General features: G+C 57.0%; 51 protein-coding genes and 1 pseudogene (1 of these 52 cut by a window edge). 24 read left to right on the plus strand and 28 right to left on the minus strand.

All coding sequences use genetic code 11. The annotated features are described in order from the left end of the window. Positions 1–490 (plus strand): annotated as a pseudogene (locus H6G62_RS08535) (IS4 family transposase); the annotation flags it as partial. Positions 491–507: 17 nt separating this feature from the next. Here H6G62_RS08535 and H6G62_RS08540 read toward each other — a convergent pair. Both H6G62_RS08540 and H6G62_RS08545 read right to left on the minus strand, forming a co-directional pair. Further along, positions 508–1,794 (minus strand): hypothetical protein, encoded by a 1,287-nt coding sequence (locus H6G62_RS08540; protein ID WP_242051895.1) that lies wholly within the window; start codon positions 1,792–1,794, stop codon positions 508–510. Positions 1,795–2,086: 292 nt separating this feature from the next. Then, complete coding sequence (locus H6G62_RS08545) at positions 2,087–3,490, minus strand: TldD/PmbA family protein (protein WP_190494073.1); 1,404 nt, start codon at positions 3,488–3,490, stop codon at positions 2,087–2,089. Between the two features lie 155 nt (positions 3,491–3,645). Between H6G62_RS08545 and H6G62_RS08550 the strand changes: the two genes are divergently transcribed. Beyond that, positions 3,646–4,662, plus strand: a complete 1,017-nt coding sequence (locus H6G62_RS08550) for a homogentisate phytyltransferase (protein ID WP_347239315.1) — start codon at positions 3,646–3,648, stop codon at positions 4,660–4,662. A 65-nt stretch (positions 4,663–4,727) separates the two neighbouring features. Continuing rightward, positions 4,728–5,861 carry a geranylgeranyl reductase family protein gene (locus H6G62_RS08555; protein WP_190494074.1) on the plus strand — a complete coding sequence of 378 codons (1,134 nt, stop codon included), beginning with the start codon at positions 4,728–4,730 and terminating at the stop codon, positions 5,859–5,861. A 514-nt stretch (positions 5,862–6,375) separates the two neighbouring features. Here H6G62_RS08555 and gyrA read toward each other — a convergent pair. Further along, the gene (gyrA, locus tag H6G62_RS08560) at positions 6,376–8,907 is read right to left on the minus strand and encodes a DNA gyrase subunit A (RefSeq protein WP_190494076.1); all 2,532 of its coding nucleotides are present in this window, start codon (positions 8,905–8,907) and stop codon (positions 6,376–6,378) included. A 358-nt stretch (positions 8,908–9,265) separates the two neighbouring features. Here gyrA and H6G62_RS08565 point away from each other — a divergent pair, with 358 nt between their 5' ends. Continuing rightward, entirely contained in the window at positions 9,266–9,673 is a 408-nt protein-coding gene (locus tag H6G62_RS08565) for a response regulator (RefSeq protein WP_190494078.1), read from the plus strand. 178 nt (positions 9,674–9,851) lie between these two features. Here the strand turns inward: H6G62_RS08565 and H6G62_RS08570 are convergent, their stop codons facing one another. Beyond that, positions 9,852–10,589: a DUF305 domain-containing protein gene (locus H6G62_RS08570; protein WP_347239316.1), complete on the minus strand. Its 738-nt coding sequence runs from the start codon at positions 10,587–10,589 to the stop codon at positions 9,852–9,854. A 63-nt stretch (positions 10,590–10,652) separates the two neighbouring features. Beyond that, positions 10,653–11,399, minus strand: a complete 747-nt coding sequence (locus H6G62_RS08575; protein ID WP_190494080.1) for a hypothetical protein — start codon at positions 11,397–11,399, stop codon at positions 10,653–10,655. Positions 11,400–11,887: 488 nt separating this feature from the next. On the opposite strand from H6G62_RS08575, the gene H6G62_RS08580 reads away from it, so the two are divergent. Next, positions 11,888–16,129, plus strand: coding sequence for a PAS domain-containing protein (locus H6G62_RS08580; protein WP_190494082.1), 4,242 nt, complete (start codon positions 11,888–11,890; stop codon positions 16,127–16,129). A gap of 462 nt (positions 16,130–16,591) precedes the next feature. Here the strand turns inward: H6G62_RS08580 and H6G62_RS08585 are convergent, their stop codons facing one another. After that, positions 16,592–16,801 (minus strand): Nif11-like leader peptide family natural product precursor, encoded by a 210-nt coding sequence (locus tag H6G62_RS08585; RefSeq protein WP_190494084.1) that lies wholly within the window; start codon positions 16,799–16,801, stop codon positions 16,592–16,594. A gap of 103 nt (positions 16,802–16,904) precedes the next feature. On the opposite strand from H6G62_RS08585, the gene H6G62_RS08590 reads away from it, so the two are divergent. Further along, a complete protein-coding gene (locus H6G62_RS08590; RefSeq protein WP_190494086.1) occupies positions 16,905–19,220 on the plus strand; it encodes a hypothetical protein in 2,316 nt (771 codons plus the stop codon). 61 nt (positions 19,221–19,281) lie between these two features. On the opposite strand, the gene H6G62_RS08595 is transcribed toward H6G62_RS08590, so the two are convergent. Further along, positions 19,282–20,031, minus strand: a complete 750-nt coding sequence (locus H6G62_RS08595; RefSeq protein WP_190494088.1) for a 1-acyl-sn-glycerol-3-phosphate acyltransferase — start codon at positions 20,029–20,031, stop codon at positions 19,282–19,284. A gap of 401 nt (positions 20,032–20,432) precedes the next feature. Here H6G62_RS08595 and H6G62_RS08600 point away from each other — a divergent pair, with 401 nt between their 5' ends. Beyond that, positions 20,433–21,281: a hypothetical protein gene (locus H6G62_RS08600; protein WP_190494090.1), complete on the plus strand. Its 849-nt coding sequence runs from the start codon at positions 20,433–20,435 to the stop codon at positions 21,279–21,281. Between the two features lie 12 nt (positions 21,282–21,293). After that, on the plus strand, positions 21,294–22,739 hold the full coding sequence (locus H6G62_RS08605; RefSeq protein WP_190494092.1) for a hypothetical protein: 1,446 nt from the start codon (positions 21,294–21,296) through the stop codon (positions 22,737–22,739). Positions 22,740–22,794: 55 nt separating this feature from the next. Here H6G62_RS08605 and tadA read toward each other — a convergent pair whose 3' ends face one another. Next, a complete protein-coding gene (gene tadA, locus H6G62_RS08610; RefSeq protein ID WP_190494094.1) occupies positions 22,795–23,310 on the minus strand; it encodes a tRNA adenosine(34) deaminase TadA in 516 nt (171 codons plus the stop codon). A gap of 59 nt (positions 23,311–23,369) precedes the next feature. Between tadA and H6G62_RS08615 the strand changes: the two genes are divergently transcribed. From H6G62_RS08615 to H6G62_RS28555, 4 genes are all read left to right on the plus strand, one after another. Beyond that, a complete protein-coding gene (locus H6G62_RS08615; RefSeq protein ID WP_190494096.1) occupies positions 23,370–23,864 on the plus strand; it encodes a DUF393 domain-containing protein in 495 nt (164 codons plus the stop codon). Between the two features lie 81 nt (positions 23,865–23,945). Continuing rightward, positions 23,946–24,614 (plus strand): HEAT repeat domain-containing protein, encoded by a 669-nt coding sequence (locus tag H6G62_RS08620; RefSeq protein ID WP_190494098.1) that lies wholly within the window; start codon positions 23,946–23,948, stop codon positions 24,612–24,614. Positions 24,615–24,721: 107 nt separating this feature from the next. Next, a complete protein-coding gene (locus H6G62_RS08625; protein ID WP_190494100.1) occupies positions 24,722–25,882 on the plus strand; it encodes an alanine--glyoxylate aminotransferase family protein in 1,161 nt (386 codons plus the stop codon). Between the two features lie 173 nt (positions 25,883–26,055). Next, complete coding sequence (locus H6G62_RS28555; protein WP_190494111.1) at positions 26,056–27,930, plus strand: diguanylate cyclase; 1,875 nt, start codon at positions 26,056–26,058, stop codon at positions 27,928–27,930. Here the strand turns inward: H6G62_RS28555 and H6G62_RS08635 are convergent. The 8 genes from H6G62_RS08635 to H6G62_RS08670 all read right to left on the minus strand — a co-directional run bounded on the left by H6G62_RS08635 (position 27,886) and on the right by H6G62_RS08670 (position 36,012). Beyond that, positions 27,886–28,188 (minus strand): hypothetical protein, encoded by a 303-nt coding sequence (locus tag H6G62_RS08635; protein WP_190494113.1) that lies wholly within the window; start codon positions 28,186–28,188, stop codon positions 27,886–27,888. The genes H6G62_RS28555 and H6G62_RS08635 overlap by 45 nt on opposite strands. Positions 28,189–28,305: 117 nt before the next feature. Then, positions 28,306–29,118, minus strand: a complete 813-nt coding sequence (gene proC / locus H6G62_RS08640; protein WP_190494115.1) for a pyrroline-5-carboxylate reductase — start codon at positions 29,116–29,118, stop codon at positions 28,306–28,308. A 255-nt stretch (positions 29,119–29,373) separates the two neighbouring features. Continuing rightward, positions 29,374–29,970, minus strand: coding sequence for a cell division protein SepF (locus tag H6G62_RS08645; RefSeq protein ID WP_190494117.1), 597 nt, complete (start codon positions 29,968–29,970; stop codon positions 29,374–29,376). 620 nt (positions 29,971–30,590) lie between these two features. Then, on the minus strand, positions 30,591–31,277 hold the full coding sequence (locus tag H6G62_RS08650; RefSeq protein ID WP_242051896.1) for a YggS family pyridoxal phosphate-dependent enzyme: 687 nt from the start codon (positions 31,275–31,277) through the stop codon (positions 30,591–30,593). A gap of 13 nt (positions 31,278–31,290) precedes the next feature. Continuing rightward, complete coding sequence (gene pipX / locus H6G62_RS08655; RefSeq protein WP_190494119.1) at positions 31,291–31,563, minus strand: transcriptional coactivator PipX; 273 nt, start codon at positions 31,561–31,563, stop codon at positions 31,291–31,293. Positions 31,564–31,829: 266 nt separating this feature from the next. Further along, positions 31,830–33,353 carry an anthranilate synthase component I gene (locus H6G62_RS08660; RefSeq protein WP_190494121.1) on the minus strand — a complete coding sequence of 508 codons (1,524 nt, stop codon included), beginning with the start codon at positions 33,351–33,353 and terminating at the stop codon, positions 31,830–31,832. A 111-nt stretch (positions 33,354–33,464) separates the two neighbouring features. Next, complete coding sequence (locus H6G62_RS08665) at positions 33,465–34,469, minus strand: energy-coupling factor transporter transmembrane protein EcfT (RefSeq protein WP_190494124.1); 1,005 nt, start codon at positions 34,467–34,469, stop codon at positions 33,465–33,467. 127 nt (positions 34,470–34,596) lie between these two features. Beyond that, on the minus strand, positions 34,597–36,012 hold the full coding sequence (locus tag H6G62_RS08670) for a cytochrome c biogenesis protein (protein ID WP_190494126.1): 1,416 nt from the start codon (positions 36,010–36,012) through the stop codon (positions 34,597–34,599). Between the two features lie 47 nt (positions 36,013–36,059). On the opposite strand from H6G62_RS08670, the gene H6G62_RS08675 reads away from it, so the two are divergent. From H6G62_RS08675 to H6G62_RS08700, 6 genes are all read left to right on the plus strand, one after another. Next, a complete protein-coding gene (locus H6G62_RS08675) occupies positions 36,060–36,254 on the plus strand; it encodes a hypothetical protein (protein ID WP_190494127.1) in 195 nt (64 codons plus the stop codon). A 51-nt stretch (positions 36,255–36,305) separates the two neighbouring features. After that, complete coding sequence (locus H6G62_RS08680) at positions 36,306–36,803, plus strand: hypothetical protein (RefSeq protein WP_199324841.1); 498 nt, start codon at positions 36,306–36,308, stop codon at positions 36,801–36,803. A gap of 50 nt (positions 36,804–36,853) precedes the next feature. Further along, the gene (locus tag H6G62_RS08685) at positions 36,854–37,330 is read left to right on the plus strand and encodes a hypothetical protein (protein WP_199324842.1); all 477 of its coding nucleotides are present in this window, start codon (positions 36,854–36,856) and stop codon (positions 37,328–37,330) included. A gap of 468 nt (positions 37,331–37,798) precedes the next feature. Beyond that, positions 37,799–40,072 (plus strand): HNH endonuclease, encoded by a 2,274-nt coding sequence (locus tag H6G62_RS08690; protein WP_347239317.1) that lies wholly within the window; start codon positions 37,799–37,801, stop codon positions 40,070–40,072. A 12-nt stretch (positions 40,073–40,084) separates the two neighbouring features. Then, complete coding sequence (locus H6G62_RS08695; protein ID WP_190494131.1) at positions 40,085–40,333, plus strand: type II toxin-antitoxin system HicA family toxin; 249 nt, start codon at positions 40,085–40,087, stop codon at positions 40,331–40,333. Between the two features lies 1 nt (position 40,334). Beyond that, positions 40,335–40,547 (plus strand): type II toxin-antitoxin system HicB family antitoxin, encoded by a 213-nt coding sequence (locus tag H6G62_RS08700; RefSeq protein ID WP_190494132.1) that lies wholly within the window; start codon positions 40,335–40,337, stop codon positions 40,545–40,547. A gap of 92 nt (positions 40,548–40,639) precedes the next feature. Here H6G62_RS08700 and H6G62_RS08705 read toward each other — a convergent pair whose 3' ends face one another. Together H6G62_RS08705 and H6G62_RS08710 are read right to left on the minus strand one after the other, a co-directional pair. Next, positions 40,640–41,383, minus strand: a complete 744-nt coding sequence (locus H6G62_RS08705) for a cytochrome c biogenesis protein CcdA (RefSeq protein WP_190494192.1) — start codon at positions 41,381–41,383, stop codon at positions 40,640–40,642. Between the two features lie 42 nt (positions 41,384–41,425). Continuing rightward, complete coding sequence (locus tag H6G62_RS08710; protein ID WP_190494134.1) at positions 41,426–43,285, minus strand: hypothetical protein; 1,860 nt, start codon at positions 43,283–43,285, stop codon at positions 41,426–41,428. A gap of 105 nt (positions 43,286–43,390) precedes the next feature. Between H6G62_RS08710 and H6G62_RS08715 the strand changes: the two genes are divergently transcribed. Next, positions 43,391–44,215, plus strand: a complete 825-nt coding sequence (locus tag H6G62_RS08715) for an ATP-dependent Zn protease (RefSeq protein WP_190494136.1) — start codon at positions 43,391–43,393, stop codon at positions 44,213–44,215. Here the strand turns inward: H6G62_RS08715 and H6G62_RS08720 are convergent. Both H6G62_RS08720 and H6G62_RS08725 read right to left on the minus strand, forming a co-directional pair. Beyond that, positions 44,141–45,733 carry an Hsp70 family protein gene (locus H6G62_RS08720; protein WP_190494138.1) on the minus strand — a complete coding sequence of 531 codons (1,593 nt, stop codon included), beginning with the start codon at positions 45,731–45,733 and terminating at the stop codon, positions 44,141–44,143. The genes H6G62_RS08715 and H6G62_RS08720 overlap by 75 nt on opposite strands. Positions 45,734–45,751: 18 nt before the next feature. Further along, entirely contained in the window at positions 45,752–46,846 is a 1,095-nt protein-coding gene (locus H6G62_RS08725; protein WP_190494140.1) for a calcium/sodium antiporter, read from the minus strand. Positions 46,847–46,981: 135 nt separating this feature from the next. Between H6G62_RS08725 and H6G62_RS08730 the strand changes: the two genes are divergently transcribed. Next, positions 46,982–47,599, plus strand: a complete 618-nt coding sequence (locus tag H6G62_RS08730; RefSeq protein WP_190494142.1) for an Npun_F5749 family FMN-dependent PPOX-type flavoprotein — start codon at positions 46,982–46,984, stop codon at positions 47,597–47,599. Positions 47,600–47,659: 60 nt separating this feature from the next. Here the strand turns inward: H6G62_RS08730 and hetR are convergent, their stop codons facing one another. Together hetR and H6G62_RS08740 are read right to left on the minus strand one after the other, a co-directional pair. Next, entirely contained in the window at positions 47,660–48,598 is a 939-nt protein-coding gene (hetR, locus tag H6G62_RS08735) for a heterocyst differentiation master regulator HetR (protein ID WP_190494144.1), read from the minus strand. Between the two features lie 106 nt (positions 48,599–48,704). Beyond that, on the minus strand, positions 48,705–49,016 hold the full coding sequence (locus H6G62_RS08740) for a hypothetical protein (protein WP_190494146.1): 312 nt from the start codon (positions 49,014–49,016) through the stop codon (positions 48,705–48,707). A gap of 265 nt (positions 49,017–49,281) precedes the next feature. On the opposite strand from H6G62_RS08740, the gene H6G62_RS08745 reads away from it, so the two are divergent. Further along, complete coding sequence (locus H6G62_RS08745) at positions 49,282–50,454, plus strand: pyridoxal phosphate-dependent aminotransferase (protein ID WP_190494148.1); 1,173 nt, start codon at positions 49,282–49,284, stop codon at positions 50,452–50,454. Between the two features lie 90 nt (positions 50,455–50,544). On the opposite strand, the gene H6G62_RS08750 is transcribed toward H6G62_RS08745, so the two are convergent. From H6G62_RS08750 to H6G62_RS08765, 4 genes are all read right to left on the minus strand, one after another. Beyond that, entirely contained in the window at positions 50,545–50,856 is a 312-nt protein-coding gene (locus H6G62_RS08750) for an NIL domain-containing protein (protein ID WP_190494150.1), read from the minus strand. 201 nt (positions 50,857–51,057) lie between these two features. Then, the gene (gene cysW / locus H6G62_RS08755; RefSeq protein ID WP_190494152.1) at positions 51,058–51,936 is read right to left on the minus strand and encodes a sulfate ABC transporter permease subunit CysW; all 879 of its coding nucleotides are present in this window, start codon (positions 51,934–51,936) and stop codon (positions 51,058–51,060) included. Then, positions 51,929–52,774, minus strand: a complete 846-nt coding sequence (gene cysT, locus H6G62_RS08760) for a sulfate ABC transporter permease subunit CysT (RefSeq protein ID WP_190494154.1) — start codon at positions 52,772–52,774, stop codon at positions 51,929–51,931. Before cysT ends, cysW begins: the two co-directional genes overlap by 8 nt. 175 nt (positions 52,775–52,949) lie before the next feature. After that, positions 52,950–54,047 (minus strand): sulfate ABC transporter substrate-binding protein, encoded by a 1,098-nt coding sequence (locus H6G62_RS08765; protein ID WP_190494156.1) that lies wholly within the window; start codon positions 54,045–54,047, stop codon positions 52,950–52,952. A 241-nt stretch (positions 54,048–54,288) separates the two neighbouring features. On the opposite strand from H6G62_RS08765, the gene H6G62_RS08770 reads away from it, so the two are divergent. Continuing rightward, positions 54,289–55,317: a TOBE-like domain-containing protein gene (locus H6G62_RS08770; protein ID WP_190494158.1), complete on the plus strand. Its 1,029-nt coding sequence runs from the start codon at positions 54,289–54,291 to the stop codon at positions 55,315–55,317. A 236-nt stretch (positions 55,318–55,553) separates the two neighbouring features. Here H6G62_RS08770 and H6G62_RS08775 read toward each other — a convergent pair whose 3' ends face one another. Both H6G62_RS08775 and H6G62_RS08780 read right to left on the minus strand, forming a co-directional pair. Continuing rightward, the gene (locus tag H6G62_RS08775; RefSeq protein ID WP_190494160.1) at positions 55,554–55,775 is read right to left on the minus strand and encodes a DUF2283 domain-containing protein; all 222 of its coding nucleotides are present in this window, start codon (positions 55,773–55,775) and stop codon (positions 55,554–55,556) included. Between the two features lie 82 nt (positions 55,776–55,857). Next, positions 55,858–56,076, minus strand: a complete 219-nt coding sequence (locus H6G62_RS08780; protein ID WP_190494162.1) for a hypothetical protein — start codon at positions 56,074–56,076, stop codon at positions 55,858–55,860. Between the two features lie 195 nt (positions 56,077–56,271). On the opposite strand from H6G62_RS08780, the gene H6G62_RS08785 reads away from it, so the two are divergent. Next, positions 56,272–56,523: a hypothetical protein gene (locus H6G62_RS08785; protein WP_190494165.1), complete on the plus strand. Its 252-nt coding sequence runs from the start codon at positions 56,272–56,274 to the stop codon at positions 56,521–56,523. Positions 56,524–56,574: 51 nt separating this feature from the next. Continuing rightward, positions 56,575–57,091, plus strand: the 5' end (the start) of a protein-coding gene (locus H6G62_RS08790) for a hemolysin family protein (RefSeq protein WP_190494167.1). The gene runs 887 nt beyond the window's last position; the window shows 517 of its 1,404 coding nt (coding positions 1–517); its start codon is at positions 56,575–56,577; the stop codon falls past the right edge of the window.

Raw genomic sequence — 57,091 nt, forward strand, 5'->3', positions numbered from 1 at the left:
GGAGGGGGTGTCCCTCTACACCGCTGTGGTTTGGTCAGTCAGCCTCAAGCGCCCCATCCGCTTGGCCTATCTGCTCAAGGAGCAAGGCGGGCGACGGAGCTATGTCGTCTTGTTCTCCACGGATATCGACGGTGACCCCCTGGTGATCTATCAAGGCTACGCGGCGCGGTTTCAAATCGAATTTATCTTCCGCGATGCTCGCCAATTCACCGGCTTAGCGGATTGCCAAGCCCGTTCTCCCGAAGCCCTCGATTCCCATGTCAACGCCAGTCTGATGGCCCTTAATTTGGCCAAAGCCGCCCTGATATCCACGCAAGCTAAGGGTGAATCCGCTGAACCGCTCAGTTTCTCTATCGCCTCGTTCAAACGGCAGGCCCTGAATGCCCATCTTCTCGACCTATTTACAGCCACGTTTGCTCTGGAGCCAACTTTGATTCAATCCCATCCCAACTACCAGACCCTCCTGAACTACGGGGTTATCGCCGCATAGACTGGGATCACAGCCTCCTAAATCTGTCCGGAGTGTTGCACATACTGATCGAGCAGTTGAATAATACTGTTAACTCGATCATTCCATCCCAAAATTAGCGTTTGTTCAGCCCTGGCTGGAGCGGGTTCTGTTAAGGTAATAGCCTGTTCATCAATGGGAGCTTTATCGGCTTGGTTGAGATATGTCGTATCGTCATCTTCGCTAATGACAATGAGCCGTTCCCCAGCTTGCAACAACCTATCACTGGTTGGATTGAGTTGGATGGAGCCATCACTAGTCTGAATACCAATCACCGACGAGCGATTGTAGGATAGTAGAGCCTGCCCGTAGGATTTGCCTTGTAGGGTAGGTTCTTCGCGAAAGTAAATTTCGTCGCCGCTAAAGTTCAGCAGATCAATATAAACCGTAGACAGCCCCGACTGCCGACAGGTTTGCACCACAATGCGAGAAATTAGATCGTTAATCAACAACGGTTCCACATCGGCCTGGGCCACCAAGTTCAAAACATCCAAGGTCTTTTCAGACTGTACCTGGGCCACTAAATGGTAGGGCTGATCGTGGGAACGGGGAATATTGGCAATCGCCAACAGCGTCGTAATTAAGTGGGTGTCGTCCTGCCCCTGGGAGGAGTTCAAAATCACAATGGAACGCGCTGTTTGGATGCTCACCATACCCAGATCGGCCATGCTGCTAGGTCTGCCCGTCCGACAAACAAGCCGCACGCGATCTAATTTTCCTAGGGTTTCTTGCAGAGCCGATTCCATCTCAACCTTATCGTTTTCACTGAGAACCACGACGCAGGTGTCGTGACGATTGGCATTGGCCAAGGCTAGTTCTGAAATTAGCGTGAAAATTTGTAACGACCATCCCAAAATGACAATATGATCGGTCTCTAAAACCCTTGATCGTCCCTTGCGTAAATCCTCTAGCTTGCTATCAATGCCGCTACTCAACAAACCGATCAAGGTACTGACTAGAAAAATGCCGCCAAAGGTGACAAACAGCATTGTTAGCCGAAAGATCCAGCCCGTATCACCCCCCACCGTCCCCGAATCGAGGGTACGCATTAGCACCCCCCACAGGGATTCGGGCAAATTCAGGCTTTCCCCATCCGCAGGCCGCATCCCAGAGGCGGTTACTACAGCGGCCATCAGCGTAATAAACGCCAAGGACACCAAGCCCAAGCCACTCACCAAGGCCACTGTGCCCCGCGCCATGAAATTATCAAACCAGTAGCGCCATCGGTCAGCTAGGCCATCAGAACGAGGCTTGCGAGTTTTGGGGGAAACAAGAACATTGTGCATAACGATAGCCAAGGAAACGACCTGCCCCGAAATAGGCATCGGCCAGGGACAGGTTTAGTATTCCCTGTTTACTCGTGGCTATCGTCATCTCAGGGCATTCTTAAGGGATATTTGGAAAGTAGCGCTAGTTAAATAGGTCGTAGGCAAGGGGGCAGGACGTTTGTTGGTAGGAGTAACCTGATTGAGGCATACCTCATTCAGGCAAATAGGTTGGGGTCGGCCCGATCTAAATCCCCGGTACGTGTTGGGGTTTTCGCTGCATCCAACCTACCAAGGTCTACAAAGGCCAGTTTTACCAATCCTCCGCCTCGCCACCGACGACGACGTTTTTAATCCGCAGACTAGGGCCACCGCAGCCGACGGGGAGGCCATTTTGCCCGCCCTTGCCGCAGCCGCCGGATTCGTCCCAGTAGAAGTCATCGCCGATGGCCACAATATCCGCCAGGGTGCGAAACACGTTGCCCGACAGAGTGACATCCCGCACGGGTTCGGCCAGTTCGCCGTTGCGAATCATCCAGGCTTCTCCAGCGGTGAAGGTGAACATTTCGCCGTTGGTCATCCCCTCCAGCCAGTTGCGGGCATAGACGCCTTCCTGGATGTCGGCAAACAGGTCGTTGACGGGGGTGGTGCCGCGTTCAATCCAGGTGTTGGTCATCCGCACCAGGGGGGAGTAGTGGTAGTTGAGGCAGCGGGCGTTTCCGGTGGGCGTTTCGCCCAGCTTGCCAGCGGTTTCGCGGGAATGCAGCCGCCCCACCAGCACGCCGTCTTGGATCAGTTGGGTGGTGGTGGCGGGGGTACCTTCGTCGTCATAGAAATAGCTGCCGCGATGGCCTTGGGGGGCAGCGCCGTCGTAGATTTGCAGCGCCTCTGGGCCAAACCGACGGCCCATGCTCATGGCCTCTAGCAGGTCAGGGTTTTCGTAGGCCATGTCGGCCTCAGAAAGGTGGCCAAAGGCTTCATGGACAAATAGCCCGGTCAAAATTGGGTCAATCACCACTTCGTAGGTCGATCCCCGCACGGTGGGCAAATCCAGGGCAGCCACGGCTCGGCGGGCGGAGGCCATCACCTGGGGATCCAGCCCTTCTAAATCCTCGTAGGCGCGGCGGGATCCGGTGGTTTCCCGTCCGGTTTGCACCTGATCCCCATCGCGGGCGGTGGCGGCAAAGCGCATTTCCATGTCCGACCACGCCTGATCAATGTGGCTTCCCTCGGAAGTAACCAGCAGCACCCGCTGGGTGATATCGCCGTAGCGCACGGAGGTGGTGGCAATGCGGTCGTCGATGCTCTGCAACAGGTCGGCGTAGTGGCGGCAGAGATCCTTTTTGCGGGCCAGGGGAATGTGGCGAGGATCGGTGCCCGTCATGGGGAGGCGCTGCACCACTTGCACCGGATCCACAGGCGCTAGCAGGGTTTCGTCTTGGCCGACCATCCGCGCCGCCGATACCGCATCCTCCACCTGGGCCGCGAGTTCGGCTAAATCGTTAAAGCTGGCAAAGCCCCAGCCGCCCTTGTAGCAGGCCCGCACATGGCCCCCAATGGCTAAGCCCTCGCTGAGGGTTTCGATGGTGCCGCCGCGCAGAAAAATGTCGGTGCCCTCGGATTGCTCTAGGCGAATGGCCAGGTAATCCACCCGCTTGCCCCATGTAGCGCAGAGTTCGTCTAAACGGGTTTTGGCGTCGTCAATGGAGAAGGCCATGGCGATTGCAACGAGACGGTTTGCCTTACTGTAGCACTGGCCGATCCGGGTTCTGCCGCAGAAAACTTAGCCCCGGCCAGACACCCCTAGCCGATCCTTCGAGGCGAGCATCCCTAGGGCGGGGGCGTCAACAGCCGATAAGCTAGAAACGGTTTGTGTTTCTGTTGCTGCCCTTTGTCGAGGTGTTTTTTGTGATTGCGTCCCCGAAGGACTCCCCACCCCGCCTGCAATTTCGCCATACCCCCCTGCGCTGGATCTATGCCCTCTGGAAGTTCTGGCGACCCCACACGGTCATCGGGACTAGCCTCAGCGTTCTGGGCCTCGCCGCGATTGTCCTGGCGGGCTTAGATTCCCCAGCCCTGCCGATAAGGGAAGGATTGATGCCCAGTATTGGGGTGGCCCTGGTGGCTTGCCTGCTGGGTAACCTCTATATTGTCGGCCTCAACCAGCTTGAGGACGTGGCCATTGACCAAATCAACAAGCCCCACCTGCCCCTGGCCTCTGGGGAATTTTCCTTGGCCGATGGTCGTTGGATTGTGGCTCTGGCGGGGCTAGGTTCCTTCGGTTTGGCGCTGGTGGGAGGGCCGTGGCTGCTGGCCACGGTGGGCCTGAGTTTGGTCATTGGCACCGCCTATTCCCTACCGCCCCTGCGGCTGAAGCGGTTTCCCTTTTGGGCCTCCTTTTGCATTTTGGCGGTGCGAGGGGCCGTGGTGAACCTGGGCCTGTTTCTGCACTTCAGCGAACGCCTGGGGCAACCCCTCACCATTCCGGGTCGCGTGTGGGCTTTGACGGCATTTATTCTGCTGTTTAGCATCGCCATTGCCCTGTTTAAGGATATCCCCGACATTGAAGGCGACCGTCGCTACGGCATCCGCACCTTCTCCGTTAACCTTGGCCAGCGTCCGGTGTTTAACCTGGCGAGGGGAATGCTCACCCTCTGCTATGTGGGCATCGTCTTGGTAGCCCCTTGGCTGCATGGGGTCAATCGCCCCCTGCTGATGTCTACCCACCTGGTTGCCCTCGCCGCCCTGTGGATTGCCAGCTTTCGCGTGGCCCCCCTCTACCCCAACAGCCCCAGAGCCACCCTCTCCTACCCCAATTTCTACCAGTTCATTTGGAAGCTCTTCTTCCTGCAATACCTCATATTTCCCCTCGCCTGCTGGTTGGCCTAGCCTAACTCCTGCTCCTGGCCTCCTGTTTCCTAACCTCTATTTCCTAACCCCTGCCTCCTAAATCCATGACCCTCTACGACTGCATCATCGTCGGCGCTGGCCCCGCCGGATCCACCGCCGCCTACCACCTCAGCCGATCTGGCCACCGGGTACTGATGGTAGAAGTTGCCACGCTGCCACGCTATAAGCCCTGCGGTGGGGGTGTCTCGCCCCAAATTGGCCAATGGTTTGACTTCGACTTTAGCCCCGTCATTTCTGTCAAGGTACGTAAGGGACGCTACACCTTCAACTTTCAGGATCCGGTGGATGTGGAGTTGCCAGAGGAACTGGCCCTATGGATGGTGCGGCGTGACCAGTTTGACCATTTCATTGTGCAGCAGGCCCAGCGGCAAGGAGCCACCCTGTGGGACGCCACCAAGGCTAAAGGCATTGAGGCTAAGGGCGACACCTGGCAAGTAGAAACCAGCCGAGGCCCCGTGGCTGGAAAGTTTTTGATTGCCGCTGATGGAGCCAAGGGGTCGATGGCGAAATGGCTAGGATTTACTCAACGCCGCTATCGATTGGCCGCTGCCCTAGAAATTGAACCCCGCCTAACGGTTCCTGATGAGCCCATCATTTATGCCGATCTAGGCGTGATTCGGCAAGGCTACACCTGGAACTTTCCCAAGGCGGACGGCTACTCGATTGGGGGGGCCGTGCTGAGTCGATCTGGCGACCAGCGACGACAGGATCTACGCCGTCCCGTCAACGATTATGCCGCCGAGTTTGCCGTGGATGCCAAGACCGTGCAACCCTTCGGCCACCCCATCTTCCTCTGGGATGGGGCTCAACCGCTGCACACCCACCGTGCTGTCTTAGCCGGAGAAGCCGCCTGTGTGGTCGATCCCTTCACCGCTGAAGGCATTCGTCCCTCCATCTTTAGCGGGCTCAAAGCCGCCGAGGCCATTTCCCAAGCCATCCAAGGAGACGACCAAGCCCTGCCCCGCTACAGCGAAGTGATGAATCGTGAATGGGGGGAAGACATGCGCTGGGCCAAACGCCTTGCCCAAGTGGTTTACCAAGCCCCAGCCTTAACCTATCGCCTAGGCATAAAACGCCCCTCCAGCACCCTAACCATGACCAAAATATTCGCCGGAGAAATCCGCTACGCCGATGCCGTCCACCGTGCCATTGGGCGATTGCTAAAGCCTTCTTTTTAATACCAAATCCGGGCCCTAATCGCCCCGGTGCCCAAAAGTCAGAAGTCTAGGGTGTATTCGCGGCAATCACCCAATCTGGCGATACTCTGATCGCCTTGGTGAGCCGCAATTCAACCCTAGGAAATTCGGGTTTTTCAATGCGGATTTGGCATGAAATATCCAAGCTATGCTTCTCCCTTTTAGCATTCAGTAACAGGGGAAGATTCATCAAGTGTAGAAGCAAGAACCCAGCCGCCGATAAAAACATTCCTATCCAAAGTCAGTAAGATTATTTTGTAACTATAGCGGTTCCCGATAGAGTGAGATACACCATTGTTGAGTTCTAGATCCCCCCAGAACTTAGCGGTCTAAGGCTCACGCTTTACCCCCCTTGATAAGGGGGGCAGGGGGGATCATCGCAATGTACTTCAATCGAGTGAAATTCGCTATAATATCCTAAGAAATTCATCATTATTCCGGCTGAACAATATCATAGCTGCGGGGTAGCATCCAGCCATTGCTTACGCCACCACCACTACTCCTCTTCAGGGGCATTTTCAGAATTGGCAAGGGGCACCACCTGCGTAACACGAACCAGGGTTTCCTCCTTGTTGGGCTTCACCAATCGGGGGCATTCTCCGGTGCGGCCTAGGCGGGGCACGGTGGCGGTGGGGAGAATGGCGATGCGGTCGGTGTTGGAGAAGAGGGTGAGGGTGCTGTGGGCGGGGGCGGGCAGCAGGGTCAGCAACTTGTCGGTTTTGAGACTGAAGTGGAAGGCTAGACTGCCGAGGTCGCCGCGTTTGGTGCTGCGGAGGTCTTCGACGGGGAGGCGTTTTCCGAAGCCCGCCGCCGAGATCAGCAGCACCTCGTCGTAGCCAGATTGCACCGTGACGCAGCCCACCAGGCGCTCGTATTTGCCCAGGCGCATTCCTTGGGGGCCTTGGGCGGTGCGGCCCATCAGGGGCAGGTTTTCGTCGTCGATGGGGAAGCGCAACACTCGACCACCGGAGCTGGCCAGCACCAGGTCATCCCCCAGTTGAGCGAGGCTGACGTAGGCGAGTTCGTCGTCGTCTTTGACCTTCATGGCGGTGAGGCCGCGTCCGGTGAGGTTGGTGAATTCCTTTAGGGGGGCGCGTTTGATTTTGCCCTTTTGGGTGACGAGGATGAGGTCGTGTTCCATCAGGTCTTCGCGCAGGACGAACTGGGCCACAATGGCGTCGGCCTCGGCGGGGACGGAATCGGGCAGCAGGTTGACCAGGGGCACGCCCTTACCCTGGCGGGGCGGCGGCGGAATCTCCCCCACGGCAACCGTGAAGGCGCGGCCATCGCGGGTGAGGGTGAGGACTTCTTGGGTGGTGAGGGCGGCTTCCACTTGGACGATGGGGTCGTCTTCGGTGGGGTGCAGTTTGGGGTTGGTGTCGGTGTCTAGCCTTGCCTGTCGCCGTTGGTAGGATCGCTGGGAGTAGCGGCGCACGTAGCCCTTTTGGGTGAATTCCACTACGGCCTCTTCTTCGTCCACCTCGGCGATAATTTCTTCGACTTGTTGGGTTTCTTCGGCCCGTTCGGCGTCGCTTTGGATGCGGGTGCGGCGGGGGTCGTTGAACTTTTTACGCAGGGATCGAAGTTCTTTTTTCAGGGCTTTCAGCAGTTCCTTGCGGTCGGCTAGGAGGTTCTGCAATTCGTCCCGGCGCTGGGTGAGTTCTTCAAATTCGGTTTCGAGACCCTGGCGTTCCATGCCGGTGAGCTTGCGTAGGGGCATGGCCAAAATAGCGTCGGACTGCCGTTCGCTGAGGGTGAACCGTTCCTGGAAGGTCTGCTTGGCGGTGGTGCCGTCGGGGGCGTTGCGGAGGATATCGATGATGGCATCGAGGTTGTTTAGGGCGGTGAGTAGGCCTTCGGTGATGTGGCGCTTGGCTTCAGTTTTTTCGAGCTGGTGCTGGTAGTGGCGGGTGAGGGTGGTTTCCCGGAAGTCTAAAAACGCCTGCATCACCTCGCGCAGGGGCATTTGACGGGGTTGGCCATTGTCTAGGGCCAGCATAATCACGCCGAAGTTGCTTTGCAGCGGCGTCATTCGGTAGAGGTCTTGCAGCACCTTTTGGGCGGGGGAATCGCGCTTCAGTTCGATCACCACCCGCATTCCGTCGCGGTCGCTTTCGTCCCGGATATCGGCGATGCCCTCCAGTTTGCCTGCGTTGACAAGTTGGGCAATTTTCTCAATCCATCCGGCCTTGTTCACCTGGTAGGGCAGTTCCGTTACCACAATGGCGTTGCGGCGCTGGCGACCCTTGCCAGGGCGGATTTCCTCAAACTGGCAGATGCCGCGAATGGGAATGCTGCCCCGTCCGGTGCGGTAGGCATCGAGAATGCCCTCGGTGCCGATGATTTCCCCTCCGGTGGGGAAGTCGGGGCCAGGGATGAGGCGAAACAGTTCCTCATCGGTCATCTGGGGCCGATCAATCATGGCAATCAGCCCGTCCACCACCTCCCCCAGGTTGTGGGGCGGAATGTTCGTCGCCATACCCACGGCAATGCCAGAACAGCCGTTTAGCAAGAGGTTGGGCAACTGGGCAGGCAGCACCACCGGCTCCTGCTGGGAGCTATCGAAGTTGTCGATGAAGTCCACCAGGGCTTCGCTGATGTCTCCTAACATGGCCCCATGGCTAACGGGGGAGAGGCGGGTTTCGGTGTAGCGCATCGCCGCCGGGGGGTCGTTATCCACCGATCCAAAGTTGCCGTGGCCATCCAGCAGGGGGTAGCGGCTAGAGAAGGTCTGCACCATCCGCACCAGGGCATCGTAGACCGCCTGATCGCCGTGGGGATGGTATTTGCCCAGCACATCTCCCACCACACGGGCGCACTTGCGGTAGGGTCGGTCGGGGGTTAATCCCAGCTCGTGCATGGCGTAGAGAATGCGGCGATGCACGGGTTTGAGGCCATCCCGCACATCCGGCAAGGCCCGCCCTACAATCACGCTCATGGCGTATTCCAGGTACGACCGTTGCACCTCGGTGTGGAGCGAGGTGGGCACAATTTGCCCCGAAGCCAGTAGGTTCAGTTGGTCGGACATGGGTGGGGGTTCCTGGATGGAAAATTAGGTGAAACTTTAAAGAAGCCGTAGACCCAATGGGCAGATCTCTGGGAAACTCAACCTCTCCCTAGACTCGGCTAGGATGGAGATGGGTTGGTTTGGGGGTTAACCCAATTTAGGGTTAACAATGCTGTAACTTAATGGCAAGGGTAGCGGCATGGCAAGCTTTTCGGCAGGGGTGCTCGATGGTCTGACCGCTTTTTGACGGGATGGTTGCCTTCTGTCTGCCTTGCGTCAAAGGCGATCAAGCCAGCCCCAGTCCATCGCCTCGGCCACCTTGGGGGCAGCCTTGGGGTTCTGTGGCATAGTAATTCGGTGATACGGGTAAATCAGCACCATGAAAACCGTCCTAATTGTTGAAGATGATGTCGTTAATGCACGGGTATTCTCCAAGATTTTGACCAAACGCGGCGGTTTAACCGTTAAACACACCGAAGATGTGGAAGAGGTGGTGACGCTGGCCCGCAGTGGCGAAATCAGCGTCATTTTGATGGATGTGTCCTTGGCCCACAGTCTGTACCAGGGCAAACCGATGGACGGCATCAAAATCACCCAACTGCTGAAGGCCGACCCTCAAACCGCCCATTTGCCGATTATTCTCGTCACGGCCCACGCCATGGAGGGCGACCGCGAAAATTTCCTCAGCCAAAGCGGAGCCGATGACTACATCTCCAAACCCGTGATTGACCATCAGCAGTTTGTGGATCAAATCAAAGCTGCCATGGGCGAACCCTTGGATAGCTAAATGCATTTGTACTATACAGCCATCCTTTACGCAAGTCACCTGTTAACTCTGGTTGGCTGACAAAACTTGCCAGAACCCAGATCCGCCCAAGGGTCAGGAGACCTGACCCCTACATGGCCCTTTGACGGTAGGGGCACGGCTTCCGCGCCCGGTGCAGAATTGTTTGTCAGCCAACCCGCTATTGGTCGTACCAATCCTTGCGCCACTGCTGCATTTGGTCAATTTCCGCCTGTTGAGAGGTCAAAATCGCCTCGGCGAGGGTTTGCATTTCGGGACGAGTGCTCTTGGATTGGGCTTCTTGGGCCATCACTAAGGCTCCCTCGTGGTGGGGAATCATGGCGTCAAGGAAGCGCAGGTCAAATTCATCGTCGGCTCCGCCCAAATCCATATCCATCCGCATCGCTGCCGCCATCTCCTCAGACATCGCCATATCGTGCTTCATCGCGGCGTGATACATCACGGGCTCTGGGCTGGCATCGGGATACCACGCCTTGCGCCACTGCTGCATTTGGTCGATTTCCTGGGCCTGGGCAGCGATGATGGCCTCGGCAAGCTGGCGAATTTCGGGCCGCTGAGACTGTTCAAGGGCCGCTTCTGCCATGATCACGGCTCCCTGGTGGTGAATCACCATCGCGTCGATGAAGCGGAGGTCATAGGTGGCATCCGCTGGGCCAAGATCCATGGCGTGATCACCGTGGCCAGCCCCAGCAGCGGTTCCGTGGCCCCCGTGGCTATCGGCGGGCGGCATGGTGCAGAGTTCCCCCTTAGCCCCGGTAGCATCCCTTTCGCAGGGAACCGCCGATGAGGACTCGGATAACGATTCACCCCTGGGGATGCCGCTGCCACAGGCATAGATCAGAACGCTGAGGGGGATGAGGGTCGCCACGGTAAATCGTTTGCGCTGCCAAAGGGTCACGGTGAATGCTGCTCCTAGTGAGGGTATGGTGTGCGGGATGGTGTGCGGGTATGGTAATGGGCCTTATCTGTCGTCGGTTGGGGCTGGCTGGGGATCTACCGCGCTAGGTGTCATGCGCCGGAAGGATTGATGGATTTGGCTGAGCAGGTTATCTAGGTCGTGGCTGCGGGCATTGTAGCGACTGACCAAAAGGGCGGTGGCGTTGCCATAGCCCACCACACTCAGGAAGGCATGGGTGGGTTCCGACTCTGGTAAATCCGTCAGCCATAGCCGTATTGCCGTGGTGCCGTCCATGGTGATGGCGTCGTAGCGAGCGACCGTGTGGCCCTCGGCCTGGATATCGGCCATCAGAGCGGCAAACACCTGCCCCGGTGCCTCGGTATACCAGGAAATTTCGGTGGTGATGGTGGGCTCTGCCGGAGACTGGGCCTTCAGCAAGGGCGAGGTCTCGGCGTGGGTGATCGTCCAACCCTGGGGAAAACCCACCGTAAAGTGATTGCCGTGGGCCGCCGTGACCAATTCCACCGGGCTAGGGGCACTGGGGCGCGGCTGGTTCCAATCATCCAGTTCTGGATTGGCGCTAGGGTCATCCTCCCCGTGTCCATCGGTACTGTGTCCATCGGTACTGTGTCCATCCATCGCCATCGCTGGGGTAGCTTGGACAGTCCCCAAAGAAGCCGTCGAAGGCGTGGGGGAGCGTTGGAGTTGTGCTTCAGCGGGTAGGGCCATCCCTAGGGCCATCGCCAGCCCCACCCAGGCCATTAGCCCGCCCTGGCCTATGGTTCGGCCACTCCGTTCCCTGATCACCATGCCTCACCGTCCTCTCGAAATGTTTGCTATCGCCATGACCTTTAGGCTCACCCTAGGGTTCCAGGGGCACCCTGGTCTGCGGGTTAGGCATCTCCCGCCGCCAAAGACTCCGCTTAATCTAACAGATGGGGGCGTCTAGGGTGAGGATATTCTGTGACGCTTGATCCAGTTTGAGGATCTAATTTAGGGAATCTAAATTTAGGGGTGTTTGGCAATCCTAGGAGGGCCACCCTGTGGCGCGGAGGGAAAGTTCGCGGCTGGGTCAGAATCGTGGCTATAATTTCCCCATGCGCGAGTGCCAAGGGGATGAGGCAGACCACAAGCCCTGATGGTCAGGGAAACTCTTCTCGGCGGCTTACTCTGGCTGTAAAAGGTTGTTCCCGAACATTTTGTAGCGACATTTTTTATAACAACTTTATAACGGCATTTTCTATAGCGGTATTCTATGGCGGCTTTGATGGCAGCAGAACACACCACTGGCCCATCCCATGTTTCCAGAACCCAGCCTGTCTGAGCAACTGGCAGCGGCCCAGGAGCAGATTCGGCATCTCTCTCAACAATTAGCGACCGAGCGCGAGGCGGCGCAGCAGGCCCAGGCCCAGTGGCAACGGCAGCTTGAGCAACAGCAACACCAGATCGCCCAGCTCTCGGCCCAGGTGGATCAGGCTGAGGTGAGCCAGAAAACGACGGCCATCTCCCTAGATGATGCCGAAACGCTGTATCGTGCCCTATTCGAGTCCATCGATGAAGGGGTTTGCCTCTTTGAGCGGTTGCCCCTGCGGCCCGATGGTCTGCGCGACTATGCCTATGTGGCGATGAACCCAGCCATGCGGTCGATGTTTGGCATTCCGGATCTCAGTGGGCAGTCCGTCCGCGACCATTTTCCAGGGGAGGTAGAGGATTGCTACGACCGCTATGATCACGTTCTGGAAACCGGGGAGTCGATACGGTTTGAGCGCGAATTGCCGCTTCAGGACAAGGTGCTGGAGATATTTTTGAGCCGTGTGGAAGATAGCGCAGGCCATCGGCTGCTGGCGGTGATTCAGGATGTGACCGCCCGCAAGCGCACCGAGCGCAATTTGGACTTTTTGGCGGACTTGGCCACCGATCTCTCCCGCCTGTCCACCGCCGAAGAAATCATGCGCACCGTCGGGGCCAAGGTGGGCGATTATCTCCAGGCCACCCTCTGTGTGTTCGCCCACATTGACGAAGCCGCTGACCAAGCCACGGTGAACTACACCTGGCATAGTGCCGATAAGCCCGATGCCGTTGGGGGGTATCGCCTATCAGACTTCATCACCGAGGCGTTTCGGCAGGCGGCACGGGCCAGAGAACCGATTGTTATCAACGACACCCAGCAGGATCCTCGGGTGGCTAGGGATCGCTATGTCGCCCTCCAGATTCGGGCCTATGTCGCTGTGCCCTTCCATCGCGAGGGCCGTTGGAAATACCTGTTGACCGTGAACGATGCCATACCCCGGACGTGGCGAGAGGACGAAATTGCCCTGATTGAAGCAGTGACCAACCGCATCTTCCCCCGCCTAGAACGGGCCGAAGCCGAAGCCGCCGCGAAAGACCTGGCTAACCGTTTGACCTTGGCCCTGCAATTGGGTTCCTACGGCGTTAGCGAGTGGGATTTTGTCAATCCTCCCGTCTGGGATCAGCAGATCTATCACCTGTATGGCCTGCAAGACCTAGGACGACCTGTCACCTACCAAGACTGGCATGATCGCCTGCATCCGGACGATGTTAACCGGGTCGAGGATCAATTATCCCAGGCCCAGACAGGCCGAGAGGTGATTGCCGCTGAGTTTCGGATTTGCCGACCGGATGCCACCCTGCGGTGGGTGCAAGCCTTTGCCCAAACCCAGTACGATGCAGAGGGACACCCCGTGCGAATGGTGAGCATTACCCAAGATATTACTGCGCGGAAAGCAGCGGAAGCGGCCCTACAAGACCTGACCGACCGTCTATCGTTGGCCTTACAAGCTGGATCCATTGGCACCTGGGATTGGGACTGCGTAAACGAGGTGAACTGGGATGACCAGATGTACGTCCTCTACGGCCTGCAAAATTCGAGGGAACGGGCGATTTACCTCACCTGGCTCAACAGCCTCCACCCCGACGACCGTGACCGGGCTGACGCCTTGCTGAAAAAAGCTTTGCGGGGCGAGGCGGTCTATGACATCGAGTTTCGCATTCTGCGTCCTGACGGAGAACTGCGCTGGATCTATGCCGTGGCCCAAGTGCAGCGCGACAGCCAAGGCAACCCTACTCGGATGGTGGGCATCAACCAAGACATTACCGAGCGCAAACAGGCTGAATCAGAACTTCAGTGTTTGGCAAGCCGTTTATCTTTGGCATTGCAGGCGGGGCATATTGGCTTTTGGCTGTGGGATTTAGACCAAGACCTATTTTGGGATCCCTCCCTCTGCCGTATCTATGGCCTGCCTGAGACGGATCGGATTACCGACTGGCAAACCTGGCGAAACCTCGTCCACCCTGAGGATATTGATCCGGTGGAAGCCTTGCTGCAAGCTGCCCTTCAGGGTGCGCCCTACGAGGGAACGGAGTTTCGGATTTATCGCACCGATGGCGCACTGCGGTGGATTCAGTCCTCGGCCTATGTGCAGCGAGACGAGCAGGGCCAGCCCGTACACATGATTGGTATTAACCAAGATATTACCGTCCGCAAACAGGCAGAACTGGCACTGAAGGAGCAGAGTAGCCGCCTCACCTTGGCCCTGAAAGCCGGATCCTACGGCATTTGGGAATGGAATTTGGGTAGCGACCTGATGTGGGATGACCAAATTTATCAGGACTACGGTTTGCAAGACCTGGGACGGCCTATTACCTACCAAGACTGGCGGGGGGCCGTTCATCCCGATGATCTAAACTGGGTTGAGGCGCAGTTGGAGGCCGACCTACGGGCCAGCATCCCCTTCAATGCCGAGCTTCGCATTCGTCGCCCCGATGGCGAGGTACGGTGGGTGTTGTCTACGGCCAAACTGTACTGCGATGGCCAGGGCCAGCCCCTGCGTATGGTGGGCCTTCACCAAGACATTACCCACCGCAAACAGGCCGAGCAGGATATTCGGGAGAGTCGAGCCAAGTTTCAGCGCCTTGTGGATGACATTGGGGATCGATTTGTCATCTTTAGCCACACGGGGACGGTGATGACCTACGTCAGTGGTGGGTTGCAGGCCATCTTTGGTGTGCCACCAGAGGCCGTTTTGGGTAAACCCTGGGCCACCGCCGTCAACTGGTTTCCCGAAACCATAGAACTAGCCCAGGCCGAAGTTCAAAAGCTCCTCACCGATAGGGTGCCCTCCCAGGAATTTGAGATGGCCTTTACCCGGTCAGATGGGGAGGTTCGCATCATCCATGTCGTGCAGCACCCCGTTTGGGATGAAGCGAACCACCTGTTGGCCATTGAGGGGTTAATCGAAGACATTACGGAGCGCAAAGCCACCGAAGTGGCCCTGCGCCGCACCAATGCCGAACTCGAACGCGCCACCCGCCTCAAGGACGAATTTCTGGCCAACATGAGCCACGAACTCCGCACCCCCCTCAACGCCATCCTGGGCATGACCGAAGGGCTGCAAGAGGAAATCTTTGGCCCCCTGAATGAACGCCAGCAGCACAGCCTAGCCACCATTGAGCGCAGTGGCAACCACCTGCTCGCGCTGATTAACGACGTTCTGGATCTCGCCAAAATTGAGGCGGGTCAGATGGAGCTAGACTTCAGTGCCATCAACGTCAGTCTGCTGTGCAGTGCTAGCGTCACCTTTGTGAAGCAGCAGGCCCACAAAAAACGTCAGCGGATCGAAACCCACATCCCTGAAGGTCTGCCCGACCTCTACGGGGATGACCGTCGCCTCCGTCAAGTGTTGATCAACCTGCTCACCAATGCCGTCAAATTCACCCCCGAAGGAGGTCAGATTACCCTCACCGCCAGCTATACCACCCTAGCCCCAGACGCGACGACCCAGGCCGGAACCTGGATTCACCCCCAGGTGCCCCCCAGCGACACCCTAGGCCTGCTGTCCCTGGCGGTTAGCGATACTGGCATTGGCATTAGCCCCGAAGATGCCCAAAAGCTGTTTCAGCCCTTTACGCAGGTCAATGCCGCCCTCAATCGCCAACACGAAGGCACGGGCCTGGGGCTCTCCCTAGTCAAACGCATTGTGAATGCCCATGGCGGCGAGGTCACGCTTGCCAGCGAAGTGGGCCATGGCAGTTGCTTTACCGTGCAGATCCCGATCATTCCCATTCCCGGCGAGTCCTCCCTCGGCGCGGATTCTACCGCTTCCATTGCCGCCTCTCCCCCAACCGAACCCGCCGAGGCCCCCCTCATCCTGCTGGCCGAAGACAACGAAGCCAGCATCAGCACCACAACCTCCTACCTAGAGGCCAAGGGCTACCGAATTATTGTGGCTCGCAACGGTCTAGAGTCAGTCACCCTGGCCGCAACGGCCCAGCCCGATGTCATTTTGATGGACATTCAAATGCCCCACCTCGACGGCCTAGAAGCCATCCGCCAAATTCGCCAAAATCCGGCCCTGGCCACGGTGCCTATCATCGCCCTCACCGCCCTCGCCATGCCCATCGACGAGGAACGCTGCCTCGCCGCCGGGGCCAATCAGTACCTCAGTAAACCCATCCGCCTCAAGCAACTCTTCCAACGGATCACCGCCGCCCTGGCCCCTGTAACCCCACCATCCTCGTAGAGAGCGTTTGAAAAGGGATCTGCGGTCATTTGAGGTATCTGCTGATCCCCCCTAGCTCCCTTAGTAAGGCTACTGTGTACACATAAGTCTTGAAACCCTTGCTGTCAGGGCTTTGCCCTCATCCCCCAACCCCTTCTCCCAGGGCGGGAGAAGGGGAGCCGGAAAGCCCTGTCTGGCTTCCCCCTCACCCGTTTTTGGGAGAGGGGGACTGAGGGGGTGAGGGCCGAGATGTGTGTACACAGCAGCTTAGTAAGGGGGGAACTGGACTCGAAGGGAAGGGGATTCTGGACTCAAAGTCCGCCTTTTTTGAGACTCAAAGTCCCCCTTTATAAGGGGGATTTAGGGGGATCCTCCAAGGGGTTACCAATAGAGCCGAGAGGTGTATAAGCCGTAGCCCAACCTGGGAGAGAGACGGTAACCCGTCTCCAGATCCTCTCTCTCAACCGAGGATGAAACCCTAGACTAAATGCCCGGAATTTCGGAGAGTTCACAGTCCAGTTCTTCCACAGAGAACCGGGTGGAAGACTGCCATTCTTCTAGGGTAAATTCATAGCCATGTTGCTGGGCGAGTTGGACAAATTCCTCTGGCGTGGCGGAGACACTGAGACGATCTTTGAGGGCAGGATTGGCTTGGGCATCGCGAAAAAGCCGGACAACGTGAGCCTGGGACATGGTGATTTCCTCTGAAAACCCTTGCAGGCATCATAGGAATAGCAGGACAGGAAGCCGAAAAAATCGAACAAAGTTTTAATAAATGGCTGAGAGCGGCCCTTGGGTGGCTGTCTATGATGGAAAAGCCCTAGGGATTCGGTGGATTGTGCTGAACCATTCGCTGACACAGTATGTTCTCCGCCGCTACCTGCTGCGGTATCCCGGTCCGCTGCGGGTGGCGCGTTATCGGCGGCTGGCCCAGTGGCCATGGCTGCAACCCGTGTTAGAGCAGATTAAGCCGGAGGTGTTACCCCCAGAACTGCTGGAGGAGGTTCCTATCCTGGAGCCTGTAGATTCTGGGCTGCTGTCCCCACCGGGAGTGGTGCCCTGGCCCATTCACTATCCCCAATATCGCTGTGAGGTGGGGGCACCGCTCAACTGTGCCTTGGCTCAGCGGGCGGTGGAGGCAGACCCTAGGGCGACCGTGTGCCCTCGTTGTGGCTTTATGACCACGCTACCCCTCGGCAGAGTGGTGCAGGGGGAACAGGGCCACTATCGCGTGGGGCCCTGTGTGGGCCAACGGGGCATTGGCCGTAGCTACCAAGCCACCCTGCTAGGGGCAGAAACCCCGATGACCTTGCGGGAATACCTGCTACCGGAGCGCTACTTTAACCCGCGAGATCAGCAGCAGCGACGGGATATGTTTTTGAACCAGGTGGGGGTGAACCTGGCCGATGGCCGCAGCCAAGATTTGCGGGTGATTGCCCCCATCGAAGCCCTCGCCCCCCTGGGAGAGACCAGAGCCTACCTGATCCTCCCCGTAGAGGATCAGGCCATGGATCTGAACCATCTGCTGACGGTGCGGCCTCCCTTTACGGGGGCAGAGGTGCATCGGGTGTTGCGGCAGGTCTTGCAAACTTTGACTGGGCTGCACCAGCAGCGCTATGCCCTGTCTCCGGGGCGGCTGCAAACGGGGATTGTCCACGGCAATATCCAACTTTCTAGTCTGCTGTGGGTGGAGCAAGGCGGCGAAGAGTTTGTGTATTTGACGGATTTTGCCCTCTGGGAGGACGCCATCGACCCGCTGGTGATTGAGGCTCCCCACCCCACCCCCCAGGAGGATTTGCGGGCCTTGGGGCAGGTGGCCTTTCAACTGCTGACGGGGGGGCTTAACGAGGTCAACGGCCAGCGCCTCAACCCCAAACGCGAGGCCCACTGGCCAGCGGTGCATCCGCCCCTGAAGTCCTTCATCCGGCAACTGCTGGGCATCGAAGCGCCCTTTCCCCAGGCCCAAGCTGCCTACCAAGCCCTGCTACACCTGCCGCCGGAACCCGTGGTCAGCCAGTTGGCCCCGCCCAGCGTGGTCGATCGTCGTCGTCGTTCTCGCTGGAAAACGGCCCTGGTGACCCTGCTGGGGTTAGGGGGCGTGGGTCTGGCAGGCTATCTGCTGTGGCAAGGGCTAAGGCCCAAACCGCTAGAGGCCCAAGCGACGCCCCCCACCTGCTGCTTTGAGGCCGTGGGCTCTGTACCGGAGGGCAATTTTGTCTATACGGCCCTGGCGGGGGATGTGTGGGAAACCTTGCTGCAATGGCAACCCCAGGATGGCCTCACCCTGCCCTGGGCAGAGCAGTTGGCCCAGGATCAGCCCGGTCTAAACCTCATCTATCGCCCCACCCCTTCCATTGCCGCCGCCCTAGAGGTGGTGCAGACCCGGCAAGCCGCCTTTGCCGTGGTGCCGATCTTTGAACCCTTGCCGCCCGACTTAGCCGCCCAACCCATCGCCTACGATGGCCTTGCGGTGGTGGTGGCCTTTAGCTACCAGGGTCGTAGCCAGGGGCTTCCCGACCAACTCGGTGGCACCCTTACCCTCATCCAGGTGCAGGATCTCTACCAGGGTAAAACCCAATTCTGGGGCCAAATTCAGTCCGGCCTCAACCTACCGCTGGCCCTCTACGTCAACCCTAGCCCCACCACCCTAGCGGCCCTGGATCAGTTCATTTTTCCTGAGGATGCCCCCAATACCCCCAGCAGCGCGGCCCCTGTGGGGCTACCTCCCCTTCCCATGCTGCGCCGGATGATTAACGATTTTGAAACCGCTGGGGTGGGCAGCCTTGGTATCACGCCCCTCAGTTCCATTGGGGGCCAATGTTCGGTCTATCCCCTCGCCCTGGGTTCCTCCCGACGACAGGCAGTACAGCCCCTCCGCAATGCCTCCGGTCAGCCTATCCACCCGGATGTAGATCTCTGCCGCACCAAGGGCGTTTACACCCTAGATCCCAGGATTCTGAGCCAGTCGGACTATCCCCTGGCCTACCCCCTAGCGGTGGTCTATCGTCGCGATAATCGCCTGCCCCCCATTGGCCCCAAATTTGCCGAACTCATGCTCACCGAAGAGGGCCAAACCTACCTGCGCCAGGTTCACCTCAGCCCGGTGCCCTAGCTACCCGCCCCTCTCCCGACACCTGGGCGAGAAGACCTTGCCCCTACCCTGTCTCCAATGCCTAGATGGGGTTGGCCTGGGGTCGGTCGGCCACCATGGCTTCCAGCCGTGCTTGTAGGTCGGCTGTGATCTGTTGGGCTTCGGTTTTCAGGGCTTCGGGGGCGGTGCGGCCCTGGAGGTAGTCCCTCACGGCCAGCGGATCGCCGATGTGGATCTGCACCGGACAGCGCCAGGGGGGATAGGGATCGCCATAGTGGATATCCACGGGCAGAATTTGAACATTGAGGTCGGCTTGGGCGGCTTCGGCTTGTACCGCAAGGCGAGCCAAACCGGGCTTGAGGGGATGAATGCGATCCTCGCGGCGAATGCCTCCTTCGGGATAGATCACCAGCATTTCTTGGTTGAGTAACAACTCGATGCCGTGGCGCAGACTGGCCACCGTGGGGCGGCGCACATTCACCGGAAAGCCCCCCAAACGTCGGATAAACCAGCCCTGAAGCCCCTTCACTTCGTCATCGGTGACCATGTAGCGCAGATCTCGCCCTGTGCCGGGACGCCCCGCCGCCAGGGGCAACACAATGGAATCCCAGCGGGCGCGATGGGTGGGGGCCAAAATGACTGGGCCGTGGGTGGGGAGTTTCTCCTGTCCTGTAATCGCGATGGGGCCAAAGTAACTGGGCAGCACGAGATACTGCCCCAGCCAGTAGACGATGGGGGTCAACCAGGGCGAACAGCGGGACTGGGGCGCAGGAACAGCGGGCCGCGAACTGGATTCACGCGAACTGGATGCAGACAATTCCGAAGACGACATAGGGCGGAGCACCGAGAAAGCCATGGGTGAAGGGGAGGAGATTGGAAGATAGACCTCGTAGCTCTACCCTAACCCCTCAGCATTGAGAAGAACCGTGAAACCAGGACAGTTTGGGGGGCGCATACCGAGAGTGACACCTACACCCAACCCGCATTAGACAACTCCGTTTCCCCATCCGTCAAACCCTAGGGGCAAAGTTTCCTCGCCCGCTTGAACCGAGGGCACACAAGACGGATTTAGGATAATTCCGTATTTTTGCTGAGATTGTTTCATGAAACGTCTGGGAACTCTTGGAGGAAGAGCTTCTACCCGTTGATGCTAACGAGCTACTGGCTGGTCTGTTGAGCCTGTTTGGGTGGATGTTTCCTTAGACCGCAGTCCCTCTCCCTGAGACAAACCCCATGCTGAATCACAACGCCAAGAAGCAAGCCATTCAACGTCTGCAAGTTGCTCAGAAACAGTACGAAGCCTTGGTCGGTGACGTGATGAAACAGGCTCAAGCGCTGTTTGAGTTGCGCCAATCCACGGCTGAATCGGTAATTCAAGCCTGTGAGGACTACATCAATACCCTCGCGAACTCTCCCAGAGAATTTGACAAGTCGGTTACGGCATTCAAGGTGAGCTACCAAGAATTTACAAACCTGAGCCATCAAATCGAGGTTGAAGCCAAGCAACAAGCGGCGGTGCGTCAGTCCACCGTTGGGGCTGGGGTAGTCGCTGGAGCTGGGGTAGCGGCCCTCGGCCCATCTGCGGCCATGGTCATTGCTACCACCTTTGGTACGGCCTCCACCGGAACAGCGATCTCTGCACTCTCTGGGGCAGCGGCGACCAATGCAGCACTGGCTTGGTTAGGGGGCGGTGCGCTGGCAGCAGGCGGTAGTGGCATGGTGGGTGGTCAGGCGCTACTTGCTTTGGCGGGGCCAGTGGGCTGGACAATTGGCGGTATCGCTGTGGCCGGGGGTGCCCTGTGGGCCAATGGCCAAAATGAAAAAGCGGCCCGACAGGCAACTCAATATACCCATGAATTGGAACTAGAAATCGGTAAGCTGAGAGTAGCGAAAGTAGAAGTCGATAGCCTGAAGAATCTCACAGAAAAACATGCTGACGGAGTGTTAGCACAGTTAGCGCTGCTAGAGGATGGTGCCCCCGCTGATTATCGCCAGTTTTCTACTGACCAAAAACAAGCCTTAGCCGCATTGAACAATCATATTCAGTCGCTTGGCAAGCTCTTGAATCAAACAATTGCTTAGGATCTGGCAAAAATGAAAGAGAATCACCATCAGACGACCCAGATTATTGGTAGTGTTGTTGCGGCCACGAATCAACAACGACTTGATGAGCTTCAGACAGCTTTAGGTACCCAGGGTAAAGCCCTTGTCGATGCCCTGGAGCAAATCCAAACCGTTCGAGAGTTCGTCGGTAGCCCGGAACATATCTTGGGAAATCCGTCCACCAAACATGGCGAGATTGCTGAGCAGGTAGAAGTAGGAATTCGGAACGCTAGAGATTTGATCAATCAGCGGCCCCCTATTGCCACGTTTGAGGGAATCAGTCGCATTGATCCAGCGGACTATTCAATAGATGGCGTCCAGGTTCAATCTAAATTTATCAACGGGGTTACAAACGGCTTAGATCATGTTCTAGAGCACATGGATAAGTATGAAAACTTTGGGCGAGATGGCTCCTACTATCACATTCCCAAGGATCAATATGAGGTGATTCAAAAGGTTCTGAATGGTGAATCGGTCGATGGTCTCGCTCCAAGAACTGTTCGCGCTATTCAAGATCGTGTTCATGAAATTGAGCAAACGACTGGAAAATCCTTTAATACTGTTATTCAGCCCGGTGTATCGTCCTATGATGAAGTGCAGCAGGGAGAGATCCATAAAACCCTAGATCACCATGAAAACGACATCCGCAACCGTGATACTGAGCAGCAAAAGGTGATTGAGTTAGATCATCAAGCCAGCCTCAACGAGATGGCCCAAGTAGCACTCAAGGGGGCAGCAATTGGGGCGATTCTTAAGGTAACATTCAAGCTAGTTGAGAAAGTTACAAAAGAGAAGAAAAACCCGTTCAAGGGAGATTTTACTGCTGACGACTGGCAGGATATTGGCGTTTCTGCGGCCCAAGGCGGATCGACAGGAGCCGTATCGGGGTCTGCAATCTACGCGCTGACAAATTTTGCTAATCTGTCAGCACCTCTTGCTGGGGCAGTGGTCAGTGCTGGCTATTCTGTAGCCAGTCTTGCTCAGCGGTATACTACGGGAGAAATCGGCTTCGATGAGTTCCTTTCCCTGGGTCAAATTGCCTGTGCTGAGTCTGCCATGGTCGCCGCTGGTGCCGCCCTTGGGCAGGCGCTTATTCCCATCCCGATCATGGGGGCTATAATTGGCACCATTGCCAGCCGTATGGTAGTTGGTTATGGGAAGAAGTATCTAACGGGCAAGGCGAAGGAGCTAGAAAAATGGCTGGAAGGCGACTATCAACGCTGGATGGCTCGAATTGATCACACCTATCGCACGTTGGTTGCTGAAATCTTGGCCAAGGTTGGCAAATTAAGCGATCTGATGGATGCGGCCTTTGACACCTCTAAAAATATGGCGCTTAGGCTGGAAGCCAGTATCGATTTGGCCAGAGCCTTTGAGGTGCCCGAGGAGCAAATTATTCACGACCTGGATGAACTGGATGCCTTCATTCTGGCCTAGCTTTCCTACTAATTAAGCCTTTGGGGCACTCCAAAGCAAACCACCAGAGCACTGTTTACTCACTCGATGAGCCGATGGTGTTTTGGCGACGCTGGGCAAACCACTGCTGGAGGTGCTGTTGGCAGGGTTCCGCCAAAATTCCGGCGAGGACGGGTAGCTTATGGTTCGAGCAGGGGCCATCGGGTAGATTGATCTGGGAACGCACCGCTCCGGCCTTGGGGTCATCGGCCCCATAAACCAGGAGCCCCAGGCGGCTGAGGATAATCGCCCCGGCACACATCGGACAAGGTTCTAGGGTGACGTAGAGGGTGCATTGATTGAGGTGCCAGTTACCCAACCGTTGACTCGCCTGCCGCAGGGCCAAGATTTCCGCATGGGCGGTGGGGTCGCGATCTTGCTCTCGACGGTTGCAGGCGGCGGCGAGAAGCTGGTTATCGGGGCCAACCACCACCGCTCCCACGGGCACATCTCCAGCCTGGGCGGCTATGTCGGCCTGGGCTAGAGCCTGCTGCATCCAGTGGTGATGGCGCACATAGGACGGGTCGGATAGGGGCGATGGATCAGGGTACATCTGGTGTAAAGCTTCGTTAAGCTGTAGGGATGGCGTTTCTTTAAGTTTGTCGATTGACGATGACCTCCCCCCGTCTTGACTCCACCCCCGTTTCCCAGCCCACCGCCCCCACCTGGAGAATTAACCTTCTCTACGATGGCGAATGTCCTCTGTGTGTATGGGAAGTCAATGCACTGAAGCAAAAAGACAGGGGCCGAGGGCTGGTCAAGTTTACCGACATTGCCGAAGACACCTACTCTGCCGCCGATAATGGCGGAGTGGATTACGCAACGGCCATGGGGCGCATCCATGCCGTGCTGGCCGATGGCACCGTGATTAAGAACGTAGAGGTTTTTCGCCAGGTCTACCAAGTACTTGGGGCAGGCTGGATCTATGCTCCCACAGGTTGGCCCATCATCGGGCCGTTGGTGGATTGGGTCTATGGGGTATGGTCACAGTGGCGGCTGGCCATCACTGGACGCCCCAGCCTAGAGACCCTGCTGGCGGAACGGGAAGTTCGTCAAGCGTTGGGCTGCGGGGATCGTTGCCGAATCGATGAGGGACACTCTGGTTGAGTCACCCGCTGGGGGGCCACAGCCAATGGACGAAAGTAGGTCATCTATAATGTAAACAGATGTAACTTTTCTGAGATTCCTATGGCATCCGTGGATTTAGACCAAATCGCCGCCAAGCTGCAAAGCCAAGATTCTAAAGACCGGATGATTGCCTTGGCCTCGTTGCGGGATGTTCCGGCGGCTCAGGCGGCTCCGCTGATTCGGCAGGTGTTGAACGACGACAATATGCAAATTCGATCCATGGCGGTGTTTGCCCTTGGCCTCAAACCCGACGAGCAAGCCTTTGAGAGTTTGATCCACCTGCTCACCTCCGACCCCGACTATGGCATTCGGGCCGACGCCGCCGGAGCCCTAGGCTATTTGGAAGACCCCCGTGCCTTTGAAACCCTAGTGCGGGCCTTCTATGAGGATACGGATTGGCTGGTACGGTTTAGCGCCGCCGTGTCCCTGGGCAATTTGAAAGACCCCCGTGCCCACGATGTCTTGATGCAGGCGCTCCAGAGCGATCAGGTGGTGATGCAGCAAGCCGCCATTGCCGCCGTGGGCGAAATTGGCGACGTGGAAGCTGTCGATGAAATCCTCAAATTTGCCCAGTCCGACGACTGGCTGGTGCGCCAACGACTGGCTGAAGCCCTCGGCCACTTGCCCAGCCCCAAAACTGAAGCCGCCCTGCGCTATCTGGAAAAAGACGCCCATTTTCAGGTTTCCGAAGCCGCCCGCATTTCCTTGACCCGCTTGCAACACGCTTAACCTGGCCAACGGCGTGGGCTACAGGGGCAGGGCGCATGGTTAGGCGATCCCCTTCCGTAGGAAAATAGCACTACCTAATCCTTCGGCCCTAAACGCGAGGCTTTGCCATGGTCACTGCACCCTCTATTCCTTCCCCCACCGTTCGCGATACCCACCGTTCCACCCTGGCTCCGCTGGTGGTGCCAGATCGCCTGCTGCTGGGGCCGGGGCCGTCGAACGCGCATCCCCAGGTGATTGCGGCCATGAATCATCAGCCCCTCGGCCATTTAGATCCCGATTACCTCGCGATGATGGACGAGGTGCAGGAACTGCTGCGCTACACCTGGCAGACTGATCATGAACTCACCTACGCCATTGCCGGAACCGGATCAGCGGCGATGGAAGCCACCCTCGCCAACGCCATTGAGCCGGGGGATCGGGTGCTGGTGGCGGTGAAGGGCTACTTTGGCCATCGCCTGGTGAACATGGCCCAGCGCTACGGGGCCGAGGTGGTCACCATCCAAAAGCCCTGGGGTGAAGCCTTCACCCTAGAGGAAATTACCGCCGCCCTGAAGACCCACCAGCCCGCTGTGATGGCCATCGTCCACGCCGAAACCTCCACCGGGGTACGTCAGCCCTTGGAAGGAGTGGGGGCGGCCTGCCGAGAGCAGGGCTGTCTGCTGGTGGTGGATACCGTCACCAGTTTGGGCGGTGTGCCGATTTTCCTCGACGATTGGCAGGTGGATTTAGCCTATAGCTGTAGCCAAAAGGGGCTGAGCTGCGCCCCCGGTATCTCTCCCTTCACCATGGGGCCACGGGCGGTGGAAAAGCTGGAACGCCGCGCCAAACCCGTGGCCAACTGGTATTTGGATGCGGCCCTGCTGCGGCAGTATTGGGGCAGCGCTAGGGTCTACCACCATACGGCTCCTATCAACCTCACCTACGCCCTGCGGGAAGCCCTGCGCCTCTTAGCGGAGGAAGGGCTAGAGGCCCGCTGGCAGCGGCACCAATCCACGGCGGAATATCTCTGGGCGGGGCTGGCGGAGTTGGGTCTGTCTTGCCATGTGCCCCAGGAATTTCGCTTGCCCACCCTCACCACCGTGCGCGTGCCCGATGGCGTGGATGCTAAGGCGGTGGGGCGGCAACTGCTGACCGAGCACAACATTGAAGTCGGCGGTGGCCTGGGTGAACTGGCGGGCCGGGTGTGGCGCATTGGCTTGATGGGCCACAACAGCGATCCTCAGCACGTCGATACCCTACTTCAGGCCCTGAAGACCGTCCTGGACTAAGGAGAATTGGCCTCCGTGTCCGGCCTAGGCTCAACGGATTTGGATCTATCCTAAGGATAGGGGCATGACAGGTGGGCAAGGCCAGCCTCAGGGTTGGGGTCAGCCCTCGGTCAGTAGTTGGACACGGAGTAACAAGATTTAGGGTGAATAATCGTAGCCATAATAGGGATCCTGTGGGATCTCAGGCCTTCCCTCAGGATTGGCCCCCTTCCCTGCTAGATACCTTACAAACCCCCATCTGGCTCTACGATTTAGAGACCCTCGATTTGCTGTGGGCCAACTCGCCCGCCCTCACCTGGATGGGGCTGAAGGCCGTGGATGAGGCATCGGACTGGATGCAGACCCATGAATCAGGCTGGGGGCATCTGTTGCGGTGTTATCGTCAAGCCCTCACCGCAGGATCACCACCACCCACAAGTTGCCCCATCGCGGTTGCCGTGAATGGCCCGCCGCTGCAATGTCTAGGGTCTGTTCTAGCCTTGGCCGATGGACGCCGGGGGCTATGCATCGAAGGTCACGCCCTCGATCTCGATGGTGGCAACCAGCAGGCGATTCTGCGGGCCATCCCCGATTTGATCGTGCGGATGACGAAGGACGGCCACTGTCTCTACCTCGGCAAGAGCGACGAAGTATTGCTGTGGCAAGATCTATGCCCCGACCAACGCGCCTCGATCTACGATTTGCTGCCCCACGCCCTAGCGGAGAAGCGCCTTCACTACACCCGCCAAGCCCTAGAAACCGGACTCCGCCAGATCTACCGCCAGGACATTGAGGTGCAGGGCAGTCTGCGCCACGAGGAGGTACGGGTCGTGCCCATGGGCGAAACGGAGGTACTGATTATGGTGCGCGACATCACCTCCATGGTGGTGGCCGAGCAAAAACTGGTGAACCAGGCCGAACTCTTTCGCCAGCAGGCCCAACGGGATCGGGTATTAGCCCAAGTAACGCGGCGCATTTCCCAGTCCCTCGATCTACAAGAGGTGCTCGAAACGGCGGTGGAAGAACTACGCCAGATGATGCAGACCCAGCGGGTGATGGTCTACCAATTTGAGGGTGTAGATGGCCGTGGGCGAGTCGTTGCTGAGGCTGTGTCGGATGCGGCCCTGTCGTTACGTCAGACTCAGATCGAAGACCGCTGTTTTTCAATCAACCATACCGCTATACAAGCCTATATCAAGGGGCGCATTCATCGGGTGATAGATGTCAACAATTCTGCCCTCTCGCAGTGCTATGTCAACATGCTGACCCAGCTTGAGGTGCGGGCCAACCTGGTGCTGCCCATTTTGCAGGGGGATTACCTCTGGGGTTTGCTGGCTTGTCAGCAGTGTGATGGCCCCCGCCCATGGAGCGACCTCGAGGTGGATACCCTGGCCCAGTTGGCGAATCAGTTGGCCATTGCCATCCAAAAGTCGGAGCTGTATGAGCAGGTGCAGCGGGCCAATCAGGAACTTAAGCACCTCGCCACCCACGACAAACTCACCGGGCTGGCCAACCGTCGCTACTTTGACGACTACCTCGACCAGGAATGGCGACGCCTAACCCGCGAAAAAGCTCCCCTCAGCCTCATTTTGCTGGATATCGACTATTTCAAGCCCTATAACGACACCTACGGCCACCTAGCGGGAGATGCTTGTCTAGAACAGGTGGCGGCGGCCATTCGTCGATCTATTAAGCGCCCTGCCGACCTAGCCGCTCGCTACGGCGGTGAGGAATTTGCCATCATTCTGCCCAATACCAACCTGGCAGGATCCATCCATACGGCAGAATTCGTTCGCCAGGAAATTGCCTCCGCCCATCTGCCCCACGGCAGTATCCCCAATCACCCCTATGTGACCGTCAGCCTAGGTATTGCCTCGGCTCAGCCCACCCAAACCCAGGCCCCACACACCCTGATTGACCAGGCCGATCAAGCCCTCTATCAGGCCAAGCAACAGGGCCGAGATCGCTACATCGTGGCCGCAGACTCAGCGGAAACCAGACTGATGACCTGCGACCTGGGCCACCTACCGATTCCCATAGCGTCCCCAACTGAGGAAGGCGGACACTAGGTACAGCACAATCATGGAGCCAACCACGGAGGGTAGAATCGGTACCCCCATAAAGGCCCAGGTGAGCCAGGGGAAGTTGAGGTTGTACTGGGTGAGCAGGTTATTGACTACCCATTCCCCCAAAAACACCCCAGTTAAGCCAATGATGACTAACCCCACTGCCTTACCGGGCACCCGACGGGGCACCAAAAAATTCGCCAAGGTGGCACAAACAGCGGCAATCAAAACTTGAACCAGTAAACGGGTGAGCGCATCCATAGCAAAACGACCCTATACATCAGACGAAATCGTAGCTCCCCTCTTCAGTATCGTACCCGCATCGGCCAGAATTCCTATCGTCTGGGCAGGGTTACCTTCCATCCCTGGGACACGCGCCTACTGCCCTAGTTCCACCGAGCGCTGATGAGCCGCCCGCACCGCTTCAATCAACGCCGACCGTAGACCCGCCGCCTCTAGTTGGGCAATGCCAGCAATGGTGGTGCCTCCCGGACTGGTGACGCGATCCTTGAGCACACCAGGGTGTATCTGGCTGTGTTGTAATAGCTCGGCGGTGCCCTTCAAGGTTTGGATGGCCAACTGCATGGCGGTGGCCCTCGGTAAGCCCACAGCGACGCCCCCATCGGCTAGGGCTTCTACCATCAGCGCCACATACCCTGGCCCGGAACCCGACAGGGCGGTGACGGCATCCATGAGGGATTCCGGTACTTCCACGACTTCGCCGACGCTGGCAAAAATCGTCTTGGCCCACTGCACCTGATCCGGGGTAGCGCTGGTTCCAGGGGCAATGGCCGTCACCCCTGCGCCCACGGTGGCCGGAGTATTCGGCATGGCCCGCACCATGGCCCAACCGGGGAAGGCTTGTTCTAGGCGAACCAGGGGAATCCCCGCCAAGATAGACAATCCCAGGGGTGAAGCGGCCTGGGGGGCACGGGCGGACAGATCCTCGGCCACGGTGGTTAACATTTGGGGCTTAATCGCCAGCAGAATCGTGTCCGACTGGGCCACCACTGCGGCATTATCCGTCGTGGTGCTGACCCCATAGGTCTGTTCTAAAAACTCGCGGCGGGCGGGCTGAGGATCGCTCACGATAATCTGCGACGCCTCAAAAATACCCTGATCGATCAAGCGAGACAGAAGGGCTTCCCCCATCACGCCGCCGCCAATTACCCCTAAGGTTTTCTCTGCCATGGTGTTTACCGCTGCCATCCATCCACTAGGTTCACCATACACCAAGTTAAAATGGCCGCTAAACAGCCCCACAGGCTCAGCCCCGTAGGCTCAGCACCAATACGCAACAAGTCTGGGCCGATCCTAAATGAAGATCGGCCCAGACTACGAGAGCAGTCACGCTGGTGGATAGCCTAAGTTTGAGCACCCATGTCATGGGCAAAGCCAGGGCAAGCAGATCTAACCGCCTGGGTCGATCTGGATGCCACGGCAAGCTTAGGCCATGCGAGCCATTTGCTCGCCCCAGGCGGGGGCGGGGGGCATCTGTCCGGCCATGGGCATCGATTGAGGCTGACCCACGAAGGTTTCTTCTTCGTACTCGGTGGGGGTGCTCACCTGCACGCAGTTGGGGGTGAACAGGAAAATGCTTTCGCCAATGCGCTCTTGGTGACCATCAATGGCGTAGGTGCCGCCCGCCACAAAATCTACGGCGCGTTGGGCTTGGTCGGGATCCATAATGGTGAGGTTTAACACCACCGACTTGCGTTCCCGTAGCGCCTGGATGGCCTGGGGCATTTCCTCGAAGGTGCGGGGCTCCATCACCACCACTTCAGAGGTGCCGTTCATCGCACCGGGCATACCAATTACATTGCTGGCCATGGGGGTCATTCCTGTATCAGAGGTCATTGGACGCTCGCGCAGGCGACGGCTGCGGCGAGGCTCTTCGGGCATGGGCTGAACCGGGGGCTGAGGATTTTCTTCCTGATACAGGTTTTGGTACTCCTCACCATCCATTTCTTCGTACTCGTACTCATAATCTGCTGGGTCGTTGAGGCCAACGAAATCCCGCAGTTTAGCGAAGACATTGCTCACAACTTACACTCCACGATGACTATCACTCTCTTAGGCTGGGGCACACCCGATGAGTTGATCACGGGGCTGCACACCCTTTGGTTATCCGATGGCCATGATAGCGCCTATTATCAATTTGCCAACGATTTTTTCAAAAACTTAGATAAATCGATGGACGGTAGGGTTTTCCCCTTTCAGACTGTCGTTTTTGACAGTCTGACCCGACGATTCCTACCTTGGGTGCAACCCCTTCCAGCTCGGCAGCACAGCCATACTAGGAGTGACGGCTTGAGCCAAGAACGACGCTTGAAAGGGATCGCCGATGGGCAATCACGAGGCACCTGATGGGACGGATGCGAAAGGCGCACAGACCTTGTAAATATCCTGCGTGCAGAATATTGAGCCACAGTATACACGAATTTTTTAAAACGGATAGGGGCTTTACATTTAGTTAAAAATTTCCCTAATTTAGCGCCCCAGAATCACCCCTTTGAGGGCGCTAAATCCCGTTCCAAAAACGACTGAACCCCTTGATTTACAAAGCTTACGACATCTGCCAGAGGGTTTCAAGGGGCCACACCCTTCTCGACGAAACGGGCCTTGAGAACAGGGGGAAATGGAGCCTAGCGGCGGGGCGGGGGCTAGGGAGTAGGGCGGGGGCCAAACAGGGTGGTGCCGAGGCGGATTAGGGTCGTTCCAGCGGCCAAGGCCAGGGGATAGTCGCCGGACATGCCCATGGAAAGCTGATGAATCTTGAGGTTTGAAAAGTTGGATTGGTTGATGCGATCTGCCAGTTGCTTGGCATCCTCAAAAATCTGCTGAATCTCAGCGGGGCGAGAATTTTGAGGCGGAATCGCCATCAACCCACAGAGATCCAGATGGGTGAGCTGATTGAGGGTGGGCAGGGCGGCTTCGAGTTCGGCCAGGTCAAACCCTGCCTTGGGCGGGTCGGGCACCATTTTGACCTGAAGGCAGCTGTGGGGGCGTTTGCCCAGTTCCGCCGCCACCTGGTTCAGTCGCTCCGCCAGTTTCAGGCTATCGACGGAATGGATCCATTGAAAATGTTCCACCGCCTTTCGGGCCTTGTTGGTTTGCAGATGGCCGATCAAATGCCAGGTGATATCGGGACAGTCCTGAAGTTCCGTCTGTTTAGCGATGGCTTCCTGGACCCGGCTTTCGCCAAAATGGCGCACCCCCGCCGCGTAGGCAATGCGAATCACCTCGGTGGGGAGGAGTTTGGTCACCGCCACTAGGGTTACCGTGGAGGGCAACGTGGCTTGCAGTTCCAAAATCCGCGTGGTGATTTGCTGGGCTGAGGCCATCGCCATAACTCAATCGCCATCATTGAAAGGTTTGCTTGTAGGTGACCTGAAGCTGGTTGTAGTCGGCCTGCTGTCCGGCTCGACGGAGCAACCGCATTCGATTTTCCAGCATTTGACGGGCATTGCTCCGGCCTAGGGGCTGGAAGACGATCCCTTCAGTGGCGGAATTGGTGACCAGGAAGAACAAGCGCTGGGCATAGAGCGTGGCAAACAACTCCTGCCCCTCTTCGACCATGCAGACCCTGAAGAGCAGGCCGAAGTTGGGATGATTGAGATAGGTTTCTGTGCTCATTCAAGTTAGGAACGACGATGAAGGTCTCTACAGGGAAAAGCCAAGATGAACAGTCAAAATGGCAACACCCATTTTAAAACCTGTTCGGCATTCTAGAACTTTTAGGTCTTAATCCCTACTTAATTTGCGCCATTCCTGATAGTCGCCCCCCATTTTCCCTGGCTAGGGCGGATACAAAATCTGGGATGATGCCCCTCCGTTGGTGGGTCAGGGAGACCTTGCCCCTACAGGTTTCGCGAGGGTAGGGGTGAGGTCTCCTCACCCGCTCACGCCCGGTCATCGGCCAGGGTGATCCCCAAGGCCAAAAGCTGGGCCTTCGCCTTTTGCAGCGATTCGCGCCACTCCCGGTCGGGCTGGCTGTCGGCCACAATGCCCGCCCCTACCTGGCCCCACACCGTCGCGGGCTCCCCCGGATTCCCACCCTGACCCTTGCTATGGCCGTAGAGCAGCGTGCGAATCAGAATGTTCAAATCCAGATAGCCGCGCCGATCCAGATAGCCGCAGGAACCATAGAACAGACTGCGACGGACAGGCTCCAGGGCTTCGATGATTTCCATACAACGCACCTTGGGGCATCCGGTGATGGTGCCTCCTGGAAAGGCGGCTTGAATCAAATCCACCGCCGTTTTGTCCGGCAACAACTGCCCCACCACATTGCTCACCAGGTGCATCACATGGCTGTAGTACTCCACCGTCAGCAGTTCATCCACCTGCACCGTGCCCCACTGGCAGACGCGCCCTAGATCGTTGCGCTCCAAATCCACCAGCATGATGTGTTCCGCCCGTTCCTTGGGGTTGCTGAGCAGGGTTTCGGCATAGGCGGCATCTTCGGCGGCGGTGTGCCCTCGCGGACGGGTGCCCGCAATGGGGCGCGTTTGGGCCTGATTTCCCCGCACCTGAATCAACCGCTCTGGGGAGCAGCTAATCACATCGCCCCAGGGGGTATGCCAGTAGCAGGCAAAGGGGGAGGGGTTGATGCGGTGCAACTGCCGATAGAGATCCCAGCTTGGGGCGGTGGTTTGGGTAGAAAACCGCAGGGAGAGATTCACTTGAAACACATCCCCCGCCTGGATATGCTGCTTGGCTTTGACCACGGCAGCTTGGTACTCCTCAGCCGTCATGCCTAGGGTAAGGGGGGATTTTGGATCCTGGGATCGCTGGGGATCGTTGCTTTGGGACGGGTCGGAATTTCGTAAATCTAGGGAATCCTGGCCTACAAGATCCCCTACTTTGCCAACAAGACGGCCTAAGTCAGATTCGTCAGTGGCCGCTAACCAGAGCCGTTGTTCTGCATGATCCAATACTGCAAACGTGGCAGGTTCGTACCACAACGCCACAGGAAAAGGGAGGGGATCAAGATTCTGGCTTGGCAATCGCTCAATTTCCCAGGCTAAATCGTAGCCCAGCCAGCCTAGCCAGCCCCCGGTAAACGGCAGCGTTTGCTCGGCTCGGCGGGCCTCATCACCGATCAGGTTTAGCGCTGATCTCCCCTGCAACCGTTGCGCGAGCATTGGCAGGATTTCACCCAAATCCGGTGTCCATAGTTGGGGTTGTCCATCCAAAAACCGAGGCGGGCCAGCGCAAATTGAGTAGCGACTGTGGGCCTGGTGGGGTTGGGCCAATTCTGGCAATGGGTACGGACTTTCAAGCAGCACCGCCAAAGTCTCTAGACTGGGGGGCTGATCGAGTAGAGAACCGTAGAGGGCTTGGAAAATCTCGGTGCCTGTGCGCTGGTTGAGGGGCAGGGAGCGCAGGTGCCAGGGTTGGGGTTGGGGAGTGGGAGGGGTCAAGGCCGTTGGGAATGGGGAATCGGGAGTCGGGAGTCGGGAGTCGGGAGTCGGGAGTCGGGAGTCGAGGAATTGGGCGCTGGTAGGGGCGAGGTGCCCTCGCCCAGATCTGAATTAAAGGGTATTTTGCCCCCAGGATAGGCGCAGCCACCAGAGGACGACCAGCAGACCTAGGGCGAACCAATCCCAGCGGCGCAAAATCAACTGATACCAGCGGACTTGGTGTTGGTTGGGGCTAGTGAAGCCACGGACTTCCATGGCGGCGGCGATTTGTTCGGCTCGCAGCAGCAGGTTTTCGAGCAACCGTTCCACCACCGCCAGCCACACCTGGGCCGAGCCGCGTACCCCCAGTTTTTGCCAGTTAATCGCCCGTGTCTGTACAGATCGCACCAGGTTTTGCACTTCTTCTAATACCAGGGGAATGAACCGCAGGGAGAGCGTTACTGTTAGGGCAATTTCCGTCACCGGAACCCGAAACCAGCGCAGGGGCTTCATCAGGGCTTCTAGGGCCAAGGTGATTTCTTCGGGGGCGGTGGTCAGCAGATATAGGTTGGTGCCGTAGATCAGCGTAAATAATAGAGTACCCACCCGAATGCCCAAATCCAGGGATCGCCGGGTGACGGTAATCGGCCCCCACTGAAATACCACAAAGCGGTAGGCCGTGGGCTGGGGCAAGGGAGGAGCGGAGACTTCGGGATTAGGCTGATCCCCAGACGGGGATTCCCCCTGATTGTCAGGTTCTACGGCTGATTGATCCCCCGATTCAGTCCCGGATTGCGTTTCCGATACGGCTGGGTTGAGCACTTCTGCCGGGGGCATTCGGTCGGGCTGGCTCACCTCCAGGCCATCGGGCATCACAAAGGTGAGTAGCATCACCGCTAAACTCAACAAGGCTAGCCAGCCCAACTGTTGCCGCCACACCCGGTAGGGAATGCGGGCGGAGATCGTCAGCACCAGCAGCAACCCCACCAGGGCAAAGCGCCACTGGGCATTGGCCAAAATGGGCGTTACCAAAATGCTCATCAGCCACACCATCTTGACCCTCGGATCCAGCCGATGCAGCCAAGTGACGGGCTGTTCTAAATAAAGACCAATGGGCAGGGAGCGAAGCAGATCCATAGGGCCGTTGCCAAGATGAGAGCAGGAAAATTGACGAAATCAACAGGAAATTAAGGGGTTAGAGGCCAAGTCCTCGGCCCTCACCCCCAGCCCCTCTCCCAGGAGGGAGAGGGGGGCCGGAAGTTTTTCAAAGTCCCTCTCCCATTTTGGGAGAGGGATTTAGGGTGAGGGCTTCCGGGTCGTTTAGGGTGAGGGTCTTTGGGGCAGGGAGGGTTTCTAGGAGGGTGAGTAGTTCGCGCTCAAAGGCGACCTGGGCACGGTTGGTGCGGCCCCCCACGTAGAGAATGCCGTCCTGAACCAAGGCCCAGACTTGGGAGTGAGAGACGTAGCTCATCATCACCCCCAGCATCAACAGCCCAAAGCCTGCATAGACGAGGGGAATGCCGGGATCGGCTTTGATTTGCAGTCCGGTGCTGCCGATCACATCCACCAGACGCAGGGTGACGCCGTTGACGGTGGTGGCCATGCCAGATCGCAGGGTGGCGGTGAGTTGGCCGTCGTTGTCGTAGATGAGCGCGGTTCCCTGGAGGTCACGGGCGAGGAGGGTAACGCCTGTACTGAGGTCGGGGCTGGTGGGCACCCATGTTCCCCAAAAGCGGGGGCCGTTGGTATCGAGAAGCTGCATGGGCAGTTGTAGGACGGGGCTTTGGTTAAGCTGAATTTGCACCGCCGCAATGCCCCAATCGGCCTGGTAGAGGGTGACGCCTCGGTAGCGCAGGGGTTCGTTGACGTGGATGGTTTTGCGGTCTAGCTCCGTCCCCGCCGCATCCACCACCGAGAGGTCGGAATAAAACTGGTCGATGTTGCCGTCGGGGGTGTAATCAATCCAAAAGCGATTCACCCGTACCGCCCAATCCGTCGGGATTTGCGCCCTGGCCCATGGCCCCGCATCAAAAATGTTTTGAATCCGAAAGGTGTCGCCGCTGGGCACAATTTCCTGGGCAAAAAATCCGGTCATCGCGCCCAGGATCGCCCCCAGCAAAATCAAAATCATGCTGGCATGGACGATAATCGGCCCAATGCGCCCGACGATGCCCTTGCGTCCGTAGAGGGAGTCGCCTTCCTGAAACACTCGGTAGTGGCGTTTCCCCAAACTCGTCGCCAGGATGGCCAAATCCGCATCGGTGAGGCTGGTGCTGAGGGCCAGCTTTTGGAACTGGCGGGGCTGGGTGTAGTACTTCCAGCCTTGGGCCGCTCCTAGGGCAGGCAGTTGGCGGGTGAAGGTGCAGGCGGTGAGGCTGGCCCCAAACACGATCAGCAACGCCAAAAACCACCAGGTGCGATAGACATGGTCGAGGCCAAGGGGCAAAATCACCTTCCAACTGAGGAAGCCGAAGAGCGCCGGATCCTCTGGATAGTTGGTTTGGTAAAACTCTAGGGTTTGGCCCTGCTCTAGCACCGTGCCCGCAATGCTAAACAGGGCAATGGTCAGCAACAGCACAATCGCCAAGCGCAGATCCGCCAGCAGGGGCAGCAAGTCCTGCTTGAAATAGTGCCGCAACCCATGCCACAGCCCGGTCGGGGAAGCCTCAGAAGATGTCATACCGTCACGAATATATCTATAGACAACCTACCGCAATTCCAAACCGCTTGGCTGAAGCGCGTCAACGAGACATTAGCCGAGATCGACTCCAAGTACGATGCCTTGCGGCGCAAGTCCGGTATCAACTCGCCCCCACCGACGACCACCGACGAGAACTAGCCCTGGCCCTGGCCCAACTTGAGGAGTATCAGCAGGTGTTGGATCGGGACTTGGCTGACAACGTTCCGCCATTTGACGGTTGAGTGAGCCTTGGTCTTGGCCTAAAATCGGGCCACACAACACCTCACGTTAGAATGGGACTATTCACCCGCCCCGTTTGGCTGAATTTTCTTTCCCTGCTGCCTGCCACCACCCTGGCGGTGCTGACCCTCGCCATTGCCTTTCTACGGTTCTACGATGTCCAAGATTTCCCCCTCCTCGGATTCATCGACCAACCCCGCCTTTGGAGCAACCGATTCACCGTGGCGGCCCTCTTGGCTACACTGGCTAATTTCGGCGTTGAGTGGAACCGTCGAAATCGAGAAACAAACCGCTTGGCTGAAGCAAGACAGCGAGAGGCTGAAGCAAGACAGCGAGAAGCTGAGACAAGAGAACGTGAGGCTGAAGCGCGTCAACGAGACCTTAGCCGAGATCGATGCCAAGTACGATGCCTTGCGGCGCAAGTCCGCTACCAACTCGACCCCACCGACGACCACCGACGAGAATTAGCCCTGGCCTTGGCCCAGCTTGAGGAGTATCAGCAGGTGTTGGATCGGGACTTGGCTGACAACGTTCCGCCATTCGACGGTTGAGTGAGCCTTGGACTGGGCCTAAAATCGGGCCACAAAACCCCTCCGTTAGAATGGGACTATTCACTCGCCCCGTTTGGCTGAATTTTCTTTCCCTGCTGCCTGCTACCACCCTGGCGGTGCTAACCCTCGCCATTGCTTTTCTACGGTTCTACGATGTCCAAGATTTCCCCCTCCTCGGATTCATCGCCCAACCCCGTCTCTGGAGCAACCGATTCACCGTGGCGGCCCTCTTGGCTACACTGGCTAATTTCGGCGTTGAGTGGAACCGTCGAAATCGAGAAACAAACCGCTTGGCTGAAGCAAGAGAACGCGAGGCTCGACGAGATCGCGAAGCAGCGGAAAGAGAGGCTGAAGCGCGTGAACGAGAAACTCGACGAGATCGATGCCAAATACGATGCCTTGCGGCACAAATCCGGCATCAACTCGACCCCACCAACGACCACCGACAAGCATTAGCCCTGGCCCTGGCGCAGCTTGAGGAGTATCAGCAGGTGTTGGATCGGGATTCAGCGCAGGATTCAATCTAATTGGTTAGAAAGAGAAGACATCCTTAATTTTCGTAACTCTACTTAGCTTCCACCAGAGAGTTTGTTAGAACAGTAGAGGCTTTGGCCTTGCAACCGCCGTAGCTCCGTGCGGCTATCTCTCAACTCTCTAGGAGTACACCAATGGGATACGTATCGCTCAATTTGGACGAGTTGAGAGAACAACGAGCTAACTACCCCCTCAGGCACCCTTTTCAGCACCAGATTGAATCCTTTGCAGCGTTGAATAAAACCTTCCGCTCTAATTCAGGCAAGACAGGTAGCGGGATTCTAGCCTTGCCCACCGGAGCTGGAAAAACCTTTACATCTGTAAAGTGGCTGATAGATCATGTTATTCCAAACAACATCAGAATTCTCTGACTTGCTCCTTCCTTCTACCTGCTCGATCAAGCTTTCACAGAATTATATAACAACGCGCATGAGATTAGCTCTTCTAGGCAATATCTGAATATCAGGCGTGTTTCTAGTAATTCTCACCATGCCCCAGCGTCATCCATCGAGTTGACTGATGACGTTATCATTATGAGCATCCCAACTGCCATTAGCAATTTGAACACTAATGCTCTAGATGGCTTTGGAAAAATTTGTAAAACAGCTCTCCGAGAATATGTAGAGCACTATCAAGATTCGGAATTCTTCGTAGTGATCGACGAGGCTCATCACTCTCCTGCCTATGGCTGTCGAAATTTATTGATTGGCAACTCAGAGTCTAAGCCTGGATTACGTACACTGCTGCCAAAGTCGCAGTTTCTAGGACTAACAGCCACTCCCACACATAATGACAGGGCTATTCGAGGTTGGCTATGGGATATTTTCAAAGATAAAGTCATTTATGAGGCTGAAAAAGCTACTCTAATTGCTCAGGGTATTTTAGCAAGACCTAACTATATAGAAGTCCCTACTGGGAAGAAGGTAGAAGTCGATGATAAGCTATTCTATAGCCTAACTAGGCAACATAAGGATCTGCCAGAGTCAATTATTGAAATTCTGGCTAGGGATAAGGATCGGAATAACCTAATTGTTAATGCCTATGTGAAGAACAAAGAGAAGTATGGCAAAACCATCATTTTTGCCGACCGATGGTTTCAGTGTGTGTATTTAAAGGAAAAGCTGCTAGAGAAAGGCATTCAAGCAGATGCCATTTATTCCCACATTGGTGCTGATCCTGGTTCGGAAACAGGCTCTAATCAGCGCGATGCCAATAAGAACCAGAAAATTCTAGAACGCTTCAAGACTGGAAAGGATGAGTACGGCAATGACGCTCCATTAGATGTGCTAATCAACGTCAGAATGCTGACGGAAGGGGCAGATGTTCCTTCCGTGCGGACGGTCTTCTTAACGCGACAAACCACAAGTTCGATCTTGATGACCCAAATGATAGGTCGAGCCTTACGCGGTGAAAAGGCTGGTGGCGGAAGTGAAGCCAATATTGTACTGTTCTTCGATGAATGGGAACGCTTAATCGATTGGGCGGTTCCAGACGGTGGTGATACTGTCGATAACAAGCCTTCGGTCAAGGGCTACTTTCCCCTCGAATATATTTCTATCTGTTTGGTAGAGGAACTCGCAAGGCATATCAAAAATCCTGATATTCCTCTTCCCCCATTTTCGGCCATCTTTCCTGTAGGTTGGTATCAGACGGATGTAGTCTATGCCAATACAGACGGGCAAACAGACTCTATGGAGAGTTTCGTTGAGTTTGTCATGGCCTATGAGCACAACAAAGATAAGTTTGATGACTTTATTGAGTTTATCTCTAATAACAAAAATCTTGATGATGAGTGGGCGAGAGAAGATCTATCAGAAAGTTGGTGCCAATCTCAAATAGAACCATGGGCTGCGCAATATTTTGATTTAGAAGCAGACAACTTTGGCAATAAACTTTATGCCGATCTAGCCCGTCTTGTACGCCACGTTGCCCAAACTGAAGAAAAACCTTCCTATTACTCCTTTGCGGATCGATGGCGGTATAATCTAGACAATCTAGCAGAAGCCTGGACTGACTTAAGTTTCAAGACTTTAAAAGAAGAACTGAAAAAGGAATTCTCCAGTCCTGGATCGCTATGGAAGACGTTTTATAAAACCTTTAGTCGATTTGAAACAGCGGCCAGTGCGGCGATCATGAGAATCCTAGATAAAGAGACAGGTTCACCGCCACCGACGACGCCACCGACGACGCCACCGCCACAGTCAACAAGTTTTACTCCAGAACAAAAAGCGCAAATTGTTCAAAGGGATGGCTATCGATGTCTTTGCTGCGGCATTGATGACCGAAGAGTAAGACTACAGGTTGATCACATTACGCCTCGCATGTTTGGTGGGCCGACTGTCATTGAAAATGGACAGTTGCTATGCCAACCCTGTAATAGTACGAAATATGTGGGAACGCATGAAATAAACTTTAGGCAGACTCAATCCCCTCTGGAAAAATCTAAGGATAGAATTGAGTTGCAAAATTTACTTAGCAAGCCCAATAACGACAACAATCCTATTCGTAGCCTAACCAGGGTCATCAATATTTTCTACCACTGTCGAGCAGTGAAAGCTATTGATTGTGATTTTACTAATCGAAGAAGCCCTCACTACTACGTGTGGACAATTCATCTCCATAAAGGAAACGATCCCGACTGGCTCTTATCCTGCAAAAATGACCTGATAGCTGGCATCCACCAAAAGCTTGGCTGTGCTTATCTTCAAGATATTCAGATCTGTGTATCCGAATAATTTAGAACTTGTATGACTCAACAAGATAAGCTTCTAGCCAAGATTCTGCGGGGAACTTCGGATGCCAATATCCCTTTTGATTCACTGTGTCAGCTTTTACAAACTTTAGGATTTGATGAGCGTATCCGAGGAAGTCATCACATTTTTTCAAAAGATGACATCGAGGAAATCCTCAACCTTCAGCCAAAGCAGGGAAAAGCGAAAGCTTATCAGGTTAAGCAAGTGAGAAACCTCATTTTGAAATATAGGTTAGGTAATTAGCATGGCCATTAAGTACGAACTCATTATCTACTGGAGTGAAGAGGATCAGTCCTGCATTGTGGAGGTTCCTGAATTACCCGGTTGTGCGGCAGATGGGGAAACCTATCAAGCAGCGGTGGCCAATGCCGAGGTTGTCATTCAAGAATGGATTGAAACCGCTCAAGCATTAGGTCGTCCCATTCCTACGCCCAAAGGCCGTCTTCTGTTTGCCTAACCCATAGGATACATTCGCGTCTTAAACCATTTTGGCTAATTTTAAGAGCAATCCCTTGGCCGCAATGCGCTGTCTATCCATCGCAAATCCAATTACACCAAGCTCGACGGGACTAGGCGATTTAAAAGAGAAAACACCCCAAACACCAGCAACACTACACCGCTGGCGGGGGTAATCCAGCTTGACCACTGGCGTAGGGAGAGCAGGCGCTTGAGGGTGGAGGTGAAGGTGCCCGCCAGCACCAGGGGCGTTACGTAGCCCACGGCATAGGCCAACAGAAAGGCACTGCCTAGGAGGGGGTTTTGGGTGGCGGAAATCCAGGCCAACAGCGTTGCTAAAACTGGGGTGCTGCACGGGGATGCCACAATACCGAAGGTCAACCCCAGGGCGTAGGCTTTCAGCCAGGGGGGCAGGTTCCACTGGCTGGCATCGAGATTGCCCAGGCTGGGTAGGGCGAGGGGTAACACTCCCAGCAAATTCAGCCCCATCACAATGGCAACGGCGCTGACCACCAGCGGCAGACCAATGGCCACCTGACCATAGACATAGCCAAACAGCCCCGCCACTAGACCCAAAACCGCCAGGGTGGTCGCCAGCCCCAGGGCAAAACCGAGGGAACGCAGAACGGATTCCTGGCGGGTGTCGCTGTCGTAGCCGCCCATGTAGCCCACCATAATCGGCAGCATGGACAGCAAACAGGGGGACAAACTGGTGAGTAACCCCGCCATCGCCACCACGGTCAAACTCATGGGGGAAACGTGGGTGAGTTGGGCATTCACCAACTGGTTGGCCCACTGGCTGAGGTCGTATAGATAAAGCTGGAGGCTCTCGAACATTCCGGGGGCAGGCACAAAAACAGCGATCCCCATTGTAGCGATTTAGCTCAGGTTGCCCCAATCCTCATCCCTGAAGTCGGTGGATTCACCCTCGGCGGTGGAGGAATCGGGTTGGTTCAGGAGGTTGTTGAGTTCGCCCAAATCCACTCCGGCCTTCTGGGCTAGGGTTTCGAGGTTGAAGATGTCCTCGTCGTCCAGGTTGCCTAGGGCCAGATCGTCATCGGACAGGGCCGATAGATCGAGGTCGTCCAGGTTGAAGGCAGAATCGATGTCTGCGGTGGAATTATCCCCCTCCGTGGATGTTTCTGGCCAAGGGTTGTCTGGGGGATCCACCACGGCTGAGTCTTCAAAGGTCAAGTTATCCAATCCTGAGTCCTCAAATCCTGAATCCTCAAATCCTGAATCCTCAAATCCTGAATCCTCAAACGCCAAGTCCTCCGAACCGTCGTCGTCTAAATCCAAGGGAACCTCGCCAAAAGGATCTTCACCGAAGGGATCCTCCCCGATGCTGTCTGGATCCGCATCATTCTGGTCAAACCTGCCATCGTCAGCAGAGTCCATGCTGGAATCGGCCCAGGCGACATCCCCAGCTAGGTCAGCACCCGGTTCTCCTAGGGTAGGGCCAGCGTCATCGACGAAAGCCGTGGCGGCTGGATCGGCCCCCAAGTCTGGGAAGGGGGCCGTATCAAAGCCTTCCTCCCCTAGGGCTTCTGCCTCAACGGCAGTGTCCACAAAGGGATCCATCGTGGCCATGAGTCCGTCTTGAAAATCCTGGGCACGTTGGTCGAAATCCATCTGAACCTGGGTCAGCTTTTCCGCCAGTTGCAGGTCGTATTCGGCCCGCAGTTCGGTTTCAAGCTGCTGGCGTAGGGAGTCCTCATCATCTGGGGTGTTGGCATCTCCCTCATCTCCCCCGTCCTGGGCCATCTGGAGCCTAGCTTCGTAGTCTTCGGTAAGGGCTTGGATCCGTTCGGTCAGATCATCTTGGTGACGGGCGACCGCCTCCGCCAGCCGTCGATCATACTCGGCCTGAAATCGGGCTTCAAGATCGGCATTGGCAGGCAGATCGAGGGACGGGGGCTCATCGGCGGGCTGAGCGGCCTGGGCCATTTGTAGGCGGGCGGCAAATTCCTGCTCTAGCTGGGCGATGCGTTGGGACATTTCATCCTGGTATTGCTCAATGCGCTCGGCTAAGCGACGGTCGTAGGCGGTGCGCAGTTCAGCCTCCAGGGTGGCGAGGCGATCTTGCATCTGGGTTTCATCCACCAGGCCAGCCCCCTGTCCATTGACCTCGGCTTGGGCCACCAAACCCTGTTCCTGAAGGGCATCGGCAAGGCGGGCGTCGGCTTCGTCCTGGTAGTGGGCGATGGCGTCGGCAAGGCGTTGGTCATAGTCCCGCTGCTGGGCGTCGCGCTCGGTGGCAAGGGTCTCCCGCAGGTGTTGCTCGTAGGCTTGCTGAATTTTGCGAGAATTTTCCTTCAGGCGGGCTTCGTATTGTTGCCGCAACTGGGCCTCATACTCGCTGACAGGGGCCGTGGCCCAAGCCTCGGCGGGCAGGTTAGGATCCTGGGAATCCAGGCCAGATCCTCCAGGGCTACCGGGCACTAGGTTCTGGCGGGCTTCGTATTCCGCCTCAAGCTGCTGGCGTTGGGCCTCGTACTGACGCTGATAGCGTTCGATCTTGTCCGCCAGTTGGGCCTCGTAGTCCTGCTGAAGTTGGGCCGTGGCGGTGCGTAGGCGTTCCTCATGATCCCGCTGCAAGATCGGCTCTCGATCCTGGCTCGTTTTGAGGGCCGCCGCCAGTGCATTAATCCGGCTTTGGCGGAGGTAAAACCCAACAGTGATGCCGACCAGCAAGCTGATCAGCAGCCCAATAATCATGCCTTGCATTGCTTGCGGCATTGCGCCTCTCCCAATTCAACCAAGCCCAGGCCCAGCCCACCTGAGCCTGCCTGGGAAACACTAGAGCCTAGAGAGCGTTTGTCGGCACCCCTAAACTTGACGATAATGATATACGCTGCGCCCCATTTGCGCGATTCAATCTTCTCGGAACTCTCATCGGCCCTACCCCCCATGCGCGATACCACCCTCAACGCCATTGCCGTCGTCATCTTTGGCATGACCATGGCCAGCCTACTTGGCCCCCTCGTCCACCTGTCCCCGGCCCTAGTGGCAGGGGTAGCGGCAACCGGGCTGGGGGTGTTCACCCTCGATCAACTCAACCTCCAAGGGCGTATCGGCAACCTGATCACCGATGGGCTGGCCTGGTTTTCCCCAGTGCATCGGCAGCGGGTGACGTACCACGAAGCCGGACACCTGCTAACGGCAATTCTGCTGGATATTCCCGTCCAAGGCTACACCCTCACCACCTGGGGGGCGTGGCGGCAAGGGCTACCGGGGCAGGGCGGCATCATCTTTGGGTTTGGGGATAACTTCAACGATAGGCTACCCAATGCCCTGACGCCCCAATGGCTCGACCGCTACAGCCAGGTGTGGATGGCGGGTCTAGCGGCGGAACAAATGGTCTACGGCGATGCCCTGGGTGGCGATGGCGATGTGCAAGCGTTGCGGCAGCTTTGGCGCGGGTTGGGTAAATCCGACCTAGAGGCCACCGTGAAACAGCGCTGGGCCACCCTCCAAGCCAAAACCCTGCTCGAAAAACACCGAGACGCCTTGGATGCCCTTGTCAACGCCATGGCCAAACGGGCCTCGGTAGACACCTGTCGCGAGTTGGTGCGGCGCACCTGTGCTGAGTTTTTAGCTGAGTTTGACGACGGCTTGGTTGGCCATCAGGGTATCCCCGGTCAAAATGTCTTCGACGGTGATGCGTAATAGGCGATTGGCATCGACGGAAAACAGGACGCGCACACGGTCGCTGCCGGGAAAACCGGGGGGATTGAGTTGGGCGATGGTGCGGGCACCGTCCTTATCGTTGAGGGGCTGGACGGTGCGGCTGGACTCACTGAGTTGGCGGGTCACCAGGCGACCGTTTTCAAAATAGACCTCGGTTTGGGTGGCGGCTTCCCCCAGTTCGCCGATGATTAGCTCGATGCTGGGCTGTTTTTCCACCGAAGCTCCCAACGTCAGCTCGACGGACTGAGCCATGGGGTAGGGTTGGCCCTGGGGAATAATCGGATGCCAGCCGTGGGCGTTGTTGCGCCGATCCCAGTAGCGGATGCCGTAGCTGTGGTAGAGAAAGTCGGACACTTCCAGCCCCAGCCCCACTTGCAGGGCACCCTGGGCCACAGCCTCGAAGGGGCGGTCGGCTTTGATTTTTTCGGCGGGGAAGCGCTGCTGCACCCAGGTTTGGACAGCGGGGATTTGGGCCGTCCCCCCCACCAACAGCACCGCTTCAATGTCCTCTGGGGCCACCCCCTGACGACGAGCCTGCTGAAGCACCTGGTTGAGGCTGGCCTCTAGTCGGTCGAGAAACTGGTGTTGGCTGAGAATATGGTCGAATTGCTCACGGTTCAGGCTGAGGTCGTAGGTGTCGAAAGTCCCGTCGTCGAAGTAGGCTTCCTGGGCGGTGGGCGTGTCGGAAAGGCGAATCTTCAGGCGTTCCGCTAGCCGTTGGGTCAGGGCGGTGATCGGTAAGTTTTGGGTGACGTGAAAGTGATCCACCAGCCAGTTGTCAATATCTGCCCCACCGAGGTTTTCCCCCGCCTTGGCCAACACCCGCGCCGTTTGGGGGCGTTGGGCGCTGTTCTGGTCGGGTTTCTTGCGGCCCCACTTCAGCATGAACCCCATGGGAGCCTGTTCCACCGGGGTAGCCAACTGCACCAGCGACCAATCCAACGTGCCGCCGCCGAAGTCCATCACCAGCAGGGTTTTCTCTTGGCTGAGGCCATAGCCGAGGGCGGCGGCGGTGGGTTCGTCGATCATGCGCACTTGGCCAAAATCTAGCCGTTCCGCCAGTTCCCCCAGCCACAGACGGTAGGCTTCAAAGCTGTCTACGGGCACGGTGAACACCAGGCTGTCGCTATCTCCGGTCTGTTCCTTGGCCCGGTTGAGCACGGCCTCTAGAAACCATTGCCCCACCTGGTCAAAGGTAACGATTTGGCCCTCGATTTCTGGCAAAAAACCTCGCCAAGGCACCCCAATGCCGCGCTTCACATTACGGAAAAAACGCGGATCGGTACTCATATCCAGCCCCCGATCCCGCACCGCCTGCCCCACCACTAGGCCGTCAGCCCCCAGCCGTTCTACGTAGGCCAAACTGGGCACCAGGGGCGGGTCGTTGCCCAGGGTCATGCTCAGACCGGGTAGGGAGAGGGTTTCTGGCTGCTGGAGGGCTTCATTCCAGCGGCTGACCACGGTATTGCTGGTTCCAAAATCAATGGCAAGGGTCATCGTGCAGGCAGACAGGGGTTAGGGTTGGTCAGAGGAGGGTTTCTTGGGCCAGGTGCGCAGCAGCACGGTGGCCAGGGTGATGACCGTAATGGGAATCACAAACAGCAGCATGATTTGGCTGAACAGTCCCAGGTGAGCGTGATCTGCCGCCCGTAGGATCAGGTAGGCGGCATAGGCGACGTAGTAGCTGCTAAAGAGCACCCCTTCCCAGCGGGAAATGACGTTACCTGTGGCAAAAATGGGAATACAGGCCATGGCTACCGCCACCATGACGGGCAGGTCAAAATGGAGGACAGCATCGGGAATGGCCACCCCACCGCTTGAGACGAGGGAGGTGACTCCCAACACCACCAGAATGTTAAAGATGTTGCTACCCACTACGTTGCCTACGGCAATGTCGCGCTCTCCCCGCATGGTCGCCACCACCGAGGTCGCGAGTTCGGGAAGGGACGTGCCCGCCGCCACGATGGTGAGGCCGATCACCAACTGGCTGACCCCAAACGCCGTGGCAATGGATACGGCTCCGTTGATGAACAGGCGCGACCCCAGCACCAGGGTCGCGAGGCCCAGCGCCATCCAGCCGAGGTTAATCAGCCACCCCAGCCGAGGCTGTTCCTTGAGGCCGTATTCCTGGTCGTACTCGGCCTGCACCTCAGCATTGCTTTCTTTGCGACTGAGGTAAACCAAAAACAGCGTATAAACAACGCCACCAACGAGTAGGATGATACCGTCAGAAGATTGCAGTTGATGATCGAGGGAAAAGAGAAGCAGGAGGCCCGAAACCCCAATCATAATCGGCACATCCAGACGGATCAGCTGCTGCGCCACCACCAGCGGAGCCACAAGGGATGACAGGCCCAAAATCACCAAAACATTGAAGATATTGCTGCCGATCACGTTACCCAGGGCGATGTCTCCCTGTCCCGCTAGGCTGGATTGAATGCTGACTGCCATTTCCGGAGCACTGGTGCCATAGGCTACCACCGTTAGGCCGATGATGAGCGGGGAAATACCGACCAAGGCGGCTAGGCGGGACGCCCCCTTCACAAGAGCCTCAGCGCCTACGAGCAACAGCCCGCCCCCAACAATAAGCAACAGAATAGCAACGATCATGGATGCAGTCTCACTTGGTCAACAGGTAACCGAGAAGGGGAATGGGTCATTGGGACGCACCATACCGCCTAGGATACCCCTAGGCTAGGATGATCCCCTGGCACGCTGAATGTTGCCTTCGACCTAACCTCTAGTATGTCTGATTTTGGAACTACCGTTGTTGGGCCTGACCCCTTAGCCCCTTGGCGCAGTCCCCTAGGGAGAGCCCTGCATCGCAACCGCAGCCAGCCCCACAGCCGTTACGTGCAACTGGCCACCCTAGCCGATGGTCGCCCTAGCAACCGCACGGTAGTGTTTCGCGGCTTCTACGATGGCAGCAATACTCTGATGTTTGTCACCGATACCCGCAGTGCCAAGGTGGCGGATCTCAGCCCAGGAGCCTGGGGAGAACTGTGCTGGTATTTTACCCAAACCCGCGAGCAGTTTCGCCTTGCGGGGGCCATCACCCTCGTCACCGCCGACACTGTCCATTGGGGCCTGATCCAAGCCCGTCAACACCGCTGGGAAGCCCTTTCTGCCGCCAGTCGCCAGTCCTTTTATTGGCCTCCCCCCGGTGATCTCCGGGCCGAGGATACCGCCTTTGCAATCCCCGCCGAGGCCGTAGCTGTGTCTACCCCACCCCCCACCTTTGGCCTGGTTCTACTCCAGCCCGACTGGGTCGATCACTTGGAACTGCGGGGGAATCCACAAACGCGCACCCAGTATCAACGACAGTCCGATGGTGGGTGGCAGGTGATGGCGGTGAATCCCTAAGCAGGGGTCAGGCACCTTGACGGGTGGCCTGCGCATTCAAATCGGTTATTTCAAGTTCGGTTATTTCAAGTAATGTCCCACTGCCATTTGCAGCAAAATCGGTTCGCCGCCTGGATGGTGGTATTTATCCGCCCAGGCTCGAATCACTTCATCGAGATCCTTGAACGCCTGATCTAAATCTTCAGCGGCAATGTCCAGTTCCTCTAGCACGCGCATGGTGTCGGGGCGATGGCTGGCCCACTCGCGCATCATCCGAAAATACTGGGCCGTATCTTCGATCATGGCGTACATGCGCTCCTCAGAATCGGCGGGGGAGTAGGAACTCCGCGCTAGGGCATAGTAGGAGGATCCGCAGTGGGTGTCGAGGCGGAGGACGGTACCCGAATAGATCAGCCGTCGCCGAATGTGTTCCCCCAGAGCTTCGCTGAGGCCGACTCGGTGATTCTGGGGCAAATCCTCCTGGGACTTTTCGTGCAGAATTTCGATCAACTCTAGGAACTGGAAGGAGTTGATAATTTTGGCGTCGGGGGTATTCGGGGGGAGTTTATTCGTGAGACTAGTCTTTTCTTCGGCAGATAGGGACGTGCCCGACACCTGCGACTGCCCTGGATGCCAAGGATAGCGGCGCAACCACATATAGGGAAACTGAATCAGGTAGCGGGGCTCTTGGGATCCGAGGAGTTTCAGCAGTTTGCCCTCCGCCAACGCCTGCCGAATTTCCTCCACAATCGCCTTGACCCGCTTGGGCTCGATGTGGTGCAGATGTCCGGTCATCCGCAGGTTCTCGCCCTGTTCGAGGTAGGTGGTATAGATGGCGCACTTGGCGGCGGTGGCGGCGGCATCTAAAAAAGCGCCGTGGCGGTGCCCCCCGGTACGCATGGCGCTGAAGGCCAGGTATAACAAAATTTGATCAATGGCGCTGGGGCTGAGCCGACGAATTAATTCATCATCATGGGTGGCCGGAAAGGTTAGGGCCGGTTGCGGAACGGAATCAGCCATGGGCTATGGAGGCGCGGAGGACGGTGAATGGAGAGACCAGTAAGCAGCACAGCCCCTCTCAGGCAGTTTAGCCTGTTCTTAGGTAGGGTAAACGCCTTGGATGAGGTTAGGCGCGAGCTGGATCAAGGGGGTTAATCCGGCCACTGCCACGGTAAGCGGTGAAGGTGGCTTTATTCTGGGGCGGGGTAGGCCGATCCGAATTGGGATTAATCCGGCCACTGCCGCGAAAACTAATCTTGTAGTTCAGGGTTCGCTGCCGCAGGCGACCACTACCCCGGTCATCTTCCTGGGCAGACAGGGTAGGGGCCATGTCCTGCCCCGCCAGGGTCGGGAATTCAGGGATCCAAGACACCCCCAGGGTCAAAGCCGTAACACTAGCCAAGCCAATCCGAACGGGCCAAGGGGAGAAAGAGTTCATAGCAATTGATTTCTTAGCGCTTCTAGTCCTAGTTACGAGCAGAAGTCACCCCGGTCAGGACAACTCTTGATCCGTGAATTCGCTGAAATTGCGGTCTGGGGCTGAAGCGAACCGTGTCGCTGAATAACGGCCCTTATTTCGCCGTATGGGGGAGTGATTGCGCCCCTAATCCCACCCCAGGGGGGAAATGTCAGGAAAAAAGGCGGTAGAAATAGCCAGAACGATCTACCCTAAGTGGAATATTGGTTTATCTACTGCTGTGGCCATGCCCTCGCTTGCCCTTGCCAGCCGTGTAACGCGCGTTACCCCCTCCATGACCCTCGCCATTGCGGCTAAGGCAAAGGCCATGAAAGCCGATGGCTTGCCGGTGTGCAGTTTTAGCGCCGGGGAACCCGACTTTGACACCCCCGACCACATCAAAGCCGCCGCCAAGGCCGCCCTCGACCAAGGCAAAACCCGCTACGGCCCCGCCGCCGGAGAGCCCGCCCTGCGTCAGGCCATTGCCAATAAGCTGCAACGGGACAACAATCTCTGCTACGGCCCAGAAAATGTCATCGTCACCAATGGCGGCAAGCACTCTCTCTACGGGCTGATCATGGCCCTGATTGAGGAGGGCGACGAGGTGATTATTCCCGCCCCCTACTGGGTCAGCTATCCCGAAATGGTGCAGTTGGCGGGCGGCACTCCGGTGATCGTCCCCACCACCGCCGAGCAAAACTACCGCATCACCCCCGATCAACTGCGGCAGGCCATCACCCCAAAAACCAAGCTGTTTGTCCTCAACTCGCCCTCCAACCCCACGGGGATGGTGTATTCTCCTGCCGAAATTGCCGCCCTCGCTGACGTGGTGGTGGAAGCGGATATTTGGGTGGTGTCGGACGAAATCTACGAAAAAATTCTCTACAACGGAGCCACCCACCTCAGTATTGGGGCCGTTTCCGCCGCCGCCTTTGAGCGCACGATTATTAGTAATGGCTTTGCCAAGGGCTATTCCATGACCGGATGGCGGCTGGGCTACTTGGCGGGGCCAGAACCCCTGATCCAGGCCGTCAGCACCATCCAAAGCCACAGCACCTCCAACGTCTGCACCTTTGCCCAGTATGGGGCCATCGCCGCCCTAGAAGGCCCTCAGGACTGCATCGAGATGATGGGCAAGGCCTTTGCCGAACGTCGCCAGGTGATTATCGAGCGCTGCCGCCAAATTCCAGGGTTAAGCTGTGGCGAACCGGAAGGAGCCTTCTATCTCTATATTGATATCCAGTCCCTCGGCATTCCTTCCCTAGCGTTCTGTACCCGCCTGATTGACGAAAAATACGTCGCCGCCATTCCCGGCATTGCCTTTGGGGCCGAGGGCACCATCCGCCTCTCCTACGCCACCGACATGGACACCATCCTAGAAGGTATGGATCGTCTCGCCCAGTTCGTGGGTGGGTTATAAAGGCTAGTTCTCGTCGGTGGGATTGAGTTAATACCGGACTTGCACCGCAAGGCATCGTATTTGGTATCTATTGGCCACTGTCAAAAGGGATTACGCGCCATCGTTGGCCTCGGTATTGAACCAGAGATCGGCATCGAGTTCCACCAGATCCAGCAGCGCTTCGTGTAGGGTGGCAGCGCGACCTTCAATGGCGAGGTCAAACCAGCCGTCCTCTTGGCCATTGGCCCCTAGCAGTGCGCCAAGAATGTTCACTTTGAGGCCATAGCGATTAATCAAATTAGAAATAACCGGATCGGGGTGACGATCTTTGGGAATGCGAACCTTAACCTGAATTTGTACCAGGCTCTCTGGGGCCTGAAGCTGTAGGGCATTGAGACTATAGTCTGGAGAAACTAACGCCATGGTTGGCCTCCTTAAACAGGTAGGGAAAAACTTTTCAAACTCTAGATCCTGTCTGACAGACAAGAGATGCTGAACCAGGTGCGGCAACCGCCCCTCTACAGCATTAGGGTAATGTAGGGGTCAGGTCTCCTGACCCTTTAGTGAATCTGAATTCTGTCAAGTTTGGTCAGTCAATCAGTCCTAAACCTATTCCTAAACGCATTAATGAGCTTTGTACTGTACTCCGGCATAACGTTCCAACAAAAATTTCAGCACTAGGGTGACAACAGCCAACCCAGCCAAGAGCAACGCAGCGGTATAGGCAGCCTGTGAATTGTATTGAATGTGAGCTTCTTCAATGAACAAAGGCAGGGTTTGGGTTTTGCCTGCAATGTTGCCAGACACCACCGCCACGGCCCCAAATTCGCCCATAGCCCTCGCATTACAGAGGATCAAGCCATACAGAAGACTCCACTTAATGGAGGGTAGGGTGACCCGCCAAAAGGTTTGCCAGGGTGTTGCCCCTAGGGTAGCAGCGGCCTCTTCTTGCTCGGTGCCAGCCTCTTCGAGGGCGGGGAGAATTTCGCGGGCAATAAAAGGCATGGTGACAAAGATGGTCGCCATCACAATGCCAGGAAGAGCAAAGATAACCTTGATACCCTGAGCATACAGTATTGGCCCAAACCATCCCCGGTTGCCAAACAACAGTACCAGCATCAGACCTGCAACGACCGGAGAAATAGAGAAGGGCAAATCAATAATGCTAATCAGTAGGGCGCGTCCTGGAAAGTTTTTATTAGCCAGGGAGATGGCCGCACAAAGCCCAAAAATCGTGTTGAGCGGTACGGTAATGGCGGTTGTAATGATGGTGAGCCTCACCGCATTTAGGAAGTGCTGGCTGGTAAAGGTATCTACTAAACTCGGCCATCCCCCTTTAAGGGCTTGGATAAATACGTTGAGGGCTGGGATTAAGAGGACGAGGGCTAAGTAGCCAAACACGAAGGCAATGAGCCATCCCTTGGCCCACGGGAACCCATCTCTAGAAGGTTTAGATCGAGCTTGAGTTTCCGTTAGTTGAAGATTTAGAGAATCGTTAGTCATAGAATCGTCGGCCTCGCGCTTGAATTAAATTAATCACCAACAAAATCCCCAGGGAAATCAACAGCAGTACAGAACCAATGACCGTTGCCCCGGCATAGTCAAACTGTTCTAGGCGTTGAATAATCAACACGGGTGCAATCAGGTCTTGAAAGGGAATATTTCCGGCAATAATCACCACCGATCCGTATTCCCCTACTGCCCGCGAAAAGCCCATCGCTACCCCGGTGAGAATAGCGGGCATCAGCGGCGGCAAAATCACGCGCCAAAAGGTTTGCCACGGCGAGGCCCCCATCGACCAAGCAGCTTCTTCGGCCTCGGCTTCCAAATCTTGCAGGACGGGCTGCACCGTGCGCACCACAAAAGGCAACGAAATGAAGATCATCGCCACCAGCACCCCCAATCGGGTGAAGGAAACCTTGATGCCAAAGGGTTCGAGGAAGCCGCCAATCCAGCCGTTGGTGCTGTAGATGGTGGAGAGGGTGAGACCTGCCACCGCTGTGGGTAGGGCAAAGGGGAGGTCAATGATGGCGTCTAAAAATCGCTGACCGGGAAACTCGTAGCGCACCAGCACCCAGGCGATAATCAACCCCGCTACGCCGTTGATCAGCCCCGCCACTAGGGCGGTGACAAAGGTGACGCGATAGGTTGAGAGGGCCACGGGATCGGTGGCAATGCGCCAGATCTCCGCTGGGTTGAGGGTTAGGGCTTGGAGCAATAGGGCCGCCATCGGCAAAAACAGCAGCAGTGTCAGATACAGCCAGGTGATGCGCCAGGGCCAAGAGGCATGGCGAAACTGGTGCCAAAGGTTGGATGGAGATAGTGGCGGGGAGGGAGTCATGGGTTGTAAAAAGCGATGTGGATAGGCCAGGTAGTGGGAGATCCCCCCTAGCCCCCCTTGGTAAGGGGGGAACCGGAGTCAAAGTCTCCCGTTTGGAGTCAAAGTCCCCCTTTTTAAGGAGGATTTAGGGGGATCCCCCAATCTGTACGTGCGAAAGTCAGGCTACAGCGCCTCTCTACTGGCCGACTTTGGCTTGAATTTGGTCAAAAATGGCCCCATCGGCGAAGAATTTCTGATCAATGGCGTCCCAGCCACCGAGGTCGGCGATGGTAAACAGGGTGGTAACTTTGGGAAATTGGTCGGCAAACTTTTCGCTCACCGTCGGATCCACGGGCCGAAAGCCCACCTTGGCAAATTCCTCCTGGGCCGTTGGCGTAAACAGAAACTCCACAAAGGCTTCGGCCACCTCACGGGTGCCGTGTTTGTCCACATTGGCATCCACTACGGCAACGGGATTGTCGATGGAAATGTTCACATCAGGGACGATGTAGGGCAAAATTTCGCCCTTTTGGGCCGCTAGCAGCACCTCGTTTTCGTAGTTAATCAGCACATCGCCCTGGCCACGGGTGAAAAATACATCGGTGGACTCCCGTGCATCCTTGGGTAGCACGGGCACGTTTTGGTAAATGCGGCTAACAAAGTCTAGGGCGGCAGCGTCATCGCTCCCCGTTTGCGTCTTAAACCCCCAGGCTCCCAGGAAATTCCACTTGGCCCCACCCGATGTTTTGGGATTAGCCGTTACCACAGCCACGTCGTTGCGGGCGAGATCGTCCCAGCCCTGGATGTTTTTGGGGTTGCCCTCGCGGGTGACGAGCACTGCCACCGACTTATGCACAATGGCGTTGTTCGGGGCTTCGTTCTCCCAACCGGGTTCAATCAGGCCACCCGCCTCCAGCTTTTTGGTATCCCCCGCTAGGGCCAGGGCTACCACATCAGCCTCTAGGCCATCCAGCACGGCGCGGGTTTGGGAACCCGACCCGCCATAGCTTTGGTTGAACGTGACTTCCTGCCCGGTTTGGGCTTTCCATTGCTCGGCAAACTTCGGAATGATTTGCTCGTAGGCCGCCTGGGTGACAGCGTAGGACACCAGCGTAAGTTCTACTTTTTCCCCCGTGGTGGAGGTTGCAGAGGTTCCCGTGTCAGAAGCGGCATTGGGGGAACTGGGCGCACCGCAAGCCGCAATCACACCCGCCATCCCCAACCCAGCGGCAAACAACACAACCGAACGGCGCGACAGAACACGACCCCCAAGGGGGAAAGACGGCTTAGTCATGATCACTCTCCAAAAACTACGGTATCTCGATGGGATTACCGAGGATTTCCTTGGAGAGACTGTAGCACAACCTGACTGAATTTGTATCTCAAAACATTTGAAATTCAAGCCAGAATTTTTCTGAATTGACATGGACGTGGTTTTGAAACTACGCTGAGTTAGCCCCGTCGAGCTAGAGCCGCCTGGATCGGTTAGAAATCTCGCACGGGGTAGGCTCTTTTCTAGGTTTTGAGGCCGCACTATGGGTATTCAGGTTGAGCAAGTGTCCAAGCGATTTGGGGATTTCCAAGCCCTCCATCCGGTGAGCTTGGAGGTGAAGAGTGGTTCTTTGGTGGCGCTGCTGGGGCCATCGGGGTCAGGCAAATCTACTCTGTTGCGGGTGATTGCGGGGCTAGAGCAGCCGGATACAGGCCGCATCTACCTCTCGGCCCAGGACGCCACCCACAAAACCGTGCAGGATCGCAATGTGGGCTTTGTGTTTCAGCACTATGCGCTGTTCAAACACCTGACCGTGCGGCGCAACATTGCCTTTGCCCTAGAGTTGCAAAAGTGGCCCAAGGAACGGATCAAACATCGGGTCAATACCCTGCTGGAACTGGTGCAGCTCACGGGCTTTGGGGATCGCTATCCGGCCCAGCTATCCGGGGGGCAACGGCAGCGGGTGGCCCTAGCCAGGGCCTTGGCCATCGAACCCCAGGTGTTGTTGCTGGATGAACCCTTTGGGGCGCTAGATGCCAAGGTGCGCAAGGATCTGCGGGACTGGCTGCGGCGTCTGCACAATGAGGTTCACGTCACTACGGTTTTCGTCACCCACGACCAGGAGGAGGCGATGGAAATTGCCGACGACATTGTGGTGATGAACCATGGGCGGGTTGAACAGGTGGGTTCTCCGGCGGAGGTCTACGAAAACCCCGCCACCCCCTTTGTGATGAGCTTCGTTGGGGCCGTCAACGTGCTCTCCCCCGACCCCACATGGAAGGCGCTGCACCACGATGTGCCCAGCCACGGCGAGGTATTTTTGCGCCCCCACGATATCGAGATTTTTGCCACGCCCCAAAGCGGTAGTCTGGGGGCCACGGTAAACCACATCATTCATCTGGGCTGGACGCTGCGGGTCGAACTCACCCTAGACAACGGCCACCCCCTCACCGCCCACATCAACCGCGAACAATACCACCAGCTCGATCTTCAGCCTGGGCAGGCCGTTTACCTCCAGGCTAAGCAGGTGCGCAGTTTCGAGCCGTCCACCAGCTATGGGCGCGTGGCTTAAGGTGGTAGTCTATCTCGAAGTTCCCTTTCTGGATCTAATCCCTTGCTTAGTGGCATCCCTTCCCCTGCCGCTGGAAAAGGCTAATTCTGTCATTGTGCTACTCCTTTGGGGAGGGCAGGTGGTCGCACCCCTAGCCGTCTATCGTCCTGGTTGAGGATATGTTAATGACGCCCCCTCATTTGGTGAGTTAGCTTATTCGATGAAGTCGGTGTTTCGGTCATTCAATAAATAGCTGGTCAAATCGGTGGCTTATCCATATTGGCTGGGCCAACGGTGAAACACACCGTCATCGGGCTTTCCACCCGCTGGGAAGCCTGCCGAATTTCCATCCCCACCACATGGCCGTCGTCGTCGTAGTCGAGGATGAGGTTGGGCGAAAGACGGGCCGTTTCGTCAATGTCGCCGCTGCTGAAGGCAATTTGCAAAATGTCGCGTTCTGGATCGTAGGTAATCTTCATGGGGAGATTGGCCCGCTAGGTGTGACAGCGATTGAATCACCGCCCTTCATCATACGGCCTTTCCTTGGCAAATCATCTTGCCCTAGGCTGGGGGGTTAGCCTGGGGATCACGCTCTTCGCTGGGGCCGCGCACCGGGGGCAGCGTTTCCACCAGCCCCATCTCGAAGGCAATATCGGGGAGATCTCCGGCGATGTATTTCCCTGGCTCAAACATCCGCCCTGGGGTAAAGCACATCTGCCGCAGTTCTACCACCTCCGTCTGGGCAAACATGGCCCGCGACATCCGCCGTTCAATACCCATGGTTGATTCCTCGTGCGCTGTCTTCAGATTAGCGCCAGATGAGTCGCCCTTTCCCCGGTGGGCGATTTCCCTTTGTCCGGCCAGGGGCGTTCTCGACCGATAAGATGTTGCTAAAATAGGCATCCTAACCGGGCCACTGAGTGGTGGGCTAGGTTAGACTAAACCGCTGCATCCGTTCTCCCAACGAGACACCCTATGAACCCCGCCGTTGCGTTTACACTCATTTTATTGTCGCTCATGATGGGGGCTGGCGTGGTCAGTGCGTCCTGGGGGTTTACCCTGGGGCGTCAAGCCCTGACCGGGATTCGCCAGCCCGATGCGCGACCCACCAGTGGCACCCCCGTCAGCCGGGAGGGGAATACCAACAGCCCCGGTGAAGTGGTCTTTGCCAAGGAGGCTGACATTTTGGAGCAGGTGAAGGCCCGGATTAATGGTGGCGTTCAGTAAGCCAGCGGGCGATGCCCCCTATGGCGGGGTACCCTGGGGCGCTGTCACCCTATGCACCTTTCCCTCCTACGCTTCAACCTGGTGATTCCCGACACCTTGCCCATGGCCGCTGTGCTGTCTCGACTGATGGCGGTACTACTGCTGATTGGCATCAATGCCTTTTTTGTCGCCGCTGAGTTTTCGATTGTATCGGTGCGGCGATCTCGCATTAGCCAACTGGTGGCCCAAGGAGATGTGCAGGCCAAAACCGTGCAGCAGCTTCAGCGCAGTTTGGGTCGCTTGCTCTCCACCACCCAGCTTGGTATCACCCTCTCCAGTTTGGCCCTAGGCTGGATTGGCGAAGGCACCATGGCGGTAATTGTGGCCTACGGCTTGGCCCAAACGCCCCTGAGCCCAGGACAAGGGGAAGCTCTGGCCCACACCCTTGCGATTCCCATTGCTTTCTTTGGGGTCGCCTACTTGCAAATTGTGCTGGGGGAACTCTGCCCAAAATCCGTGGCAATGCTCTATCCAGAGCAACTGGCAAGATTTTTAGGGCCACCTAGCCTCACCATTGCCCGCCTGTTTA

Origin of the sequence: Phormidium sp. FACHB-1136, from assembly GCF_014697375.1 — a bacterium.
In the GTDB taxonomy this organism is placed as follows: Bacteria; Cyanobacteriota; Cyanobacteriia; order Phormidesmidales; family Phormidesmidaceae; genus Nodosilinea.

What these genes read in the sequence shown, in the direction of transcription:
- H6G62_RS08540 (WP_242051895.1), bottom strand. Translation starts at nt 1,794, where the DNA reads ATGCACAATGTTCTTGTTTCCCCCAAAACTCGCAAGCCTCGTTCTGAT.
- H6G62_RS08545 (WP_190494073.1), bottom strand. Translation starts at nt 3,490, where the DNA reads ATGGCCTTCTCCATTGACGACGCCAAAACCCGTTTAGACGAACTCTGC.
- H6G62_RS08555 (WP_190494074.1), top strand. Translation starts at nt 4,728, where the DNA reads ATGACCCTCTACGACTGCATCATCGTCGGCGCTGGCCCCGCCGGATCC.
- gyrA (WP_190494076.1), bottom strand. Translation starts at nt 8,907, where the DNA reads ATGTCCGACCAACTGAACCTACTGGCTTCGGGGCAAATTGTGCCCACC.
- H6G62_RS08565 (WP_190494078.1), top strand. Translation starts at nt 9,266, where the DNA reads ATGAAAACCGTCCTAATTGTTGAAGATGATGTCGTTAATGCACGGGTA.
- H6G62_RS08575 (WP_190494080.1), bottom strand. Translation starts at nt 11,399, where the DNA reads ATGGTGATCAGGGAACGGAGTGGCCGAACCATAGGCCAGGGCGGGCTA.
- H6G62_RS08580 (WP_190494082.1), top strand. Translation starts at nt 11,888, where the DNA reads ATGTTTCCAGAACCCAGCCTGTCTGAGCAACTGGCAGCGGCCCAGGAG.
- H6G62_RS08585 (WP_190494084.1), bottom strand. Translation starts at nt 16,801, where the DNA reads ATGTCCCAGGCTCACGTTGTCCGGCTTTTTCGCGATGCCCAAGCCAAT.
- H6G62_RS08595 (WP_190494088.1), bottom strand. Translation starts at nt 20,031, where the DNA reads ATGTCGTCTTCGGAATTGTCTGCATCCAGTTCGCGTGAATCCAGTTCG.
- H6G62_RS08600 (WP_190494090.1), top strand. Translation starts at nt 20,433, where the DNA reads ATGCTGAATCACAACGCCAAGAAGCAAGCCATTCAACGTCTGCAAGTT.
- H6G62_RS08605 (WP_190494092.1), top strand. Translation starts at nt 21,294, where the DNA reads ATGAAAGAGAATCACCATCAGACGACCCAGATTATTGGTAGTGTTGTT.
- tadA (WP_190494094.1), bottom strand. Translation starts at nt 23,310, where the DNA reads ATGTACCCTGATCCATCGCCCCTATCCGACCCGTCCTATGTGCGCCAT.
- H6G62_RS08615 (WP_190494096.1), top strand. Translation starts at nt 23,370, where the DNA reads ATGACCTCCCCCCGTCTTGACTCCACCCCCGTTTCCCAGCCCACCGCC.
- H6G62_RS08620 (WP_190494098.1), top strand. Translation starts at nt 23,946, where the DNA reads ATGGCATCCGTGGATTTAGACCAAATCGCCGCCAAGCTGCAAAGCCAA.
- H6G62_RS08625 (WP_190494100.1), top strand. Translation starts at nt 24,722, where the DNA reads ATGGTCACTGCACCCTCTATTCCTTCCCCCACCGTTCGCGATACCCAC.
- H6G62_RS08635 (WP_190494113.1), bottom strand. Translation starts at nt 28,188, where the DNA reads ATGGATGCGCTCACCCGTTTACTGGTTCAAGTTTTGATTGCCGCTGTT.
- proC (WP_190494115.1), bottom strand. Translation starts at nt 29,118, where the DNA reads ATGGCAGAGAAAACCTTAGGGGTAATTGGCGGCGGCGTGATGGGGGAA.
- H6G62_RS08650 (WP_242051896.1), bottom strand. Translation starts at nt 31,277, where the DNA reads ATGGCGATGGCCTCAGCCCAGCAAATCACCACGCGGATTTTGGAACTG.
- pipX (WP_190494119.1), bottom strand. Translation starts at nt 31,563, where the DNA reads ATGAGCACAGAAACCTATCTCAATCATCCCAACTTCGGCCTGCTCTTC.
- H6G62_RS08665 (WP_190494124.1), bottom strand. Translation starts at nt 34,469, where the DNA reads ATGGATCTGCTTCGCTCCCTGCCCATTGGTCTTTATTTAGAACAGCCC.
- H6G62_RS08670 (WP_190494126.1), bottom strand. Translation starts at nt 36,012, where the DNA reads ATGACATCTTCTGAGGCTTCCCCGACCGGGCTGTGGCATGGGTTGCGG.
- H6G62_RS08680 (WP_199324841.1), top strand. Translation starts at nt 36,306, where the DNA reads ATGGGACTATTCACCCGCCCCGTTTGGCTGAATTTTCTTTCCCTGCTG.
- H6G62_RS08685 (WP_199324842.1), top strand. Translation starts at nt 36,854, where the DNA reads ATGGGACTATTCACTCGCCCCGTTTGGCTGAATTTTCTTTCCCTGCTG.
- H6G62_RS08695 (WP_190494131.1), top strand. Translation starts at nt 40,085, where the DNA reads ATGACTCAACAAGATAAGCTTCTAGCCAAGATTCTGCGGGGAACTTCG.
- H6G62_RS08700 (WP_190494132.1), top strand. Translation starts at nt 40,335, where the DNA reads ATGGCCATTAAGTACGAACTCATTATCTACTGGAGTGAAGAGGATCAG.
- H6G62_RS08705 (WP_190494192.1), bottom strand. Translation starts at nt 41,383, where the DNA reads ATGTTCGAGAGCCTCCAGCTTTATCTATACGACCTCAGCCAGTGGGCC.
- H6G62_RS08710 (WP_190494134.1), bottom strand. Translation starts at nt 43,285, where the DNA reads ATGCCGCAAGCAATGCAAGGCATGATTATTGGGCTGCTGATCAGCTTG.
- H6G62_RS08715 (WP_190494136.1), top strand. Translation starts at nt 43,391, where the DNA reads ATGATATACGCTGCGCCCCATTTGCGCGATTCAATCTTCTCGGAACTC.
- H6G62_RS08720 (WP_190494138.1), bottom strand. Translation starts at nt 45,733, where the DNA reads ATGACCCTTGCCATTGATTTTGGAACCAGCAATACCGTGGTCAGCCGC.
- H6G62_RS08725 (WP_190494140.1), bottom strand. Translation starts at nt 46,846, where the DNA reads ATGATCGTTGCTATTCTGTTGCTTATTGTTGGGGGCGGGCTGTTGCTC.
- H6G62_RS08730 (WP_190494142.1), top strand. Translation starts at nt 46,982, where the DNA reads ATGTCTGATTTTGGAACTACCGTTGTTGGGCCTGACCCCTTAGCCCCT.
- hetR (WP_190494144.1), bottom strand. Translation starts at nt 48,598, where the DNA reads ATGGCTGATTCCGTTCCGCAACCGGCCCTAACCTTTCCGGCCACCCAT.
- H6G62_RS08740 (WP_190494146.1), bottom strand. Translation starts at nt 49,016, where the DNA reads ATGAACTCTTTCTCCCCTTGGCCCGTTCGGATTGGCTTGGCTAGTGTT.
- H6G62_RS08745 (WP_190494148.1), top strand. Translation starts at nt 49,282, where the DNA reads ATGCCCTCGCTTGCCCTTGCCAGCCGTGTAACGCGCGTTACCCCCTCC.
- H6G62_RS08750 (WP_190494150.1), bottom strand. Translation starts at nt 50,856, where the DNA reads ATGGCGTTAGTTTCTCCAGACTATAGTCTCAATGCCCTACAGCTTCAG.
- cysW (WP_190494152.1), bottom strand. Translation starts at nt 51,936, where the DNA reads ATGACTAACGATTCTCTAAATCTTCAACTAACGGAAACTCAAGCTCGA.
- cysT (WP_190494154.1), bottom strand. Translation starts at nt 52,774, where the DNA reads ATGACTCCCTCCCCGCCACTATCTCCATCCAACCTTTGGCACCAGTTT.
- H6G62_RS08765 (WP_190494156.1), bottom strand. Translation starts at nt 54,047, where the DNA reads ATGACTAAGCCGTCTTTCCCCCTTGGGGGTCGTGTTCTGTCGCGCCGT.
- H6G62_RS08770 (WP_190494158.1), top strand. Translation starts at nt 54,289, where the DNA reads ATGGGTATTCAGGTTGAGCAAGTGTCCAAGCGATTTGGGGATTTCCAA.
- H6G62_RS08775 (WP_190494160.1), bottom strand. Translation starts at nt 55,775, where the DNA reads ATGAAGATTACCTACGATCCAGAACGCGACATTTTGCAAATTGCCTTC.
- H6G62_RS08780 (WP_190494162.1), bottom strand. Translation starts at nt 56,076, where the DNA reads ATGGGTATTGAACGGCGGATGTCGCGGGCCATGTTTGCCCAGACGGAG.
- H6G62_RS08785 (WP_190494165.1), top strand. Translation starts at nt 56,272, where the DNA reads ATGAACCCCGCCGTTGCGTTTACACTCATTTTATTGTCGCTCATGATG.